This is a genomic window from Pseudomonas sp. FSL R10-1350, assembly GCF_009600525.1.
Lineage (GTDB): Bacteria > Pseudomonadota > Gammaproteobacteria > Pseudomonadales > Pseudomonadaceae > Aquipseudomonas > Aquipseudomonas helleri.
In genome coordinates this window covers 1-54,326 of the sequence record NZ_WIVR01000033.1, presented here as the reverse complement: position 1 = coordinate 54,326, position 54,326 = coordinate 1, and the positions used below count along the sequence as shown (strand labels likewise).

At 59.0% G+C, this 54,326-nt stretch carries 41 protein-coding genes and 1 pseudogene; 31 read left to right on the top strand and 11 right to left on the bottom strand.

Translation table 11 applies throughout. The features are described from left to right. The first annotated feature begins 232 nt into the window (after window positions 1-232). The 6 genes from recC (at window position 233) to GHO25_RS15545 (ending at window position 11,923) form a co-directional block, all read left to right on the top strand. Complete coding sequence (recC, locus tag GHO25_RS15570) at window positions 233-3,682, top strand: exodeoxyribonuclease V subunit gamma (protein ID WP_153391175.1); 3,450 nt, start codon at window positions 233-235, stop codon at window positions 3,680-3,682. Then, the gene (gene recB, locus GHO25_RS15565) at window positions 3,682-7,371 is read left to right on the top strand and encodes an exodeoxyribonuclease V subunit beta (protein ID WP_153391174.1); all 3,690 of its coding nucleotides are present in this window, start codon (window positions 3,682-3,684) and stop codon (window positions 7,369-7,371) included. The genes recC and recB overlap by 1 nt, the downstream gene beginning before the upstream one ends. After that, the gene (recD, locus tag GHO25_RS15560; RefSeq protein WP_153391173.1) at window positions 7,368-9,452 is read left to right on the top strand and encodes an exodeoxyribonuclease V subunit alpha; all 2,085 of its coding nucleotides are present in this window, start codon (window positions 7,368-7,370) and stop codon (window positions 9,450-9,452) included. Before recB ends, recD begins: the two co-directional genes overlap by 4 nt. A 115-nt stretch (window positions 9,453-9,567) precedes the next feature. Beyond that, the gene (locus GHO25_RS15555) at window positions 9,568-10,143 is read left to right on the top strand and encodes a YfiR family protein (protein ID WP_153391172.1); all 576 of its coding nucleotides are present in this window, start codon (window positions 9,568-9,570) and stop codon (window positions 10,141-10,143) included. Then, window positions 10,140-11,411, top strand: a complete 1,272-nt coding sequence (locus GHO25_RS15550; RefSeq protein WP_048373006.1) for a diguanylate cyclase domain-containing protein — start codon at window positions 10,140-10,142, stop codon at window positions 11,409-11,411. Before GHO25_RS15555 ends, GHO25_RS15550 begins: the two co-directional genes overlap by 4 nt. Window positions 11,412-11,416: 5 nt before the next feature. Continuing rightward, on the top strand, window positions 11,417-11,923 hold the full coding sequence (locus tag GHO25_RS15545) for an OmpA family protein (protein WP_048373004.1): 507 nt from the start codon (window positions 11,417-11,419) through the stop codon (window positions 11,921-11,923). Window positions 11,924-12,047: 124 nt separating this feature from the next. Here the strand turns inward: GHO25_RS15545 and GHO25_RS15540 are convergent, their stop codons facing one another. Further along, a complete protein-coding gene (locus GHO25_RS15540; RefSeq protein ID WP_048373003.1) occupies window positions 12,048-12,998 on the bottom strand; it encodes a LysR family transcriptional regulator in 951 nt (316 codons plus the stop codon). Between the two features lie 129 nt (window positions 12,999-13,127). On the opposite strand from GHO25_RS15540, the gene GHO25_RS15535 reads away from it, so the two are divergent. After that, the gene (locus tag GHO25_RS15535) at window positions 13,128-14,642 is read left to right on the top strand and encodes a CoA-acylating methylmalonate-semialdehyde dehydrogenase (protein WP_153330090.1); all 1,515 of its coding nucleotides are present in this window, start codon (window positions 13,128-13,130) and stop codon (window positions 14,640-14,642) included. A 10-nt stretch (window positions 14,643-14,652) separates the two neighbouring features. Then, entirely contained in the window at window positions 14,653-15,540 is an 888-nt protein-coding gene (gene mmsB, locus GHO25_RS15530; protein WP_153330092.1) for a 3-hydroxyisobutyrate dehydrogenase, read from the top strand. A 53-nt stretch (window positions 15,541-15,593) separates the two neighbouring features. Here the strand turns inward: mmsB and GHO25_RS15525 are convergent, their stop codons facing one another. The 3 genes from GHO25_RS15525 to GHO25_RS15515 all read right to left on the bottom strand — a co-directional run bounded on the left by GHO25_RS15525 (window position 15,594) and on the right by GHO25_RS15515 (window position 18,530). Further along, window positions 15,594-15,938 carry a cupin domain-containing protein gene (locus GHO25_RS15525; protein WP_019410498.1) on the bottom strand — a complete coding sequence of 115 codons (345 nt, stop codon included), beginning with the start codon at window positions 15,936-15,938 and terminating at the stop codon, window positions 15,594-15,596. A 164-nt stretch (window positions 15,939-16,102) separates the two neighbouring features. Then, complete coding sequence (locus GHO25_RS15520; protein ID WP_048372995.1) at window positions 16,103-17,506, bottom strand: amino acid permease; 1,404 nt, start codon at window positions 17,504-17,506, stop codon at window positions 16,103-16,105. A 139-nt stretch (window positions 17,507-17,645) separates the two neighbouring features. Further along, window positions 17,646-18,530 (bottom strand): LysR family transcriptional regulator, encoded by an 885-nt coding sequence (locus GHO25_RS15515; protein WP_153391171.1) that lies wholly within the window; start codon window positions 18,528-18,530, stop codon window positions 17,646-17,648. A 181-nt stretch (window positions 18,531-18,711) separates the two neighbouring features. Here GHO25_RS15515 and GHO25_RS15510 point away from each other — a divergent pair, with 181 nt between their 5' ends. The 6 genes from GHO25_RS15510 (at window position 18,712) to GHO25_RS15485 (ending at window position 25,337) form a co-directional block, all read left to right on the top strand. Next, window positions 18,712-19,476: a sulfite exporter TauE/SafE family protein gene (locus GHO25_RS15510; RefSeq protein ID WP_153391170.1), complete on the top strand. Its 765-nt coding sequence runs from the start codon at window positions 18,712-18,714 to the stop codon at window positions 19,474-19,476. A gap of 171 nt (window positions 19,477-19,647) precedes the next feature. After that, window positions 19,648-20,232 (top strand): NAD(P)H-dependent oxidoreductase, encoded by a 585-nt coding sequence (locus GHO25_RS15505; protein ID WP_153391169.1) that lies wholly within the window; start codon window positions 19,648-19,650, stop codon window positions 20,230-20,232. Window positions 20,233-20,372: 140 nt separating this feature from the next. After that, the gene (locus tag GHO25_RS15500) at window positions 20,373-21,284 is read left to right on the top strand and encodes a LysR family transcriptional regulator (protein WP_048372989.1); all 912 of its coding nucleotides are present in this window, start codon (window positions 20,373-20,375) and stop codon (window positions 21,282-21,284) included. A 357-nt stretch (window positions 21,285-21,641) separates the two neighbouring features. Then, window positions 21,642-21,911, top strand: a complete 270-nt coding sequence (locus GHO25_RS15495) for a hypothetical protein (protein WP_048372987.1) — start codon at window positions 21,642-21,644, stop codon at window positions 21,909-21,911. Window positions 21,912-22,064: 153 nt separating this feature from the next. Continuing rightward, entirely contained in the window at window positions 22,065-23,732 is a 1,668-nt protein-coding gene (gene ggt, locus GHO25_RS15490) for a gamma-glutamyltransferase (protein WP_048372986.1), read from the top strand. Window positions 23,733-23,891: 159 nt separating this feature from the next. Next, window positions 23,892-25,337 carry a SulP family inorganic anion transporter gene (locus tag GHO25_RS15485; protein ID WP_153391168.1) on the top strand — a complete coding sequence of 482 codons (1,446 nt, stop codon included), beginning with the start codon at window positions 23,892-23,894 and terminating at the stop codon, window positions 25,335-25,337. A gap of 36 nt (window positions 25,338-25,373) precedes the next feature. Here GHO25_RS15485 and GHO25_RS26945 read toward each other — a convergent pair whose 3' ends face one another. Continuing rightward, window positions 25,374-26,237: a methyl-accepting chemotaxis protein gene (locus GHO25_RS26945; RefSeq protein WP_371928891.1), complete on the bottom strand. Its 864-nt coding sequence runs from the start codon at window positions 26,235-26,237 to the stop codon at window positions 25,374-25,376. Then, window positions 26,229-27,161: pseudogene (locus GHO25_RS26940) on the bottom strand (methyl-accepting chemotaxis protein); the annotation flags it as partial. The gene GHO25_RS26945 and the pseudogene GHO25_RS26940, both read right to left, overlap by 9 nt. Before the next feature lie 503 nt (window positions 27,162-27,664). On the opposite strand from GHO25_RS26940, the gene GHO25_RS15475 reads away from it, so the two are divergent. Continuing rightward, window positions 27,665-28,387, top strand: coding sequence for a histidine phosphatase family protein (locus GHO25_RS15475; protein ID WP_178110104.1), 723 nt, complete (start codon window positions 27,665-27,667; stop codon window positions 28,385-28,387). A gap of 99 nt (window positions 28,388-28,486) precedes the next feature. On the opposite strand, the gene GHO25_RS15470 is transcribed toward GHO25_RS15475, so the two are convergent. The 3 genes from GHO25_RS15470 to GHO25_RS15460 all read right to left on the bottom strand — a co-directional run bounded on the left by GHO25_RS15470 (window position 28,487) and on the right by GHO25_RS15460 (window position 32,011). Then, window positions 28,487-28,987: a hypothetical protein gene (locus tag GHO25_RS15470; protein WP_153391166.1), complete on the bottom strand. Its 501-nt coding sequence runs from the start codon at window positions 28,985-28,987 to the stop codon at window positions 28,487-28,489. 91 nt (window positions 28,988-29,078) lie between these two features. Beyond that, on the bottom strand, window positions 29,079-30,545 hold the full coding sequence (locus GHO25_RS15465) for a glycosyltransferase family 39 protein (RefSeq protein ID WP_153391165.1): 1,467 nt from the start codon (window positions 30,543-30,545) through the stop codon (window positions 29,079-29,081). Between the two features lie 170 nt (window positions 30,546-30,715). Further along, complete coding sequence (locus GHO25_RS15460; RefSeq protein ID WP_153391164.1) at window positions 30,716-32,011, bottom strand: carbohydrate porin; 1,296 nt, start codon at window positions 32,009-32,011, stop codon at window positions 30,716-30,718. A gap of 265 nt (window positions 32,012-32,276) precedes the next feature. On the opposite strand from GHO25_RS15460, the gene GHO25_RS15455 reads away from it, so the two are divergent. From GHO25_RS15455 to GHO25_RS15395, 13 genes are all read left to right on the top strand, one after another. Then, window positions 32,277-33,413 carry a phosphoribosyltransferase domain-containing protein gene (locus GHO25_RS15455; protein WP_153391163.1) on the top strand — a complete coding sequence of 379 codons (1,137 nt, stop codon included), beginning with the start codon at window positions 32,277-32,279 and terminating at the stop codon, window positions 33,411-33,413. Further along, window positions 33,403-34,161: a trehalose phosphatase gene (locus GHO25_RS15450; RefSeq protein WP_153391162.1), complete on the top strand. Its 759-nt coding sequence runs from the start codon at window positions 33,403-33,405 to the stop codon at window positions 34,159-34,161. Before GHO25_RS15455 ends, GHO25_RS15450 begins: the two co-directional genes overlap by 11 nt. Then, complete coding sequence (locus GHO25_RS15445) at window positions 34,154-35,248, top strand: cysteine protease StiP domain-containing protein (protein ID WP_153391161.1); 1,095 nt, start codon at window positions 34,154-34,156, stop codon at window positions 35,246-35,248. Before GHO25_RS15450 ends, GHO25_RS15445 begins: the two co-directional genes overlap by 8 nt. After that, on the top strand, window positions 35,248-36,195 hold the full coding sequence (locus GHO25_RS15440) for an HpcH/HpaI aldolase/citrate lyase family protein (RefSeq protein ID WP_153391160.1): 948 nt from the start codon (window positions 35,248-35,250) through the stop codon (window positions 36,193-36,195). Before GHO25_RS15445 ends, GHO25_RS15440 begins: the two co-directional genes overlap by 1 nt. Window positions 36,196-36,204: 9 nt before the next feature. Continuing rightward, window positions 36,205-36,879: an HAD family hydrolase gene (locus tag GHO25_RS15435; RefSeq protein WP_048372951.1), complete on the top strand. Its 675-nt coding sequence runs from the start codon at window positions 36,205-36,207 to the stop codon at window positions 36,877-36,879. A gap of 192 nt (window positions 36,880-37,071) precedes the next feature. Next, window positions 37,072-38,244 carry a TerD family protein gene (locus GHO25_RS15425; RefSeq protein ID WP_153391159.1) on the top strand — a complete coding sequence of 391 codons (1,173 nt, stop codon included), beginning with the start codon at window positions 37,072-37,074 and terminating at the stop codon, window positions 38,242-38,244. 50 nt (window positions 38,245-38,294) lie between these two features. Continuing rightward, complete coding sequence (locus tag GHO25_RS15420) at window positions 38,295-39,329, top strand: TerC/Alx family metal homeostasis membrane protein (RefSeq protein ID WP_048373027.1); 1,035 nt, start codon at window positions 38,295-38,297, stop codon at window positions 39,327-39,329. A gap of 112 nt (window positions 39,330-39,441) precedes the next feature. After that, window positions 39,442-40,020, top strand: a complete 579-nt coding sequence (locus GHO25_RS15415; protein ID WP_153391158.1) for a TerD family protein — start codon at window positions 39,442-39,444, stop codon at window positions 40,018-40,020. Between the two features lie 474 nt (window positions 40,021-40,494). After that, window positions 40,495-41,007, top strand: a complete 513-nt coding sequence (locus GHO25_RS15410; protein ID WP_048372946.1) for an Hcp family type VI secretion system effector — start codon at window positions 40,495-40,497, stop codon at window positions 41,005-41,007. A gap of 72 nt (window positions 41,008-41,079) precedes the next feature. Beyond that, complete coding sequence (locus GHO25_RS15405) at window positions 41,080-41,976, top strand: DUF4123 domain-containing protein (protein WP_153391157.1); 897 nt, start codon at window positions 41,080-41,082, stop codon at window positions 41,974-41,976. Continuing rightward, window positions 41,976-45,107, top strand: a complete 3,132-nt coding sequence (locus GHO25_RS15400; RefSeq protein ID WP_256677235.1) for a toxin VasX — start codon at window positions 41,976-41,978, stop codon at window positions 45,105-45,107. Before GHO25_RS15405 ends, GHO25_RS15400 begins: the two co-directional genes overlap by 1 nt. Window positions 45,108-45,126: 19 nt before the next feature. Then, a complete protein-coding gene (locus GHO25_RS26580) occupies window positions 45,127-45,621 on the top strand; it encodes a hypothetical protein (RefSeq protein ID WP_256677234.1) in 495 nt (164 codons plus the stop codon). A gap of 386 nt (window positions 45,622-46,007) precedes the next feature. Next, window positions 46,008-46,724 carry a hypothetical protein gene (locus GHO25_RS15395; RefSeq protein ID WP_372240941.1) on the top strand — a complete coding sequence of 239 codons (717 nt, stop codon included), beginning with the start codon at window positions 46,008-46,010 and terminating at the stop codon, window positions 46,722-46,724. Here the strand turns inward: GHO25_RS15395 and GHO25_RS15390 are convergent. Both GHO25_RS15390 and GHO25_RS15385 read right to left on the bottom strand, forming a co-directional pair. Further along, window positions 46,721-49,897 carry an autotransporter domain-containing protein gene (locus tag GHO25_RS15390; protein WP_153391156.1) on the bottom strand — a complete coding sequence of 1,059 codons (3,177 nt, stop codon included), beginning with the start codon at window positions 49,895-49,897 and terminating at the stop codon, window positions 46,721-46,723. The genes GHO25_RS15395 and GHO25_RS15390 overlap by 4 nt on opposite strands. Window positions 49,898-50,031: 134 nt before the next feature. Beyond that, window positions 50,032-50,658 (bottom strand): LysE family translocator, encoded by a 627-nt coding sequence (locus GHO25_RS15385; RefSeq protein WP_048372939.1) that lies wholly within the window; start codon window positions 50,656-50,658, stop codon window positions 50,032-50,034. A gap of 136 nt (window positions 50,659-50,794) precedes the next feature. On the opposite strand from GHO25_RS15385, the gene GHO25_RS15380 reads away from it, so the two are divergent. The 3 genes from GHO25_RS15380 (at window position 50,795) to garD (ending at window position 54,130) form a co-directional block, all read left to right on the top strand. Next, on the top strand, window positions 50,795-51,277 hold the full coding sequence (locus tag GHO25_RS15380; protein WP_048372938.1) for an Lrp/AsnC family transcriptional regulator: 483 nt from the start codon (window positions 50,795-50,797) through the stop codon (window positions 51,275-51,277). 327 nt (window positions 51,278-51,604) lie between these two features. After that, on the top strand, window positions 51,605-52,516 hold the full coding sequence (gene kdgD, locus GHO25_RS15375; RefSeq protein WP_153391155.1) for a 5-dehydro-4-deoxyglucarate dehydratase: 912 nt from the start codon (window positions 51,605-51,607) through the stop codon (window positions 52,514-52,516). Window positions 52,517-52,576: 60 nt separating this feature from the next. Beyond that, on the top strand, window positions 52,577-54,130 hold the full coding sequence (garD, locus tag GHO25_RS15370; RefSeq protein WP_048372932.1) for a galactarate dehydratase: 1,554 nt from the start codon (window positions 52,577-52,579) through the stop codon (window positions 54,128-54,130). The last annotated feature ends 196 nt before the right edge of the window (window positions 54,131-54,326 follow it).

The following is a 54,326-nucleotide window of genomic DNA, read 5'->3' as shown; positions in this document are numbered from 1 at the left end:
GACGCAGCGGGCGAGTGAGATTGGGGAGTTGTTGCCGCATCGATGGCAACCGGCTTAGTTGCGCAAGACGGGATGCCTGACCGCTTACCTTGCAGCTCACAGCTCACAGCTCACAGCTCACAGCTTGCAGCTCACAGCTCACAGCTCACAGCTTGCAGCTTGCAATGCGCCAATTCCCCCGAGCAATGTTAAGGTTCGCCTTTGGATTTTGCTTTCTCCTAAGGATGCCGTCATGCCGGTTACTACGTCTCTCAATGCAGGTTTTATGGTGGTCCACGGTAACCGCCTTGATGAGTTACGCAGCCTGGTCGTGAGCTGGATGCGCCTTTACCCCTTGGCGCCTCTGGAGAACGAAATTGCTCTGGTGCAGAGCAACGGTATCGCCCAATGGCTAAAGCTGGCTCTGGCTGAAGATGCTCAAGATGATGATCTGGGCGGCTGCGGTATTGCGGCGGCAGTAGACGTGCAACTGCCCGGCAGTTTCATGTGGCAGTTGTATCGGATGGTACTAGGCAGCGAGGAAATCCCCGCCAAATCGCTGCTCGATAAAGCGCCCCTGACGTGGCGTCTTATGCGTTTGCTCCCGGCCCTTATCGATCAGCCGCACTTCGAGCCCTTACAGCGCTTTCTGACTCACGACACCGATCTGCGTAAACGCTATCAACTGTCAGAACGCTTGGCCGATCTGTTCGACCAATATCAGGTTTATCGCGCAGACTGGCTGGAAGACTGGGCCGCCGGTCGCCATCAATTACGCAATGCCCGAGGTGAAAGCCCAGCCTTAAGCCCTGCCAACTGCTGGCAAGCCGAACTATGGCGAGCCTTGCTGCTCGACGTTGGCGAGGAAGGCATGTCGCAAAGCCGTGCCGGGGTTCACCAACGTTTTATCGAGAAGATAAACAGCCTCGAACAAGCACCGCCCGGCCTGCCTTCACGGGTGATCGTTTTCGGCATTTCGTCACTGCCCGCTCAAGCGCTGGAAGCCTTGGCAGGGCTCGCACGTTTTAGCCAAGTCCTGTTGTGTGTGCACAATCCTTGTCGCCACCATTGGTCTGACATCGTTGCGGACAAAGATCTGCTACGCCATCAGTACAAACGCCAAGCACGCAAAGCCGGGATGCCCACAGCGCTGGATCTCGACATCCTTCACCAACACGCGCATCCACTGCTTGCTGCGTGGGGTAAACAAGGTCGCGACTACATTAACTTGCTCGATAGCTACGACGATCCCAACAGCTATCGCAGTGCGTTTCGTGATGGTCGCATCGACCTGTTTAGTGAAGTTGAGCCACGCAACCTGCTCAATCAACTGCAAGACGACATTCTTGAGTTGCGCCCCCTTAACGAAACCCGCGAGTTATGGCCCTCAGTCGATTTAGAAACAGATCACTCCATCCGCTTCCACATTGCCCATAGTGCGCAACGAGAAGTCGAGATCCTTCACGACCAGTTACTAAAGCGATTTAGCGACAACCCGGACCTGCAACCGCGCGATGTGATCGTGATGGTGCCGGACATCGACAGCTACGCTCCGCATATCCGCGCCGTGTTTGGTCAGATCGAGCGCGACGACCGTCGCTTCATCCCCTACACCCTGGCCGACCAAGGTCAGCGCGGCCGTGACCCGCTGCTGATTGCCATTGAGCACCTGCTCAAATTGCCTGACAGCCGTTTCCCGGTCAGCGAAATTCTTGACCTGCTGGACGTTCCGGCCTTGCGGGCCCGCTTCAACGTGCAAGAGCGTGATTTACCGACGCTGCACCGTTGGATCGAAGGCGCAGGCATTCGCTGGGGGCTCAATGCACAGCAGCGTGCAGGTCTCGGCTTGCCGACTGACCTGGAGCAAAACAGTTGGCGGTTCGGCTTGCGCCGCATGCTGCTGGGTTATGCCGTCGGCAGTGGTGAAGCCTGCGATGGTATTGAGCCTTACGATGAAATCGGCGGCCTGGATGCGGTATTGATCGGCCCGTTGGTGGCCCTGCTTGATGCTCTGGAAATCGCCCACCAAGAACTGTCGCAACCGGCATTACCGCAGCAATGGGGCGAGCGCCTGCAAGCGTTGATGCAGTTGTTCTTCCTGGCCGAAACCGAGCACGACGACTACTTGCTGGCCCAGCTCGAGGAGCTGCGTGAGACCTGGCTCGAAACCTGTGAACTGGTTGGCCTGCAAGACGAGTTACCGTTAACCGTGGTACGTGAAGCCTGGTTGGCGGGCCTTGACCAAGGCAAGTTGTCTCAGCGCTTTCTCGCCGGGGCCGTCAACTTTTGCACCCTTATGCCGATGCGTGCGATCCCCTTCAAACTCGTCTGCCTGCTTGGGATGAATGATGGTGACTACCCACGTGCGCAGCCGCCGCTGGACTTCGACTTGATGGGCAGTGACTATCGCCCAGGCGATCGTTCCCGCCGTGAGGATGACCGCTACCTACTGCTTGAGGCGCTGTTGTCTGCCCGCGAGCAGCTTTATATCAGTTGGGTAGGGCGCAGTATTCGCGACAACAGCGAGCGTCCGGCCTGCGTTTTGATTGGCCAATTGCGCGATCACCTTGCCAGTGGCTGGCACCTTCAAGCGGGCCATGACCTGCTTGAAGCCATGACTCAAGAGCACCCGCTGCAGCCCTTCAGCACGCGTTACTTTCACGAAGGTGATCCTCGCCTGTTCAGCTATGCCCGTGAATGGCAACAACTGCACGAACCGCAGGCTGCGCCAGCGCTGCCCGGAACACTCGCGGCCCACGCGCAGGATGAGCCTTTAAACCTTACTCAGTTGCAGGACTTCTTGCGAAACCCTGTGCGCCACTTCTTTAGTCAGCGTCTGAAAGTCTTCTTTGAAGCGGCTGAAGTACCGCTGGAAGATGAAGAACCTTTCGTGCTCGACGCGCTGCAGCGTTACACCCTCAGCGACAGCCTGCTTGAAGCGGCCCTCGCTCAGCCAGATCAGCCGGAACAGGCTTTAGAGCACCGCGCCCGACGCCTGCAAGGCAGCGGTTTGTTACCGATGGCAGGCTTTGGTGAGTGCCTGCAACACGAACTGATTGAGCCACTCCCCGATGTTTTGCAGCGCTACCAACAGCTTCTGGCTTTGTGGCCAACTCCGCTCAATAGCGCGCTGCCGGTGAGTTTTGAAGGTCACGGGCTGATACTGGAAGGGTGGCTGAGCAATCTGCATCAACGCAGTGACAACGGCCTACTGTCCATCACCACGATTCCTAACAGCATTGGGGCGATTAAAACGCGCAAATGGCATCGTCTGACGCGCTCATGGGGCAAACACCTGGTGGCTTGCGCCAGTGGCCTGGACATGTCCACTGCCCTGGTTGCCAGTGATGACACCTTGCTGCTCGCCCCGCTAAGCCCCGACCAGGCCCGCGATATTCTGGGTAATTTACTCATGGCCTGGAAGGTCGGCATGGGCCGTCCGCTGCCCGTTGCAGTAAAAACGGCGTTCGCCTGGCTGGCCCAAAGCGATCCGGCCAAGGCCGATGCCGCCGCGCAAAAAGCCTACGAAGGTGACGGTCAAACCAGCGACGGCGAGCGCCGTGAAAGTGCAGCACTGGCGCGCCAGTTCCCCGATTACGCCGCATTGATGGCCGACGGTGAATTTGAAGACTGGTGCGATGCACTCTATCGCCCACTCTTTGATGCGCCTTGGCGCTCATTAAACAGCGAGGAGTCCCGCTAATGAGCGAGCAAAAAGTACCTTTAGCGTTGGCTTTTCCCCTACGTGGCAGCCAACTGATCGAAGCCAGCGCCGGGACCGGCAAAACCTTCACCATCTCGGCCCTCTACCTGCGCCTGATCTTGGGCCATGGCGGCGCCGAGACCGGGTTTGGTCGTGAGTTATTGCCCCCGCAAATTTTGGTAGTGACCTTCACCGACGCCGCCACCAAAGAGCTACGTGATCGCATCCGCACTCGGCTCGCTGAAGCGGCGCGGTTCTTCCGTGACGAAATCAAGGCCCCGGATGCGCTGGTTGAACAACTGCGCGACGAGTTCCCGCCTGAGCAGTGGGCCGCCTGCGCTGGCCGCCTCGACATCGCTGCGCAATGGATGGATGAAGCTGCCGTTTCAACGATCCACAGTTGGTGCCAACGCATGCTGCGCGAGCACGCCTTCGACAGTGGCAGCCTGTTCACCCAAACCCTCGAAACCGACCATAGCGATTTGCTCGGCGAAGTGCTGCGCGATTACTGGCGACTGTTCTGCTACCCCATGCACGGTGACGCGCTGAACTGGGTACGGGCTAACTGGGGCGGCCCTGGCGCTTTAATGCCACGTGTTCGCGCCTTGTTTGGCAGCTCTCGTCCTACTGCAAATGCAGAACAAACCCCGGCTGAGATCATTGAAGCCTGCTTGCAAGAGCGTCGTCAGGCGCTGTCACAGCTCAAAACCCCGTGGTTGCAATGGGCTCAAGAGCTACGCGATATCTGCCTGCAAGGCGTGGCCGCCAAAGCCGTTGACGGTCGGAAAATGCAAGCGCGTTACTTCGAACCCTGGTTTGAAAAGCTCAGCGCGTGGGCGTCTGACGAGTCCCAAGAGCAACTTGATCTGGGCACCGGCTTTACCCGCCTGACACCAGACGGCATGGCCGAAGCCTGGAAGGGCGAACCCCCTCATCACCCTGGGCTGGACGCCATGGCCGGGCTGAAAACAGCGCTGGATGCATTGCCCAGCCCTGATGCTGCCGTGCTGGAGCACGCAGCCCGCTGGGTGAGCGCACGCTTTGAAGCAGAAAAGCGCCGCCGTGCCGAGATGGGCTTTGATGACATGCTGCTCAGGCTCGATGCCGCACTGCAGGCTGAGGCCGGTGAGCGATTGGCGACCTTGATCCGCGAGCAATTCCCTGTCGCGTTGATCGATGAGTTCCAGGACACCGACCCGGTGCAGTACCGCATCTTCGAAACGATCTACCGCATCGAAGACAACACCCCGGAAACGGGCTTGTTCCTGATCGGCGACCCCAAACAGGCGATTTATGCCTTCCGTGGCGCGGACATCTACACCTACTTGCGCGCCCGTCAGGCCACCAGTGGCCGGCTGCATACGCTGGACACCAACTTTCGCTCCAGTCATGCCATGGTCGAAGCGGTCAACCTGGTCTTTGAGCGGGCCGAGCAGCGAGACACCGGGCGCGGCGCTTTTTTGTTCCGTGACGGCGCTGAAAACCCGGTACCTTTTGCTCCGGTTAAATCCTCGGGGCGCAAAGACACGTTGCAACTGGATGGCCAGCCCATCACGCCTTTAACATTTTGGCAATTGCCATCCGAGCAGCCCGTCTCGGGCATCGTGTATCGCCAGCAACTAGCGGCGGTGTGTGCCAGCCAAATCGTCGAGTTGCTCAATGGCGGGCAACAAGGTCGCTGTGGCTTCGCCAGAGAAGGCCAGACCTTAAAAGGTCTATTGCCCGCTGACATTGCCATTTTGGTCCGCGACGGTAAGGAAGCTCAGGCCGTACGGCGAGAATTATCAGCACGGGGTGTACGCAGCGTTTACCTGTCGGATAAGGATTCGGTCTACGCCGCGCAGGAAGCCTACGATGTCTTGGCCTGGCTCAAAGCCTGCGCCGAGCCGGACGTTGAGCGCCCGCTACGCGCCGCTCTGGCCTGCATCACCCTGGACTTACCGCTGATCGAACTCGAACGCCTGAACCAGGACGAGCTGGCCTGGGAGCGGCGCGTCATGCAGTTCCGGGGCTACCGCGAAACCTGGCGTAAACAAGGTGTACTCGCCATGTTGCGCCGCCTGTTGCATGACTTTGAATTACCTCAGGCCTTGATCGCCCGCCCGGACGGTGAGCGCGTGCTGACCAACCTGTTGCACCTGTCGGAACTGTTGCAGCAAGCCGCTGCGGAACTGGATGGCGAGCAAGCCTTGATCCGGCATTTGGCCGAACACCTGGCCTTGTCCGGGCAAGCGGGCGAAGAACAAATCCTGCGCCTTGAAAGCGATGAACAGTTGGTCAAAGTGGTGACCATCCACAAATCCAAAGGCCTGCAATACCCCTTGGTATTTTTGCCGTTTATCTGCTCGACCAAACCTGTGGATGGCAGCCGTTTACCGCTGCATTACCACGATGCGCAGGGCAACGCTCACGTCAGCCTGAAGCCGACGCCCGAGCTGATCACTCAAGCGGATGACGAGCGTCTGGCCGAAGACCTACGCTTGCTTTACGTGGCGCTGACGCGTGCCGAGTATGCTTGCTGGCTGGGCGTTGCCGATCTTAAACGCGGCAACAACAATCGTTCGGTCCTGCACCTTTCAGCTTTGGGCTACCTGCTGGGCGGTGGTGCGCTGTTGGCCGAGTCCACGGCGTTGGAACGCTGGCTGGCTGATTTGCAGCAAGATTGCACGGCGATCCAGTACGGCCCCGTTCCAGCCGTCAATGATGACCGTTTTTACCCACCGCTCAATCAGGCCACCTTGCTCAAACCGTTGGTGCCGACGCGCCGTGCGGCAGAAAACTGGTGGATTGCGTCCTACAGCGCATTGCGCATTGGTGACAGCCTCAGCCCTGCCGAAGCCCCGGACAGCGCCCTGGCGCAAAAACTCTCGGACGATGAACGACTGGACCCGGACGCACCGCGTGATGTGTTACTCAGCGGTGGCGATATCCACCGATTCCCGCGTGGGCCAAATCCCGGGACCTTCCTTCACGGCTTGCTGGAATGGGCGGGCAGTGAAGGCTTCAACGCCGATGCCGACACCGTCAAAGACGCCGTAGCCCGGCGCTGTAACCGACGCGGCTGGCAAGGCTGGATCGACACCCTGAGCGACTGGTTGCAGCATCTGCAGCATGAGCGGTTGCGTCTGAATAACGGCCAACCTGCTGTGGTACTGAGTGGACTGAACCAGTATCAAATCGAAATGGAATTCTGGTTCGCCAGCCACAAAGTCGATGTCTTGCAACTGGACCAGCTCGTGCGCGAACACACCCACGGCGGCGCGGCGCGAGCGCCTGCTGAGCCGAGCCTGCTCAATGGCATGTTCAAAGGCTTTATCGACCTGACATTCGAACACGAAGGCCGGTACTACGTGGCGGACTACAAATCCAATTGGCTGGGTGACGACGATTCGGCCTACACCGAACAGGCGATGAACACCTCGATTCTGGACAACCGCTACGACCTGCAATACGTCTTGTACCTGCTGGCCCTGCACCGTCAACTCAAGGCCCGCCTGGCGGATTACGACTACGACCAGCACATGGGCGGCGCGCTGTACCTGTTCTTGCGTGGCACGCGCTCGCAAAGCCAAGGGGTGTTTTTTGCCCGACCACCCAAACAATTGATCGAAAGCCTGGACTTGCTGTTCCAGGGCAAACCGCAGCTCAAACCCGCTGAACCGGCGTGGGAACAGGGAGTGTTGTTATGAGTCGTTCGTTTGCCGAACTGTTGCCCACGCCACTAACGGCCGAAAGCCTGGCCCAACTCCAGCCCTTGAAACACGCCGCCGATTTGCTGCTGTTGCTTGAGCGTTGGGTTGAGCGCGGCTGGCTGCGCGCACTGGACAAAGCCTTTGTTGCGTTTTTGCATGAACGCGACCCTCAGGGCGACCCATTGGTGCTGTTGGCCGCGGCCCTGACCAGTCACCAGTTGGGCCACGGCCACGTCTGCCTCGACCTGTTTGAAACCCTTAAACAACCGGACTTCGCGCTGTCATTGCCGCCCGAAGGCGACCCGCAAACCGGTGCCATGTTGTTGCCCTCGCAACTGCTTGAGGCGCTGGATGGCGATACTTGGTGCAAAGCCCTACAGAACAGCGCGTTGGTTGAGCAGGCGGGCGAGCCATCGGCCGACTCGTCGAGCCGCCCTTTGGTGCTCTGCGAACGTCGTCTGTACCTACGCCGCTATTGGGCCTATGAGCGACGAATCGACAGCGCATTGCGCCAGCGTCTTTCATCTTCCGAACCCACGCCGGCCGATTTGCCTGCGCGGCTGAATGGGCTTTTCGGTGCTGCGCAGGGCAATGCGCCGATTGACTGGCAAAAACTGGCCTGCGCGTTGGCCACACGCGGTGCCTTCAGCATCGTCACAGGCGGCCCGGGTACCGGCAAAACCACCACCGTGGTGCGTTTACTGGCGCTTCTCCAGGCCCCGGCGGTTGAAGCGGGCGCTCCCTTGCGAATTCGCCTGGCAGCGCCCACGGGCAAAGCGGCTGCGCGCTTGACCGAGTCCATCAGCCTGCAAGTTAAATCGTTGGAAGTGGACGACAAGGTTCGGCAAAAAATCCCCAGTGATGTCACCACCGTTCACCGCTTGCTGGGCAGCCGCCCCGGTACGCGGCATTTTCGGCATCACGCTGGCAATCGCCTGCCGCTGGACGTATTGGTCGTCGATGAAGCCTCGATGATAGACCTTGAAATGATGGCCAACCTGCTGGACGCATTACCCGAACATGCCCGACTGGTGCTTCTGGGTGACAAGGACCAGTTGGCCTCGGTCGAGGCGGGTGCGGTATTGGGCGATTTGTGCCGCGATGCCGAAGCGGGCTGGTACACCCCGCACACCCGTGAGTGGCTGGAGCGCGTCAGCGGTGAAAACCTTGCCGCCAGCGGCTTGCAACAAGACCTCGACGGCACTCACCCGCTGGCTCAGCAGGTGGTCATGCTGCGCCATTCGCGGCGCTTCGGTGAAGGCAGCGGCATCGGCCAACTGTCGCGCCGGGTCAACCAGCAACTGCCGCAAGAAGCTCGGGCGCTGTTGACGGCGGGTACTTACCCCGACCTCTTTGCCTTGGCGCTCAAGGGCGAGCAAGACCGGGCCTTCGAGCGTCTGGCGCTGGAAGGCCTAGGGGCAGAGGCCAAAGGCTATCGGCATTATCTTGAGGTTCTGCGCGATCAGCGTCCGCTCGCGGCGGCTGGCCTTGAAGACCCCTGCTGGGCCGCGTGGGCCGGCAAAGTGCTGGAAGCCTTCGAAGCGTTTCAGGTGCTGTGCGCCGTGCGTAAAGGGCCGTGGGGTGTTGAAGGCCTGAACGAGCGAATTACCCGAGCCTTGTTCGCTCGCAAGCTGATTGACAGCGACCAGCATTGGTACGAGGGGCGGCCGGTGCTGATGACCCGTAACGACTACGGCCTGGGGCTGATGAACGGCGACATTGGTATTGCCCTCAAACTGCCCGAGCAGGACGGCCAGAGCCAACGCCACGTCTTGCGCGTGGCCTTTGCGCGCAATGACGGGCAGGGCGGCATCCGCTTTGTGCTGCCAAGCCGTCTGAATGATGTGGAAACCGTGTACGCCATGACCGTGCACAAATCCCAAGGCTCTGAGTTTTCGCACACCGCGCTGGTACTCCCCGAAGCGCTTAACCCCGTGCTGACCAAAGAGCTGATCTACACCGGGATCACCCGTGCCAAACACTGGTTCAGCCTGGTTGAACCTCGTGCCGGGGTCTTCGAAGAGGCTGTGCAGCGCAAGGTCAAACGCCTGAGTGGCCTGATGTTGGGCTTGGGGTGAGCGCCCTGAAAAGGGACGAACTGAGCCGGCAATAAGGCGACCGGTATCACAGCCCCTAGACGGGCTGTGGTATCGTTTCGACATTATTCTTGGAATGAATACAGAGATTTCCTGCATGGATGTGGCTGTCTCATCGACAGAGCAGCGTTTTGGAGGGTGGCTGCGATGCCTTTCTCTTTGCCTGTTGCTGTTCAGCACTCCCTGCCTGGCCCAACCTGACGCTTCCGTTAATCTGGCGGATCAGCGCGCCAAGGCTGTGACCCAAGTGGTGCTCGGCATCCTCAGTTATGCGCGTTGGCCTGCCGAGCCCGCCCAGTTGGAACTGTGCGTGATCGGTCCTACCGAATTCACCGACGACTTACTCAAAGGTACGACTCAATCCAGCGGCAGGCCGGTGCATGTCACTCGTTTGCTGGCGAACAATCCGGCAATTGCCACCGCCTGTCACTCCGTCTATCTGGGCAAATTAAGCACAGAAGAGCGCACCTACGTGTTCGACATCCTGGCTGGCCAAGCCGTGCTGAGCATCAGTGAAGAGGTTAGCCAGTGCACGGTCGGCAGTTTGTTTTGCCTGAACGTGCGCGATGATCAAGTAGCGTTTGAAGTGAACCTCGACTCGGTTGCCCGCAGCGGCGTGCGTATTCACCCCAGCGTGTTGCAACTGTCACGCCGTCGGGTCGAACAGCCATGAGCCTGATCAAGCGTTCTCGTAACCGTCGCAGGTTGCGCTCGGTGTTGCGTCGTGGGCATTTGAGCGTGGCCTTGGTCGCCGTGGTGCTGGCCAGCCTTTCATTGACGCTGTTGGGCATCCTTGCGCTTAAGGTGTACGCCGATCACAACCTGCATTTGATTGCGCGGGCCATCAACTACACCGTCGAGGCCGCCGTGGTGTTTGATGACAAAACGGCTGCGTCCGAAGCGCTGGCCATGATCGCGTCCACCGAAGCCGTGGCCGAAGCCAAAATCTACAACGTCGAGGGTGAGTTGCTGGCCTACTGGCGCCGTCCGGAAAGCGGCTTTCTGTCGCGGGTCGAAATGCTCTTGGCCAATGGTTTGCTCGAACAGCCGATTAGCGTGCCGATTGAGCATCAGGGCAAGCAGGTAGGGGCGGTTATCGTCAGCGGGCACGGTGCCAATGTGTTGCGCTTTTTGCTCAGCGGATTGTTTGGCGTCATCGTCTGTACCGCACTCAGCGCCTGGAGTGCGCTGTACTTGTCGCGGCGCTTGCTCAATGGCATCACCGGGCCTTTGCACAAACTGGCTGAAGTGGCCCACGCTGCACGCAGTGAACGAGCTTTCAACCGCCGCGTGCCCTCTGCGCAGATTGCTGAAATGGACAGCCTGGGCAATGACTTCAATGCATTGCTGGACGAGTTGGAGTCTTGGCAAAGCCACCTGAAAAGCGAAAATCAGGCGCTGGCGCATAAGGCCAGCCATGACTCGCTCACCAATCTGCCCAATCGCGCCTACTTTGCTGCGCGGCTGGCGCGAACCCTGCGCTCGACCAACCCGGCCAACGATAAAGTCGCCGTGCTGTTTCTCGACAGCGACCGCTTCAAAAACATCAATGACACCTACGGCCATGCCGCCGGTGATGCCGTCCTGGTCGCCGTGGCCACCCGCGTGCGCGCGCAATTGCGCGAAGACGACGTGGTCGCGCGTTTTGGCGGTGACGAATTCGCCATCCTCCTGGCGCCGCTGTATCACGTTGAAGACGCCCAGCGCATCGCCGACAAGATTATTGCCAGCATGCAGGAGCCGGTCGAGTTGCCCGGTCACATCAGCATCGTGACCTCGCTCAGCATCGGCATCGCCGTTTATCCCGAACACGGTGCAACCCCGGACTTGCTGCTCTGCGCAGCGGATGCGGCGATGTACCAAGCCAAACGCCTCGCCCGGGGCGGACAACATCTTGCCGAGTCGGAGTACTCGCCAACCCCGCTATTACCAGGAGCTTAACCCCCATGCATACAGTCACTCGTCGCTACCAACAACTGTTCGGCGTTGTCTGGTTAATGGCCGTGCTGGTCTTGACCGGCTGCCAGACCGCCGCCCCGCAAAAAGGCCTGAGTGCCGCGCAGATCGCCGTGTTGAAGGAACAAGGTTTCCAACTGACCGACGAAGGCTGGGCGTTTGACCTGTCGGGCAAGGTGCTGTTTGGCAGTGACCTGGATGCCCTCAACCCGCAAAGCCAGCAAGTCGTTGAGCGCATTGGCCGTGCTTTGCTGGGCGCCGACATCCCGCGCGTGCGGGTAGACGGGCACACTGACTCTTCGGGGCAAGAGTCCTACAACCAACAACTGTCAGTGCGCCGTGCCAGCAGCGTGGTCAAGGCACTGACCAAAGTCGGCATGCAGCCTGAAAACATCCAGACCCGTGGATTGGGCAGCAGCGCCCCCGTGGCCTCCAACAAAACTCGCGCCGGACGCACCGAAAACCGCCGCGTCTCGATCATCGTCATTGCCGACTAGCCCCCCGTTGGAACACCCGTCTACGACAGCAACAGGCCACCGATAATCGACAGCATCCCCCAATCGGTTCCCTCTCCTTCGGGAGAGGGCTAGGGTGAGGGAGGGCTTTTAAATCAAGAGCCAGTCAAGACTCCGCAAATCTCAACGCCCGCGTCTCCCCAAGCAGCAGCGGCGCATTCAGCTCCGTCACGTTGCGGATGTAATCCCACAGCAGCGTGATCCGTTTCAACTTGCGCAGATCCTCCCGGCAGTACATCCAGAACTGCCGTGTCAGGTTGATTTCATCGGGCAGCACCGGCAATAAACGCGGGTCTTGCGCCGCCAGAAAGCACGGCAAAATCGCCAGCGAGCGCCCTTGCTGCGCCGCCACGTACTGCGCGATCACGCTGGTGCTGCGCAAGTTAGCGCTGGCGCCAGGCAGTACGTTGGCCAGGTACAGCAACTCGGAACTGAATGCCAGATCGTCGACGTAGCTGATAAACGGATGCTCGGCCAAGTCGGCAGCCCGGCGAATGGGCGGGTGCTGGTCCAGGTAGTCCTGGGTGGCGTACAACTGCAAACGGTAGTCGCACAGTTTGCAGCACACATAAGGCCCGTGTTCCGGGCGCTCCAGCGCAATCACGATATCCGCCTCACGCTTGGACAGGCTGATGAAGTGCGGCAGCGGCAGGATATCCACCGAGATGGCCGGGTAGGTATCGACAAAATGGCTGAGTTGCGGGGTGATGAAAAAGCTCCCGAAACCCTCGGTGCAGCCCATGCGCACGTGCCCCGATAACGCCACGCCAGAGCCGGACACTTGCTCGCAGGCCATGTGCAGCGTGCTTTCAATAGACTCGGCATAACCCAGCAAACGCTGGCCTTCGCTGGTCAGCGTAAAGCCATTGGTGCGCGACTTTTCGAACAGCAACGTGCCCAGGGCGGCTTCCAGCGAGCTGATGCGCCGTGACACCGTCGTGTAGTCCACGGCCAGGCGCTTGGCCGCGCTGCTGGCCTTGCGGGTTCGGGCTACCTCGAGAAAAAACTTCAGGTCGTCCCAGTTCAATGCGCTTAACGATGTGATGTTTTTTTGCATGTTTGACCGGCTTTTATGTGCGTTCTTATTAGAAGAACGCACACCTATACTCCAAAAACAGTCCTGCGACCAATCTGGACGCCCGCCCCTGTCGTTTACGGGCTCATAAAAATAAATTCGGAGACTTCCATGAACGTTTCTACCACCCCGTACCAAAATGCCCGCCTGCTGATTGATGGCGAATGGGTCGAGTCGCAGACCACCGAGTGGCACGACATCGTTAACCCGGCCACTCAGCAAGTGCTGGCCAAAGTACCGTTTGCCACCCCTGATGAAGTCAACGCCGCCATTGCGGCCGCGCAACGCGCTTTCCAGACCTGGAAGCTCACGCCCATCGGCGCGCGGATGCGCATCATGCTCAAGTTGCAGGCGCTGATCCGCGAACACTCCAAACGCATCGCCACCGTCCTCAGTGCTGAACAAGGCAAAACCATTGCCGACGCCGAGGGCGATATTTTCCGTGGCTTGGAAGTGGTCGAACACGCGTGCTCCATCGGCACCTTGCAAATGGGCGAATTCGCAGAAAACGTTGCAGGCGGCGTCGATACCTACACCCTGCGCCAACCTATCGGCGTGTGTGCGGGCATTACCCCTTTCAACTTCCCAGCCATGATCCCGCTGTGGATGTTCCCGATGGCCATTGCCTGCGGTAACACCTTTGTTCTCAAACCTTCCGAGCAAGACCCGCTGTCGACACTGATGCTGGTCGAGCTGGCGCTGGAAGCGGGCGTGCCGCCGGGTGTGCTCAACGTGGTGCACGGCGGCAAAGCGGTGGTAGACGCGCTCTGCACCCACACCGACATCAAAGCCGTGTCGTTTGTCGGCTCAACCGCCGTCGGCACTCACGTCTATGACCTGGCCGGCAAGCACGGCAAGCGTGTGCAGTCGATGATGGGCGCGAAAAACCACGCCGTGGTACTGCCGGACGCCAACCGTCAGCAAACCCTCAATGCACTGGTCGGCGCCGGTTTTGGGGCGGCCGGCCAACGCTGCATGGCCACCTCGGTGGTGGTGCTGGTGGGCGCGGCCAAACAATGGCTGCCTGACCTCAAGGCGCTGGCGCAAAACCTCAAGGTCAACGCGGGCAGCGAGCCGGGTACGGATGTCGGCCCGGTGATTTCCAAGCGTGCGAAAGAACGCATCCTGGGGCTGATCGAAAGTGGGGTCAAAGAAGGTGCGGTACTGGAACTCGATGGTCGCAACATCAGCGTGCCGGGCTTTGAAGACGGCAACTTTGTCGGCCCGACCCTGTTCTCGGGCGTGACTACCGACATGCAAATCTACACTCAGGAGATCTTTGGCCCGGTGCTGGTGGTGCTCGAAGTCGATACCCTCGACCAGGCCATTGCTCTGGTCAACGCCAACCCGTTCGGCAACGGCACCGGCCTGTTTACCCAAAGCGGTGCGGCGGCGCGCAAGTTCCAGAGCGAAATCGACGTGGGCCAGGTCGGCATCAACATTCCGATCCCGGTGCCGGTGCCGATCTTCAGCTTCACTGGCTCGCGCGGCTCCAAACTCGGCGATCTGGGCCCGTACGGCAAGCAAGTGGTGCAGTTCTATACTCAAACCAAGACGGTCACCAGCCGCTGGTTCGACGATGACAGCGTGAATGATGGCGTCAACACCACCATCAATCTTCGTTGAGGGCACGACCATGAACATTGCATTTATTGGCCTCGGCAACATGGGCGCGCCCATGGCCCGCAACCTGCTCAAGGCCGGGCATTCGTTAAACCTGTTTGACCTCAACAAAGACATCCTCGCTGAACTGGCGGCGCAGGGCGGGCACATTAGCGCCTCGCCACGTGAAGCCGCGCAGGGCGCTGAGTTGGTGATTACCATGCTGCCAGCGGCGGCCCATGTACGCAGCGTGTGGCTGGGTGAAGACGGCGTATTGGCCGGTATCACCGAAGGCGTGCCTGCGGTGGATTGCAGCACCATCGACCCGCAAACCGTGCGCGACGTTGCTGCCGCAGCCGCCAAGCAGGGCGTGCACATGGCGGATGCCCCGGTGTCCGGCGGCACCGGCGGCGCGCAAGCGGGCACCCTGACCTTTATGGTCGGCGCCAACAAAGCGTTGTTCGACACGCTGCACCCGGTGCTGTCGCAAATGGGCCGCAACATCGTCCATTGTGGTGAAGTGGGCACCGGCCAAGTGGCCAAGATCTGCAACAACCTGGTGCTCGGGATCTCGATGATCGCGGTCAGCGAAGCCATGGCGTTGGGCGCGGCATTGGGCATCGACAGCCAAGTACTGGCGGGGGTGATCAACAGCTCCACCGGGCGCTGCTGGAGTTCCGAGGTGTACAACCCGTGGCCGGGCATTGTTGAGACGGCACCGGCATCACGCGGCTACACCGGTGGTTTTGGCGCCGAACTGATGCTCAAGGATCTGGGGCTGGCCACTGAGGCCGCGCGTCAGGCGCATCAGCCGGTGGTGCTGGGCGCTGTGGCGCAACAGTTGTATCAAGCCATGAGCCTGCGCGGAGAGGGTGGTAAAGACTTCTCGGCCATCATCAACGGTTACCGCAAACCCGAATAGGGTTTTCCAGGGAGTCCGCGTCGGGCGGATTCCCTGGGTTTTACCGGATGCGATCAGGCAAAAACGAAATACTTGCGCACGGTTTCAACCACTTCCCACGTGCCTTTCATCCCCGGCTCAATCACAAAAATGTCACCGGCCCGCAGATGGATCGGCTCTTTGCCCTCCGGGGTGATGATGCAATAGCCTTCACGAAAATCGCAGTATTCCCACTTCACATACTCCACGTACCACTTGCCGGGCGTGCAGATCCACGTGCCCATTATTTTGTCGCCGTCCTCGCTGGTGTAGGCATTGAGGTTGACGGTATGCGGGTCGCCTTCGAGCTTTTCCCATTTGCAGGCATCCAGCACGGGCAAAGGATGCGTGTCGCGAAGTACGGTAATCGGCGCAGACATAAGAACTCCGTTGAGGGTGTGATACACAAACCTCACCCTAACGGGCCTTGCGCGTTAGCAGATGCCTGGTTCCGACACTCAGCGGCCCGAATACGCACCCCCAGATACGCAAAAGCCCCGGCACTTGAGGGCAAGTGCCGGGGCTTTTTAATTGCGCGTCGGGATTAGTGGCGGTTAACCAGCGTTTTGCCCATGCGCAGGCGCACGCGGTAGAACACGTAAATGATCAGCAGCCACACTGGCATCGCATACACCGAAGGGCGAACGTCGGGGATCATCCAGATTACCGAGACGATCACCGCCATAAACGCCAGACACAGCATGTTGCTGAACGGCGACCAGAACGCTTTGAAGCCAGGCTCCACACCACGCTGGGCCATCGCCTTGCGGAACTTGATGTGGGTGAGGCTGATCAGCGCCCAGTTGATCATCAGCGAGGCAACCACCAGTGCAAACAGCAGCTCCAGCGCTTTGTGCGGCGCCACGTAGTTGACCACCACACACAACAACGTCACCAGCGCCGACACGCCCAGCGCCCGCAATGGCACGCCATTTTTGGTCAGCTTCATCAGCACTTTCGGCGCATCACCCTGTTCGGCCAGGCCAAACAGCATGCGGCTGTTGCAGTACACGCCGCTGTTGTACACCGACAGCGCGGCGGTCAGTACCACAAAGTTAAGGATCTGCGCGGCGGTGTCGCTGCCGATCAAAGCAAAAATCTGCACAAACGGGCTACTGCCGTAGGCATCACCACCGGCGCCCAGCGTGACCAGCAACTGATCCCACGGGTACAGCGCCAACAGCACGGTGAGTGCGCCCACGTAGAAAATCAGAATCCGGTACACCACCTGGTTGATGGCTTTGGGGATGACTTTTTTCGGCTCGCTGGCTTCGGCGGCGGTGATACCCACCAACTCAAGGCCGCCAAAGGAGAACATGATGAACGCCATGGCCATCAGCAGCCCGGTGCCGCCATTGGGGAAGAATCCGCCGTGGCTCCACAGGTTACTGATCGACGCTTGCGGGCCACCGGCGCCGCTGAACAGCAGGTAGCAACCGAGCACGATCATGCCGAGAATCGCTACCACCTTGATGATCGCGAACCAGAACTCCATCTCGCCGAAGACTTTGACGTTCAGCGTGTTGATCAGGTTGACCAGCACAAAGAACACCACGGCGCTGACCCACGTCGGCACCTCGGGCCACCAGAACTGGATGTATTTGCCGACGGCCGTCAGCTCGGCCATGCCCACCAGTACGTACAGCACCCAGTAGTTCCAGCCCGCCAGGAAGCCCGCGTAACCGCCCCAGTACTTGTGCGCAAAGTGGCTGAACGATCCCGCCACTGGCTCTTCAACGATCATTTCGCCCAGTTGGCGCATGATCAGAAAGGCGATAAAACCGGCAATTGCATAGCCGAGAATCATCGACGGTCCCGCCGACTTGAGCACGCCTGCCGAGCCCAGAAACAGCCCCGTACCGATCGCGCCGCCCAAGGCAATCAGCTGAATATGGCGGTTTTTCAAGCCGCGTTTGAGTGTGACCGGGGGGGAGTTAGCGTCAGCCATCGGTTGCCCTGTTGGTTGGTGTATTCAGTGTGTTGATGCCATCACCCGGATGCCTTGGGTGCCAGCAAGCCGGGGATATTACTCTTGGTAAAAATTCAGGCATACAGGCGAAGGCGTCTCTGGGAGATTTCTTACAGATTTAATTCGTCGATAACGCCTCAAACAAGGCCCGGGCATAGGCCGGTAATTGTTCAAACGAACGGGCGCACAGTAACAATTTGCGCGCCGCCCACGGCTCGCTCAGGGGTAAAACGCTGAATGTGGGCGGCGCTTGCCAGCGTTCAATCGTGGCCTTGGGCACAATGCCCAGCCCGGCTCCCCGAGCCACCATGCGCACCACACCGTCAAACCCTTCTGCGCGGATCCGCACCTGCATGCGCGTGCCTGCATGCAGCGCTTGTTCCTCCAGATACACCGCCAGCGCGCTATTGGCCGACAGCCCGACATAATCATGGCTCAGGGTGTCTGCAAACGTCAGCGCGGGTTCTTGGGCCAGCGGGTGGTCCTGCGGGATCACCAGTACCAGCGGGTCGTCGCGAAAAGGCCGGGTGTACAGGTCGTGGGTATCCACCGCGCTGGACACCACGCCAATGTCGGCGGCGTTCTGGCGCAAGGCGTGGGTAATGCGCAGGCTGGTGAGTTCTTGCAGGTCGACACTGATGGCCGGGTGCTGGTGCACAAAATCGGCCAGCAACTCCGGCAGGTACTCCGTGAGGGCGGCGGTATTGCACAGCAGGCGCACCTGGCCTTTAAAGCCTTGGGCGTACTCGGCCATGTCGTGATGCACGCGCTCGACCTGTTGCAGCAACAGCCGGGCATGTTGCGCCAGGGCTTGCCCGGCGGGTGTCGGGCTGACACCCCGGCGGCTGCGCTGCAAACACTCAACCCCAAACGCGGCCTCCATGGCACGAATGCGCGCACTCGCAGCGGCCAGCGACAAATGGCTGAGGCTGGCGCCCGCCGTAATATTGCCCGCCTGCACCACATTCAAATACAAGCGCAGATCAATCAGGTCGAAATGCATATTCCGAGTACGCCTCAATTCAACTGTAGGAGCGAGCTTGCTCGCGATCTTTTGATCTTTTAAAAAGATCGCGAGGCAAGCTCGCTCCTACAGGGGGGATTTTTCTGCCTATGTCTAAACAAGAGCCTGGCTCAATGTATGACGCATTTTCAAACCTTGCGCCATCCCCCAGCATGGCCACATGAATACATTAATCGCGTACTACCAACATTTGGGCTGGGCCTTATCACTGCTGGTTATGATGACTTTTCTGCTGGCGGGCACGGTCAAAGGCATGATTGGCCTGGGCTTGCCCACCGTCGCCATGGGCATGCTCGGCCTGGCTATCGCTCCGGCGCAGGCTGCGGCGTTGCTGATCATCCCTTCCATCGTTACCAACACCTGGCAACTGGTGGCCGGCGGGCAACTGCGCGAGCTGATCAAACGCTTGTGGCCCATGCAAGTGGGCATCTTGCTGGGCACCGGTCTGGGCGTGCTATGGCTGAGCGTCGACAGTGGCGGTTGGGCCGTGCGCGCACTGGGCGCGGCTTTGTTGCTGTACGCCCTGGTCGGGCTGTTTCTACCAGCCCTGCACGTGCCGGCGTCTGCCGAGCGCTGGGCGGGACCGGTCTGCGGGTTGATCACAGGCATCATCACCTCGGCCACCGGCGTTTTTGTGATTCCTGCCGTGCCGTACTTGCAAGCCCTGAGCTTGAACAAAAACCAATTGGTCCAGGCCTTGGGCTTGTCTTTCAGCGTCTCGACCCTGGCCCTGGCGGCCGGACTTTATTGGCGGGGCGCGTTGGGCGGTGGCGAACTGAATGCCTCGGTGCTGGCGCTGTTGCCCGCGATGCTGGGCATGTGGCTGGGGCAATGTTTGCGTCAACGCATCAGCGCCGCGTTGTTCAAGCGCGTGTTCTTTGTCGGCATGGCGGTGTTGGGTGCTCATTTATTGATCAGCGGCTAAAGCGGGTTTGCAACAATCTAATAGCTATTCGTGATCTGCACGCAAAGGTAATTTGCTTTAGCGCGGGTTTTTCCCAAAGGCAGGGCTCTATATCGTGGCCCTACGTTTTAATCCTTTAAGACCCCCGTGCCGCTCAACAGCGCTGAGGGTTAACTCCTGAAGAGGCTGCTCATGAAAAAAATTCTGTTACTCAATGGCGCTAAAAAATTCGCCCACTCTGATGGCCGCTACAACCTGACCCTGCACGACACCGCGCTGGCCTTTTTTGATCGTCAGGGTTTTGAAGTCAAAGTCACCCACATCGACGAAGGCTACGACGTGGCCGAAGAAGTCGAAAAATACCTGTGGGCCGACGTGGTTATTTACCAAATGCCGGGCTGGTGGATGGGCGCGCCGTGGATCGTCAAAAAATACATCGACGAAGTCTTCACCCAGGGGCATGGCAAGCTCTACGCCAGTGATGGTCGCACCCGTTCCGACGCGTCGCAGCGTTATGGCAGCGGTGGCTTGATCCAAGGCAAACAGTACATGCTGTCGCTGACCTGGAACGCTCCGCAGCAAGCGTTTGAAGACCCGGCCGACTTCTTTGAAGGCAAGGGCGTGGACGCGGTGTACTTTCCGTTCCACAAAGCCAACCAGTTTTTGGGCATGACCGGCTTGCCGACCTTTCTGTGTGTCGACGTCATGAAACGCCCGCAACCGGACGTTGACGCGGCGCGTTACCAGCAACACTTGACCGAAGTCTTCGGCTTGTAACCTGCCTGAAAGCTGCTCGTAGTCGCTGTCGAGGCACGAGGCTGCGAGGGAGCCACCTTATTTCACGACGACTTTGCAGCCGATCGCAGCCTCGTACCTCGTCAGCGGCTACTATCAGTCGTTACCAATGAGGGGCACGTGTGAAAGCCAGATCCGATGAGCTGCAAATATTTGTCTCGGTGATTGAGTGCGGCTCGATCTCCGCCGCCGCCGAGCAAGCCGGGCAAACGCCTTCGGCCGTCAGCCGCACGCTGTCACGGCTGGAGGCCAAGCTCGAAACTACGCTGATCAACCGCACCACGCGGCGCATGGACCTGACCGAAGAGGGCAAGTTCTTCTTCGAGCAGGCCAAGTTGATTCTTGAGCAAATGGACGAGCTTGAAGAACGCCTCATCTCGCACCAGCGCACACCGTCCGGGCGTCTGCGCATCAACGCAGCGGCGCCGTTCATGCTGCACGCCATCGTGCCGTACCTCCCCGAGTTCCGGGCGCTGTACCCCGAGATCCAGCTGGAACTCAACAGCAACGACCTGATCATCGACCTGCTAGAGCAAAGCACCGATATCGCAATCCGCATCGGCACGCTGGCGGACTCGACCTTGCACGCCCGTTCATTGGGCTGCAGCCCGCTCAACATTCTGGCCAGCCCCGAGTACATCGCCCGGCACGGTGTACCCAACAGCGTGGCCGAGCTGGCCAACCACACCCTGATCGGCTTTACCCAAAACGACGGCCTCAACCAATGGCCGTTGCGGTTTGCCCAAGGTGATCGCTGGCCTATCCAGCCGGCCATCAGTGCCTCTAGCGGCGAAACCGTTCGCCATTTGGCGCTGCAAGGGCAGGGCATTGCCTGCCTGTCGCACTTCATGACCCACGAAGACATCAGCGCCGGGCGCTTGCAGGTGCTGTTGGGCGAATTCAACAGCGGCTATCGCCAGCCCATTCATGCCGTGTACTACCGCAACTCGCAGTTGGCGTTGCGCATTCAATGCTTTCTGGACTTTATCCAGACCAAGCTGGCGAGCTATGCAGCGCCGTATTTCAAAGACTGACGGGCTTACTCCTACAGACGTTTAAGGCCAACACCCACACATATAGCAACGTCTGCACCTGACGCATCGCTTTCTATTGAGTGAAGTTTCCGAGAGAATCCCGACCGCCTTGCGGCGCTCGATAGGCGTGGATAGTCTCGCTGAGTCACTGACAATCAGTGACCGGCTTTGACAGGCCTAACAGAACTAGCTGGGCGGCGTCATAAACAGTTCATCGTGTTATGGCGGCTGTGTGCGGGGCACTTTCGAGTGCGCCGGGTTTTGCTAGCTCCCCCGGTCTGTCAAACCGCACATAGCTGCCACCTGTTCCGTTTGACAGCGGGGGGGATGGTAGCTCCACACGTTTGGAGCCCTAGCATGAGTAAAATTGTCCCCGATCCACCCCTAAATTCCCTTAATACCGCTGCTCACTCCTGTACCTCACTGTTCGGTATCAACTCCGGCATTGGTGCGCGTGACGCGCTGACGCAGGTTTCGCTGTTGCTTAAAGGCGCTGAACTCAACGCCGACGATATTGGCTCGCACCTCAGCGGCTTTGAAGCCGAGCAACTCTGGCGTATTACCCACAGCGTCGAGCTGGCGCGTGGCGTGGTCGATGCACTGCTGGCGGACCAACCACCCGCTTAGGTGCGGGTGCAGGCGGCAAGGTGTAGAGGTTGAACACCTTCGCCGTCTGCGGCTTTTGTGTAGCGCTGCGCAGTTTTCCTTTTGCTGTTTGAAATTTTTGACGAAATCAGACAAGGTTCGGCAACAGTTGATAACAATAAAAGGAAGTAGCGAATGCGTATTGTGTGGTTCAAAACCCTGGCTTTGACGGCGGCCATTGCCGCCAGCTCCTCGGCGTATGCCGTCACTCTGGAAGGCGGCGCAGTGGCTGCACCGGATCAATACGGCGCTGAAGTGGCAGCGCAAATCCTCAAAAAAGGCGGCAACGCGGTCGATGCCGCCGTCGCGACGGCTTTCACCCTGGCCGTGACTTACCCCGAAGCCGGCAACATCGGTGGCGGCGGTTTCATGACTTTGTTCATTGATGGCAAACCCTACTTCCTCGACTACCGCGAGACCGCCCCCAAAGCGGCCAGCCGCGACATGTACCTCAATGACAAAGGCGAAGTCATCGAAAACCTCAGCCTGGTAGGCTCCCGTGCGGCGGGCGTGCCGGGCACGGTCATGGGCTTGTGGGAGGCGCATCAGCGCTTCGGCAAATTGCCATGGGCCGAGTTGATCACCCCGGCCGTGGGTTACGCAAAAAATGGCTTCAAGGTGGCCGATCAGCAATTCCAGTACCGCGAAGATGCGCTGGCGCTGTTTAACGGCACCACAAACTTCGGCGATTACTTCGGCACCATGAAGCCGGGCGAAACCTTCAAGCAGCCAGAACTGGCCAAGACCCTGGAGCGCATCGCTGACAAAGGCGCCAAAGAGTTCTACCACGGTGAAACCGCCGACCTGCTGGTCGCGCAAATGCAAAAAGACAAAGGCCTGATCACCAAAGAAGACCTCAATGACTACAAGGTCAGCTGGCGTGAGCCGATGCGTGTCGATTTCCGTGGCAACACCTTGTACACCGCGCCGTTGCCCAGTTCGGGCGGCATCGCCTTGGCGCAACTGATCGGTATTAAAGAAGACCGTGCGGCAGACTTTAAAGGTGTGGAGCTGAACTCGGCCCCGTACATTCACCTGCTGGCGGAAATCGAAAAGCGCGTGTTTGCTGACCGTGCCGATTACCTGGGCGACCCGGACTTCGGCAAAATGCCGGTGGCTGAGCTGACCGACCCGGCGTACATCGCCAAGCGTGCGAAAGAAGTTAATCCGAAAGCGATTTCCGAAACCGCCAAGGTCAAACCGGGCCTGGAACCGCATCAGACCACGCACTTCTCCATCGTCGATAAAGACGGCAACGCCGTGAGCAACACCTACACCCTGAACTGGGATTACGGCAGCGGCGTTGTGGTTAAAGGCGCGGGCTTCTTGCTCAACGATGAAATGGACGACTTCAGTTCCAAGCCGGGCGTGGCCAACGCCTTTGGTGTGGTGGGCGGCAATGCCAACGCCATCGAGCCGGGCAAACGCATGCTGTCGTCGATGAGCCCAAGCCTGGTCACACGCGATGGCAAGGTCACACTGGTACTCGGCACGCCGGGCGGTTCGCGGATATTCACCTCGATCTTCCAGGTGCTGAACAACATCTACGACTACGACCTGCCGCTGGAAAAAGCTGTGGCAGCGCAGCGCGTGCATCACCAGTTGTTGCCTAAAGACACCATCTACTACGACGCTTACGCACCGCTGACCGGCAAAGTCGCGGATGAGCTCAAAGCTATGGGCTACACCCTGGAAGATCAGGGCTGGAACATGGGCGACATCCAGGCCATCCGTGTTAACGGCACCGCCCTGGAAACCGCCTCCGACCCACGTGGCCGTGGCGTAGGGCAAGTCGTGAAGTAACCTCTTAACTCTGTAGGAGCGAGCTTGTCTCGCGATCTTTTGATCTTTTTAAAAGATCGCGAGGCAAGCTCGCTCCTACAGTTTTCTCACTTTCTGCGCAATTTGTTACCATCCATTTCTCGTTTTCTCCCTTCGCATCTCCCGTCTTTTAGGTAACCCATGAAATTCTCACGTCTGCGCGCTGATGTCCTGGCCGGGCTCACGACGTCATTTGCCTTGCTGCCCGAGTGCATTGCCTTTGCCCTGGTGGCTCATCTCAACCCGCTGATGGGCCTGTATGGCGCGTTCATTATTTGCACCATTACCGCGCTGTTCGGTGGTCGACCGGGCATGGTGTCCGGGGCTGCGGGCTCGATGGCGGTGGTGATCGTGGCGCTGGTGGTGCAACACGGTGTGCAGTACCTGTTGGCGACCGTGCTGCTGAGCGGGCTGATCATGCTGGCGTTCGGGCTGCTCAAACTCGGCAAGCTGGTGCGCATGGTGCCGCACCCGGTGATGCTCGGGTTCGTGAACGGGCTGGCGATTGTCATTGCCATGGCGCAACTGGATCACTTCAAAGATGGCGACACCTGGCTCAGCGGCATGCCGCTGTACGTGATGATCGGCCTGGTGGCGCTGACCATGGCCATTGTCTATTTATTACCGCGCCTGACCCGCGCCGCGCCGCCTGCGCTGGTTGCGATCTTGAGCGTGGGGCTGGCGGTGTACTTTTTGGGTCTGCCGACCCGTACCCTCGGTGACATGGCGCACATTGCCGGGAGTTTGCCGACGTTTGCCCTGCCAGATATCCCGTGGAACCTCGACACCCTGCGCATCATTGCGCCGTACGCGATCGTGATGGCGGTGGTGGGGCTGCTGGAAACCCTGCTGACCTTGAACCTGACCGACGAAATCACCGAGTCCCGGGGTTACCCGGATCGCGAGTGCGTGGCGCTCGGGGCGGCGAACATGGTGTCGGGGGCGTTCGGTGGCATGGGCGGCTGCGCGATGATCGGGCAAACCGTGGTCAACCTCAGCTCGGGCGGGCGAGGGCGGCTGTCGGGGGTGACGGCCGGGGTGATGATCTTGCTGTTCGTGCTGTTTCTGTCGCCGTTTATTGAGCGGATTCCGCTGGCAGCGCTGGTCGGGGTGATGTTCGTGGTGTCGCAACAGACCTTCGCTTGGGCCTCTTTGCGGGTGCTGAACAAAGTCCCGTTGAACGATGTGCTGGTGATTATTGCGGTCACGGTCATCACCGTGTTTACCGACCTGGCGGTTGCGGTGATGTGCGGGGTTATCATCGCGGCGCTCAACTTTGCCTGGCAACAGTCGCGGCAGCTGTATGCCGAGACGCCGGTGCAAAGCGACGAGAGCAAACTGTACCGGGTTCACGGCACCCTGTTTTTCGCCTCGACCACGGCGTTTCTCAAGCTGTTTGACCCGGCCGAAGACCCCGCCAGTGTGACTCTGGATTGCAGCCAGTTGAGCTTTGTTGATTACTCGGCGATTGCCGCGCTGGACACGTTGCGCGAGCGCTACCGCAAAGCGGGCAAGCATTTGCGCGTTGTGCACGTGTCGGAGCGCTGCAAAAAACTGCTTAAACGCGCCCGCGTCCTTCACGTTTAACACCCTCTCCCGTGGGAGAGGGTTTCTAAAGGTCGGTTACACCTTAAAGTGGCTGACCATTGCTTGCAGTTGTGTCCCCAGCCGCGCCAGTTCAACGCTGGACTTGGCGGTTTCATCACTGGCCGCCGCGGTTTGTTCTGACACGTCACGCACGTTGAGGATGCTGCGGCTGATCTCTTCTGCCACGGCACTTTGCTGCTCGGCCGCTGCGGCAATTTGCTGGTTCATCGACTGAATGTTCGACACGGTGCGGGTAATGCCCTGCAACGAAGTGCCGGCCTGGCGGGTCAGGTTTACGCTGCTGTCGGTCAGGGTGCGGCTGTTGTTCATGACCACGGCTACTTGCTGGGTGCCACTTTGCAGTGCCGCGACCAGGGTTTGGATTTCTTCGGTGGAGTTTTGCGTGCGCTGCGCCAAGGCCCGCACTTCATCGGCCACCACCGCAAACCCGCGCCCGGCATCACCGGCACGTGCGGCCTCAATCGCCGCGTTAAGCGCCAACAGATTGGTCTGGTCGGCCACGGCTTTGATCACGTCCATGACGCTGCCGATCTTGTCGCTTTCTTCTTGCAGCACAGCCATGGCCTGGGTCGAACGACCGACTTCCACGGCCAGACGCTCGATCTGGTCAATGGCCTGATTGACCACGTTGTCACCGGCGCGGGCTTCGTCGTCGGCGGCCGCTGCGGCGTGGGACGCTTGCTCGGCATTGCGTGCGACTTCTTGCACGGTCGCGGTCATTTCATGCATGGCGGTGGCCACTTGATCAGTTTCGACCTTCTGGCTGTTGACCCCGGCGCTGGTTTGCTCGGTGACCGCAGACAACTCTTCAGCTGCGCTGGCGATTTGCGTGACGCCGTCGCGAATCCCGCTGATCAAATCACGCAGGGTCGTGCCCATGCGCGCAATGCCTTGTTGCAGGATGCCCAAGTCATCGCGGCGAGTAACCTGCAGGTTGTGGCTCAGATCACCGCTGGCAATGCGCTCAACGACGTCCAGGGTTTCACGCAGCGGGCGGGTGATCTGACGGGTGATCACGACCGCCGCCACCACGCCCAGCAGCAAGACCAGCAAGGTGCTGATCAATTGCAGGCGGTTGGCACTGGCGCTGTCGGTGTCACGGCGTTCCAGCTGAATGTTGTACAGCTCGGTGCTGCGGCTAACGATGCCGTTGCCGTAGTCCGTCATGTCTTTGCGGCGGTCGATAATGCTGTTGTCAGTGTCAGTGAATACTTGCAACGCCTGGGTGTACTCAGCCATGGCATCACTTAACGCACGCAAGGTGTCAGCGGCGCTGGTGCTGAAAAAAGCGTTCAACCCCGCAAGGCTGGCCGTCGCAGCGGCCAGTTGGCTGCGTGCAGCTTGTTCGGTCGCAGGTGTTGGCGAGGCAATGTAGGCGCGGCCCAGATCACGGGCCATCAGGAACTGTTCGCGCACTTTGGTGACCGCCTGGTACTGCTCAAAACGGCCTTCTTCGCCCGCCGGGCGTTGCAAGGTGCGGGCATCCAGCGTGGCGATGTCGGCCAGCGTCGCTTTGGCGCTGCGATCCATGCGCTCACGCGACACCGCAGACTCAACGTAAGCCTTGCGCATCGCCACCAGGGCGCTTTGGTAGCGGGTGATGAGGTCGTGTTGCTCGTTCAGCAACTTGAGGTTTTCGGGGCTCTTGAACGTGCCCAGCAGTTGTTTTTGCTGCGCCTCAAAGGCCTCCAGGTTGGTCTGCACGTTCTGTGCGGCGGTTTCATCGCCATTGGTCAGCATGTACTGCAAACGTGCAACCCGCAGGTTGGTCAGCGCACTGTTGAGTTGCGTGATATCGGTCATCCAGTTACTGCGGTCAATCAATGTCCCCAGGCTGAACCAATTGCTGATTGCCATCAGGCAGGTGAGGGCCAAAACCAGGCCGAAGCCCAAGGCCAGTTTCATGTTGACGCTGATGTTGCTCAGCCAACTGTTCATTTCAATCTCCAGGAACGGTGCGCGCAGGATCTGTTCTCGCTGGAGGGTTTTGTTTTTTTGGCCCAGCAAAATACGTGTGTTGAGCTGTATCGGCGGCGTTGAGCAGAGCTGAAACGTTTTTTGATGCGCAATGATCAGTGGTTAAAAAGGTCCTCCAAAACGGCAATCAAAGGTGTGTTTAAAGACTTTTTTCACATTTGCTTCACCTGCCTCCTACACCCGGATTTCTAGACTATGTTCAGTTTGGGAAAAGCCTTGCTATGCAAGACTGTTTTCTTACCAGCGGGATTGTTCACCCATCCATTGTCATATTCGCGTTATAGGGTGGCAGCGACTGTTGTTCACTGACTGCCATAGGGGCGTTCTACGTGATTTTGAGTCTTCGTTTAGCGGGTGCTAAGCGCGCATTACTGCGCAAAGCGTTCGCGCGTTATCGAAATGCACTGGTGGTGGTCGTAGCGACGGGGTTGACCGTATTTATTACCCTTCAATTGCTGGCGCCTGCACCTGCGCCCAATCTGGCGTTGCCCGGCAATGCCAGCCGGGTGCTGGCACTTAAACAAAGCTGGGCTAAAGGCGATGTGATTGCGCTGGTTCGTCACGGCGAACGTTGCGACCGCACCTCGACCCTCTGCCTGGGGCCTGAAGACGGCATCACCGTGCACGGCGAATCCGTTGCCCAGGCGCTGGGCTATGAGTTCCGTCAAATGGGGCTGGCCCATGCCGATATCTACAGCAGCTTGCTGACACGCTCACGGCAGACGGCGGACGCGATGTTTACTCGCCCGGTTGAGGCTCAAGACTGGGTGTTCAACTGCCGAGGCAAAATGCTCAGCGACGTGCTCAAGCACAAAGTCCCGGGTCGCAACCTGGTGCTGGTCACCCATAGCGAATGCATGGACGAGCTTGAGAGCCAGATGCATGTGCCCACAGAGACCACCTTCAGCTATGGCGCTTCGTTGTTTCTCAACGTAGAGGGCGCCAGCGCACAGCCGCAAATGCTCGGCTATGTCGAAACCAAAGACTGGAACGCCATCATGCCGTCAGGCACCCTGCCAGCTGGCCATAGCCTCGAAGCCTCACGGTTTTAACACCTGATCAAAAGATCGCAGCCTGCGGCAGCTCCTACAGGAATACACGCTTGTAGGAGCTGCCGAGGAACGACGGCTGCGATCTTTTGACCTAGAGGATCAAGCCAACACACGATTCCAATTGTCTTCGACCGGCAGCGGCACGTCCCTGAGTTCCTGGGCCACGGCTTTTTCGATGTCGTCAGCGCTGAGTTCTTTCTCATCAAGCCACGGCCACGTGGCATCCGCATCGCGAAAGTTGAGCTGGTCGTTCAACTGCTGACACGCGAGCGCGAGCAAGTGCATCAGCACCCACTGGCTGGTGAGGTACGCCTTCTGTTGCACCGGGCTGCGGTTGAGCAGGGCGGTGACCTCTGTCACCTGCGGGTTTGGCCACACACTGCTGCGCAGGTTCCAGACCAGCGCGCCGTTGTTCGAGACGTCTTTGTCGGCCAGTGCCGGGTCGGCGCTGACCTCGATGCTCAGCTTTAAATGTTGGTGCTCAAGCTGGTCAATCAGATAACGGGCGAGGCCGGATTGGCGCAGGTACGCCGTCGCGGTCTTGTAGGCCAGCTGAGCGTCATAGTCGCTCAGGCTCTGGCTGGTAATGCTGATGGTCATGGCTAGCTCCTTGACTGGGTAACGTCCAGCACAGGGAGCGTAGCCAATGTGCCGTAATCGGCCACGCCAAGTGTCGTTCTATTGCCGCGGATCAATCTTCTGAAGCGGGCGCCAGCGTCACGAAGTAAAAGTGATGGCGGCCAACACTGACCGTGTCCAGCACCTTCAGCGCCACACCCGGCACCTCGGTTTTATCGATAACCGCGATATTGTCGGGCGACTCAGCCAAAAACGCCTGCAACTCGGCGGCTGAGTTCAGCGTGTGCGGCAGTTGCTGGCTATAAAAAACCACGGCCCCCAGACGCTCGTCCGGTTGCAGCAGGGCGATGTGTTTGCCGCTGGCTTGCAGGCTGATGACCTGCGCGGCCACGGGCTGGAAGGATTCGCTGCGATCGGCGCGCGGCGCCCACACAGCCGCAGCGATCAGGTAGGTGGTGACAACCCCGGCCAGCAGCGCGATGGCCAGCGAGCGATGGTAGTCGCTCAAAAACTTGGCGATGGCCGAGTCCTGGCTTTTCTTGCGCAGCCATTGCAGCACAACCCCGGCGTACTCGGCAGCGATCACGGCGGCCGCTGGAGTCAGCGACATCAAGTACACCGCGCGCTTGCTTGAGGCGATGTTGAGCATCAGGTATTGCGCCAGCAGCCACACGCAGAAAAACAACAGGTAAGGGTTGCTGCGCAGTTGCTTGCGAAAATGCCACAGCCCCAGGAACGTCAGCAGGTTCCACGGCAGGAAGCTTTCGGGCAATTTGCGCAGGTAATAGTAGAAGGGTTCGTAGTGCCCGGCCTCGACAAAGGAGCCGCTGAAACGGCCAATGCTGTTGGTCAATACCACTTCGCTGACCGCTTGCAGCCCGCCGCGTTGATACAGCACACACAGCCAGATCAGCAGCGGGATCAAACCCACCAGGGTCATGAGGGCCGGACGCAGCCAGTCATTCACGGCAAAGCGTTTGTTGATCAGGCTGTCACACAGCAAATAGGTAAAAATCACTACCCCCGGCAAGGCCAGGCCGAACACGCCTTTGCTCAAGGTGGCAATGGCAATCCCGGCGGCAAACAGTAACCAGCTACCGGCCGCAAAGCGCGGCTGGCGGCTGGCCTGGTAAAACGCCAGCAGCGCCATGGTGACGCCCAAGGTCAGCAGCGAATCTTCACCGACCTGGCGCGCATTCGCCCAAAAGCTGCCCATGGTGGCCAGCATCGCGGCAGCCGTCCAGGCCATGGCTGTCGGCCGACCAAAACGGCGCAGCATGGTGAACAGCAGCATGATGCTGCACAGCCCGGCAATGGCGGATGCCAGGCGCACGGCAAACAGTTGGCCGCCAGACAGCTGGATCGCCGTCGCATCGAGCCACAGGCTCAGGGGGGGCTTTTCAAGGAAGGGTTCATTCAGCAGGGACGGGGTGACCCAGTCCTGACTCAAGTGCATTTGCATGGCAATCCCGGCGACCCGGGATTCGGTGGAACCTTGCAGATGGTGGTTACCCAAGGCAAAAAACATCAACACACAACCGAGCAGCAGTAACAGCAGAGCGGGACGAGTCAGACGCATTGGGTTACCAGGCAATATTTCAGTGAATAATGCGCTGGAGTATAGGAGGGGAAAGTTTAACAAAATGTGAAAAATGGACGATTCAGGACTTTTTGCCCCGTGAAGGCACCGCAATGTTTGCAGGCGTCAATTTTGTTCCTGACCCGGCGATGACCGGGTCAGGATCACACTCAGAACGTTGCCTTGACCTGCAGGCCTGCGACCAGCGCATTGCCCCGGCTTTTGCCGTAGAACGCCCCCGGTTCGATGATGTATTGCACATCCGGACGCAGCAGCAACCACGGCGTCACTTGCGCACCGTAGTTGAGTTCCAGCAGCTGCTCGCCGCTGTCGAGGTTGGCAATCATGTTGGCCTGCTCCGGGTTGGCAGCCGCAGCTTCTTGCACGTCACGCGAGCGTGAGTTGAATACGGCGCGCCCGTAAGCGAAGGCGATGCTGTCTTGTGGGCGGCTGGCAAACGGCTTTTGTTTCACCAGGCCCACTGCGTACCAACGGCGCATGGCCGAGGTCGCGGCATTGCTGGTGGCGGCCTGGCCAAAGGCGCGCAGGACGCTTTCGGGGTCTTGCTCATCACGCCAGATCGCCTGGTCGACCAGTATGTAAGCGCCGGTGCGATTGTTGGCTTTTTGCGTGCTGCCAATTTTCGTGGTGTTGGAGGTGTCGTAGTACCAGCCCGCTTTGTATTGGCCGCTCAGCCAGGCGTTGTGGTTGTAGATCGCTTCCAAGGGCAGGATGGCGCCGGTGGTGCCGCGGGTGGTCATGGTGAATGCTTCGGAGGAGCGACTGTTGTACTCCGGGTTGACCTGGAACACCGCTGTTTGCAAGGTCAGCGCCGGGCTCACGGTGTAGCGCAATTCAGCGCCCCAATGAGGTGTCGGGTAGTTGCTCCAGCCGCTGCCGTTAGACATGGTCAACGGGTGGGCGCAGAAACCGGCGTTAACAAAACTGGTCAGCAGCGGCATCCCGCCAAAGTCGTTGCCCATCGCCAGAAAGCCGAGCTTGGTGGTCAGCGCCGGGCTGAACAGCGTGCGCTGATAGCTGAATTCAGACAGCCGCGTGTACTGGCCGCCGTAGTTTTCTTGCACCGGCAGGCGGTTGCCCACCAAGTCTTCGGAAGCGCTATGGCCGCGACGGTCGTTGATGGTGATCTGCACCAGACCTGCGTCCGGGGTGTCGAGCAACTTGCTCAGGTCGAACTGGGCGCCGATGCGCACTTGCTGCGAATAACGTGTGCCGTGCTTGATCCCGCCGTGCAGGTTGGAAAACGTTTCGGAGTTGTAGTCGCCGGTCAGTTTAATGCCTTTGTCGATCAGCTTTTGGCGTTCGCCGCCCCAATCGCCGGTCAGCGTTGAGCGATTCATCAGGTCGTCAGAAGTGTCTGCAAGCGCACAAGCGGGGGCGAGGGCCAAGAGTGACAAGCCGCTGCACAGGCCGGAAGTCAGCAAGGCGCGGGAAGAAAAAAACATCTAAAAGTGCTCCTTCAAAAGCGGTGTCGCAAAGCAGGGGGCGACACGATGTCGCACAGTATGAACTAGTTAGTTCATAAAATTAATATTTCGTCATATTGCCGCGACGAGAGGATGCGGTTCGCTGTGAAGGTGAAAACGCGCAGTTTTAGCGAGATTTCGGCGCATATGCCGGCATGTTAGGTAACGATTTTCTGCTTGTTTTAGCCGGGTCACTGGCGAATCGTCCGCGCTCTTTCGACGTATTCCCAGGTAATAGACTCTGATGAGCAGCGCTAAACCCATGATCGGCACCAAGGCTTTGTCCGCAAACCTTAAGCGCGGTCGCCTGGAGGTTGAGGTCAATGCATCGACTTTTGAGCCACAGGCCCTGTTCCGTTTTGCTGAACGGCGTAACCCCAAGCGCGCCTTTTTGTTTGTCTCGTGTGTATTGGGGAGGCACATTCCAGCCCGGCCGTCGTTGATGGCTGAGTGTTTCGATGCGCTGGCTGCGCAAATCCCAACTGACTTGCCCGGCCCGGTGCTGGTCATCGGCATGGCCGAAACGGCTGTCGGCCTTGGCGCTGGCGTGCACCGCGCCTTGGCCCGCACGCGCAACGACAGTGTTTATCTGTGCAGCACCCGGCATCCAACGGGCAGCGCGGTATTTGCCCGTTTTGAAGAAGAACACAGCCACGCCACTTCGCATTTACTGCACCTGCCGCAGAGTGCGCAGGCCCGTGCCCTCATGCTGACGGCCCGCTCACTGGTGCTGGTGGATGACGAGGCGTCCACCGGCACGACCTTTATCAATGTGTGTAACGCTCTGGCTGACGCCGGGCTTGAGTCGATTGAGCGCATCGTTAGCGCAACCCTCACCGACTGGTCCCAGGGTGCGTTGCGTAAGGCCAAGGGCAGTCACGCCAGCAGCGTTTCACTGCTCGCCGGGCGCTACACGTTTGCCGAAGATGCACACGCCGAGCCGCCAGAAATGCCCAGCGTCGGCACAGTGGGCCAAGGTCATTGGCCACTTGAGCCTGATCGAGACTGGGGGCGCATGGGCGTGTGCGAACACCGCGACACACTGGCCCCCGAGCTGCACGTCGCCCCCGGCGAGCGGGTTGTGGTGATCGGCACCAGTGAGTTTGTCTGGCCGCCTTTTTTGCTCGCTGAGCGGCTGGAGCGTTCGGGCGCTGATGTGCATTTCAGCGCCACCAGCCGTTCACCCATCGCCTTGGGGCACGCCATCGATCATGCGCTGTCATTTCGCGACAACTACGGCCTGGGCATTCCCAATTTTTTATACAACGTCGCCCCCGGCCAGTTTGACCGTGTGCTGATTTGCAGCGAAACCCCGGCGGCTGCGCTGGATCCTGCGTTGCTGAGGGCATTGAATGCGCAGGTCATTGTTTATGGCCATTAATCGCCCGCTGGTGTTCGTTGACCTCGACGACACGTTGTTTCAAACCGCCCGCAAAATGGCCGAAGGGCCGCGCTGCACCGCCACGCTTGATGCTTTTGGCCAGCCCAATGGCTTTATGAGTGCGACGCAGCAGGGCTTTGTTGAGTGGTTGCTGGCCACCACCGACGTGGTTCCCGTGACTGCGCGCAGCGTTGAGGCGTATCAGCGGGTGCAGCTTCCATTCGCGCACGGGGCCATCTGTGCCCACGGTGGCGTCATCCTCAGCGCAGAAGGTGTGCCCGATGGCGACTGGCATGCGCGCATGTGCCACGAACTGGCGCCGGAGCAGGCGCGTTTGCACCGCCTGAGCGAGCAAACCCGGGGGATTGGCGCAGAGTTGGGCTTCTCGCTACGCAGTTGGGTGGTGGAGGAGCAAGGCCTGGCCACTTACGTGGTGACCAAACACAGCCATGAAACCGATCAGGCGCTGCTGGTCGTGTGTGCAGAGGCCAAGGCGCGGGGGTTGCTAAACGGCCTCAACGTACAGGGTAACGGGAATAATCTGGCCTTCCTGCCGTTGGCGCTGCAAAAGCGTGAAGCGGTGCGCGAGTGGATTCGCCGCGATCAGGCACTCAACGGCAAACGGCCATTGCTCGGCTTTGGCGACAGCGTGTCAGACCTGGGCTTTATGGCTGAGTGCGACTGGTGGGGCACCCCAAAATGCGGCCAACTGGCCAGCCATGTGTGTGCGAGCGTGGACCATGCGTAATGTTTATGCGGGTTTGAATACCGTCGGCAGCGGCAGTTACGGTCGTGATGATGTGCACTTTTTACTGCGTGCGATGGACATTAAAGCCACCGATGTGCAGGAAAAAGAGCACCTGATCCAGACCCGGCAGCGCCACTACTCCGAAATGATCAGTCAGGAGCATGCGCCCTCCCAGCCTCATCAAAACCTCTATCGACGGGCGCTGGCGCAAAATGCGGCGCGCATGGCCACGGATGTGCAAGCCTTGGCCAACGCCTTGAACGAACGTTGCACCGGCAGCACCCTTGCGCTGGTGTCATTTGTGCGCGCCGGGGTGCCGCTGGGCGTATTGCTGCGCCGAGCATTGCTTGAAGCCGGTCGTGATGCCCGGCATTACGGGGTCAGCATTGTCCGCGACCGTGGCATCGACAACGTGGCCCTCGAAGCGGTCATCAAGGCCCACGGTGCCGAAAACATTGTCTTCGTTGATGGCTGGACGGGCAAAGGAGCAATCAGCGAGCAACTGCGGGAGAGCCTTGCCGCCGATTCGCGCTTTGCACCCCGGCCACGGTTGGTGGTGTTGGCGGATCCGTGTGGGCGTGCCTGGCTGGCGGCGTCTGCTGAAGATTGGCTGATCCCCTCGGGGATTCTGGGGGCCACCGTGTCCGGTCTGGTATCACGCTCAATCTGGTCGCCAGAACCCGGCTTGCAAGGGTGCGTGATGTACCCTCATTTGGCTGGGCATGACGTGACCATGAGTTTTATCCACAGCATCGAAACCGAACGTGCCCGGTTAACCAGGCCCGCCAGCGCTCAACCCTGGACGTTGGCACAGAGCTGGGCGTTGCAACGCCGCGCGCAAAGTGTGCTGGACGGTATCTCGAAGCGCTTTTCGGTACTTAACAGCAACCGGATCAAGCCCGGTATTGCCGAGGCGACCCGTGCCGTCATGCGCCGCGTGCCCGAGCAAGTGCTGGTGCGCCGGCGTGACGATCAGGACGTGCAGCTGCTGATGCACCTGAGCCGTCAGGCCAACATCGAGGTCCGCGAAGTCGGTGATGAACTGGGGCCGTATCGCGCCCTCACCGTCATCAGGAGCATGCGCTGATGATCAAGCATTCTCCCTATGCCTTGGGTGCCACGCTGTACATGCCGGCCACCCGGACTGACCTCCTGGACGTGGTGTCTGGTGAAAAAATCCAGGGGTTGCGTTCGCTGGTGCTGTGCCTCGAAGACGCCGTGGCCGCCACCGATGTGCAACAGGCACTGACCAATCTCAAACACCTGCTGGAGGCTATCGAGGCGCGGGGCGGTCGACCGTTCGGCGGGCCGATTCTGTTTATCCGGCCGCGTGACAGCCGCATGGCGGCGCAGCTCAATGAATGGCCATTAATGCGCCACGTCGATGGATTTGTTGTGCCTAAACTGTGTCTGAGCAACTTGCGCGAGTGGCAACAGGCCGTGACCTGCGACGACTTGATGTTGATGCCAACCTTTGAAACACCTGAGGTCTTTGACCCTGGCGCCATGGTTGAATTGCGCAGTGCCCTGCTCGAACACCTGCCGGGGCGTATCATTGCCCTGCGCATAGGCGGTAATGATCTGATGGGCTCTCTGGGGCTGCGTCGTTCACCGACGATGACGCTTTACAGCACACCGATGGGTTACGTTATCCCGATGTTATGCGGGATCATGGGCTCTGCGGGGTTTGCGCTGACGGCGCCGGTGTTTGAACAGCTCAACGCGCCGCAGTTGCTGGAGCATGAATTGGCGCTGGATATCGCCCACGGGCTTGTCGGTAAAACCGCGATCCATCCGGGGCAAATTGCAGTTATCCACAGGGCGCTGCAAGTCAGCCTTGAAGATTTCAACAGTGCGCGCCAAATACAAAGTGATGCGGCGCCTGCGGTGTTCAAGTTCAACGATGCAATGTGTGAACCTGCGACCCATGGCAAATGGGCGCAAATGATTATTGAACGAGCGCATTGGCAAGGGGTTCGCCCCGAAATGACCCGCTCGATAGACCCTTTTTGGAGGCAGCCTGCGATGGGCTGAAGCAATCGGTTGAATGAAGTTTTAAATACGCCTGAGAAGGGCAAACAGGTCCTGTCGGCTTTCGATTTTGATGGCACGTTGACCTATCACGACAGCTTTGTGCCCTTTTTGCGCTTCGCGTTTGGCAACCGCTTGTTCGCGATGCGGCTCTTGCGAATGATCCCGGCGACAACCGCTTATTTGCTGGGCCGGATCAGCCGAAATGATTTGAAAGAAAAACTCATCACGGTCTATCTCACCGGAGCCAAGGAAGCATGGGTGGCCGAGCGTGCCGAAGCATTTTGTGACGCTTCCTGGCAGCAACTGATGCGACCTTTGGGCTTAGTATCGGTCGCCTCCGAGCTTGAACAGAAGGCCATCGTGACCATCTGTTCGGCCTCGCCAGAGCTGGTGCTCAAGCCCTTTGCCAAAAAGCTCGGTATCGCGCTCATTGGCACCCGGCTGCAATCGGTTGATGGCGTGCTGACCGGAGAGATCGACGGCACCAACTGCCGATGCGAGCAAAAAGTCATTCGGCTGGAGGCCCGGTACGGGCCTTTGGATCAATACACATTACGTGCCTGGGGAGACACCCGGGGCGACGAGCAAATGCTGGGGGCAGCCCAAGAGCCACATTGGCGCGAGTTTCATGCGCTGTGGCGTCGCAAGCGGCCATTGGATGTGTGTCTGCGAGAGGAGCTCTGAGCAGAACAGACCAAGACTCAGCAGTGACTGTCGGCCCCCGTCCCTGAGTTCAGACAAGGAAAGGAAACGCTACATGGCTATTTCGTTGTCAAAGAACCAAGCGATATCCCTGGAAATGGAGGCCGGGGCGGGGCTAAAAAAAGTATCTACTGGGTCAAACCTGACCTGCAACGCGCCCCTGGTGGTGTGTTTATGACCCTTCTGGCGCCGGGCGCCAACACGGGCGTTAATACGCAAACCTTGAACGTGACCGTCAGCTACAGCCCTGTGCCGTGCGCGGAGCTGGACGTTTCGGCATTCCTGCTCACTGCGTCGGGCAAGGTGCGTGGCGACAACGACATGTGCTTCTTCGGCCAGAAAGCGGTCAACAATGGCGCGGTCAAACTGCTTGAGTCCGGCCCCGGTCGGGCAGTGTTCAGCCTCGACTTGCAGGCAATTGATCCCGCAGTCGACAAAGTCGCATTGACCGCCACCGTTTATGAAAACAAGGCTAAATTCTCGGCATTTCCCCATCTGACCGTGGCGGTAAGCGGCGGCATAGAGGCGCCGATTCCGACGCAGGGCATGGCGGAAACCGCATTGATTTTGGGTGAGTTCTATCGTCGCCAGGGCGCGTGGAAATTCCGCTGTGTCGCTCAGGGCTTTGCTGGCGGCCTGGCCCCCTTGGCGGAACACTTCGGTATGGAAATTGACGCCCCGGTCACGCCATCCCCTGCGCCTGTGGTGCCGGCTCCGGCAACCCGAGTCAACCTGTCAAAGGTCACCCTCGACAAGCAGCGCCCCTCCATCAGCCTCGTTAAAAATGACGGGGATTTCGGCGAGATCAAAATAAACCTCAACTGGAACCGGGCTCCGCAAAACAGCGGCGGCGGTGGCTTTTTTGCAGCGTTGCTCGGCAAATCAGGCGGTATCGATCTGGATGTGGGTTGCCTGTACGAGCTGCAAAACGGCCGCAAAGGCGCCGTCCAGGCCCTGGGTAATGCGTTTGGCGAATTTGCCGATGAGCCGTTTATTCAACTGATGGGCGATGACCGTACCGGAGCCGCCAGCGATGGCGAGTGGCTGCGCATCAATGGCAAACAGTGGCACGCAGTACGACGGGTGCTGGTCTACGCGTTCATCTACAAAGGCGCGCCGAACTGGCAGGCCACTGACGGCGTCATCACTTTGCACATGCCGGGCGAACCGCCCGTCGAAGTGCGCTTGAGCGAAGAGGGCGGTACCAAAGGCATGTGCGCTGTCGTCTTGCTTGAAAACATTGGCGGCAGCGTCAAGGTCAATCGCAAGGTTGAGTTCTACAATGGCCACTCAGACATGGACACGGCCTTTGGCTGGGGCATGCGCTGGGCTGCCGGGTCTAAATGACCGCGATATAACGACCGCCGAAGCTGGCGATTTTGATTTTTGAGGACACCATGGAAAACACGGCAATTGGCTTTCCGCCAACGACCATCGCTGTATTTGTAGCACTTGCGGTCATTGCCCTGGCAATCGATCTGTTTACCCACAAAAGCGATAAACCCGTCACGCTGACCAACGCGGCCTGCTGGTCGATTTTTTGGGTGCTGATCTCTCTCGCCTTTGCGGGCTACCTGTATTACGCCCATGGTCCGAGCGTGGCCAGCCTGTTTGTCACCGGTTACGCCCTGGAAAAAGTCCTCAGCGTCGACAACCTGTTTGTGTTCATGGCGATCTTTGCCTGGTTCAAGATCCCCGATGTGCTGCGTCACCGTGTTCTGTACTGGGGCATCATCGGCGCCATCGTGTTCCGCTTGATTTTCGTGGCGATCGGTACAGGGCTTCTGGCTTTTGGCCCATGGGTGGAAGTGCTGTTTGCGGTGATTGTGGCCTGGACTGCGGTCATGATGCTGCGCGGCAATGAAGACGACGAAGACGAAGACTATTCCAAACACGTCGCCTACCGGTTTGCGAAAAAACTGTTCCCGGTGTGGCCAAAGCTGCACGGTCACCAGTTTTTTGTGTCGCGCACGGTGCTGGAGCAGGAGATCACCAAGCCCGAAAACAAGGGCATGACCCTGGCCAGCAAAGGCGCCTTGTTCGCCACGCCGCTGTTTTTGTGTGTGGTGGTGGTTGAAGTCTCGGACATCCTGTTCGCCTTCGACTCCGTGCCAGCCGTCATCGCCGTCAGCCGTGAACCCCTGATCGTTTACTCCGCCATGATGTTTGCGATTTTGGGCTTGCGGACCATGTACTTCGTACTTGAAGCCCTCAAGCGTTATCTGGTGCACCTGGAAAAATCGGTTATCGCGTTGTTGTTCTTTATCGCCGCCAAGCTGGCGTTGAATGCAACCAACCACCTGTTTGGCCATGGCATCAGCATTGAGCCAAACACCAGCTTGCTGGTGGTGTTGGTGGTCTTGGCCATCGGCATTGCGGCCAGCGTTGTTTTCCCCGGCAAAGAAGAAAAATCGGACGTTAAAAACGGCTGACAGCTTTGCCTTGTTCAACGGCCAGGAGGCGCAGCACACGATGCAGTCGAGGGGGGATGGCTTGGTCTTTCAAGCCGTTCCCATTCAGTTCTTTAAATAAGGATTCACGCACATGGCAGTAAGTCTGAGTAAAGGCGGCAATGTATCCCTGAGTAAAGAAGCACCGGGTCTCACCGAGGTCGTGGTGGGGTTGGGCTGGGATCCACGGGTAACCGACGGCCAGGAGTTCGATCTGGACGCCTCGGTGTTTATTGTTGGCGAGAGCGGCAAAGTGCTGAACGACGGCAGTTTTGTGTTCTACAACAACAAAACCTCACCGGACGGCAACGTTGTGCACCAGGGCGACAACCGCTCGGGCGCAGGCGATGGCGATGATGAGCAAGTGCACGTCAAACTGTCCGGCTTTGCCCCAGACACCAAAAAACTGGTGTTTGCCGTCACCATTCACGAAGCGGCCGGGCGCAAGCAGAGTTTTGGCCAAGTCGCCAATGCGTACATTCGCGTAGTGAACAAGGCGAATGACAAAGAGCTGGCGCGCTATGACCTGAGCGAAGACGCCTCAACCGAAACCGCCATGATCTTTGGCGAGCTGTACATCAATAATGGCGAGTGGAAGTTCAAAGCCATCGGCCAGGGTTTTGCTGGCGGCCTGGGCCCGTTGGCCGCGTCTCACGGCGTAAACCTGGGCTAATCCCTTGCGTTAAAAAAGACCCTCCCCGATGCCGGGCAGGGTCTTTTTTTTTGTGTTAAATCCCGCAGCCATCCAAAATTTCGCCCTCTGTAGGAGCGAGCTTGCCTCGCGATCTCTTGATTGTTGAGCGTGAGAACATGCTCCTTTCATCGCTGTAGCCGGTCACAAAACTGCACTTAACAACTGCGCAAAAAATTGCGCACTTAAACGCTGTTTTTACACCGAATACTTTGCTGTAGGCCTGATCAACAAAGGGCTCCAGCGAACTGCGCAACTTTTTGCGCAGCAGTGCGCAACACCTTGCGCACTTTTCCCTGATATTTCGCCTAAATCCCCTGTCGATAAACACACGTTCGTCTACAGGCGTTGATCTATAAGGGCTGAACGTTAACTGGCACAACTATTGAACTCTCCTATGGCCGCGCAACGTTTTTGTTTGCCGGGTTATCACATTTTTTGTGCAAGGAGAGCTTCATGGCTACGCCAGCGTATATGTCCATCACCGGTGCAAAACAGGGCCTGATCACATCCGGCGCGTTCACGGCCGATTCAGTGGGTAACACCTATCAGGAAGGGCACGAAGACCAGGTCATGGTTCAAGGTTTCAGCCACGAGGTGATCATCCCGCGTGATCCGCAATCGGGTCAGGCCACCGGTCAGCGTGTTCACAAGCCACTGTGCATCACCAAGGTTTTTGACAAGTCTTCGCCGTTGCTGCTGCAAGCATTGACCTCCGGCGAGCGCATGACTGAAATCGTTATTCAATGGTTTCGGACATCGGCTTCCGGGACGCAAGAGCACTACTACACCACCAAAATTGAAGACGCGATCATCGTCGACATCAAAGACTACATGCACAACTGCCAGGACCCGGCTAACAGCCATTTCACCCACCTGGAAGACGTGCAGTTCACTTACCGCAAAATCACCTGGACTCACGAAATCAGCGGTACTTCTGGCTCTGATGACTGGCGCACCCCGGTCTGAGGTTAAACCCAAGTACCCATAAACTTCATCAGCCCGCCTCGGCGGGCTGATGTCGTTCGCAGGAGGCATTCAATGGATACGCGTGATCTTTCGTTGTCGGCAGGTCTACCTGCCGACCTTGAGTGGCAAGGACGCTGCGGTTTATTACTGGACGCGGTCAGCCTGATCAAACGCTCCCAACAACTGGTGCAGTGGAGCAACCCCTGGGTATTTGAGCCGCTGTACACCGCTTCGACGATGCCGGGTCTTGAAGAGCTGTCACCGCGTGTGCTGAAAGTCGAGACACCGGCTCAGCCCGTACTCCAACACTTTTTAGCCAAAGCCGAAGAAGAGTGGGGCTACCTGCTGTTTTGTGACGGTGAATGGCCGTCCATGATTGCCCATCTGCGCTGGCTGACCGTGGTCCGCATGCCCCACGAACAGCGTGTGTTTCTGCGTCTGGCAGACCCTTCGGTCATGCATGCGTTATTTGCGCTGGCGGTCGAAGCGGGGGATCCCACCCTGTTTGGCCCTTGCCAGCAGATTCTGATCGCCGACGCAGCGCAGGGTGTCTGGCACCTCCATCAGCGCCCCGGCCCTGCGCCCATCCCGCAACAAGGCACGCCTTACTTACTCTCGGAGCAAGAGGCGAGTGCGCTGGATGTCGTCAGTTTTCGCAATGTGGTGCTGCGGCTCGACCGGCATCTACGTCATTACTTTCCTGCGTACCAGGTCCACCTCTCGCCAAGCGAGCGCTGGGCGCATGTTCACGCGTTGGCGAGCATGGCCTATGAGCGCGGCTTTAACAGTGAACTCGACATCACCCTTTACGCCAATGTGCACGGCTACCTCGGCGAACACGCCCTGCGGGACCATCCCGATTTACACCTTCAACTGACCACCGTCTCGGCGCTTACACCTGCGCAACGCATCGAGAAAGTGGCCGAAATCGCCCGCTGCCGAGCACTGCACCTGAGAGAGCCCGCCTGATGTCGACCGCCTTCTGGCCCAAAAACCCCAATAACGTCAACCTCTCCCGCGATGATGCGCGAAACAGAATGGGCACGTGCCCGCTGATGAAAACCACCGTGCAGTTGATCCCGCTGCGCTACGCCATCGTCGACAACCCGGCACTCGATCCCGCGAGCGAGGTTGCCATGCCCTACAGCCTCGACGCCCGGCCGCTGGGCATCCGGCTGTTGCGCGATGGCTGGTTGTACGTGATTGAGGGCAGCAGCGGCACCTTGTCCGAGTACCGTATTGAAGACGGTCTGGTCAGCGCCATGCTGTGGCAAGGTCAGGCGGTGTTCGACGACGACCGTGAAGCACCGATCCACGAACCGAGGCTGATTTACGCCAAAACCAGCACGCTGTACGTCACGTATTCCGAAGTCCCGTGGACCGCGAAAAAGTGCCAGCAAGTACTCAATGCGCCATCCGAGCGTAATCACTTTATGCAAGCGGTCGACTTGAACAAGGCCAAGTGCGACACCGGCGGGCCCCATCTGCTGACCCCGGACATGACTGAACATTGGCTGGCCGAAGTCGCGACCGAACGAATCGAGGCAGAGCAACAGAACCCTGGCAGCACCCTGGCCGAGCACACCAACACCACCCAACAACGGCTGGACGCGGAACTGCCCGAGCATGAGCGTTTGCCTTATCTGTGGGAAACGCCCGCGCGCTTCGCTCAAACCTCCATGAACCGCCTCACCGGCTGCATTCATCCACAGTACCGGCACGACACGCTGTATCTGGTGCTGGAAGACACCTTGGGGGTGATGCGCGACCTGGCCAATTATCAGGACCACGTGGTTGGCTGGATCGACGACTGGAGCAATGGTGGGGCGAAGCAGGGCAACAACGAACGCGACTATGTACTGGCGTGCTACATCGAATCCCTCAGTCAACTCAATGCGCTGGATGTCAAAACGCTGATCGGTGAGAGCACGGACCCGGCGCACAAAGCACTGCTGGATGATTTGCAGGGCATGGCTGAGCCGCAGCGAGGGGTGACCGATGGCGCGATTATTGAGTACCTCGAAAGAGGCGGCTTGATGACGCCGCACGCGGGCAGCCCGGTGCCGGCGGAGTTGGAGGTGTTGCGTCAACGGGCGCAGATGCTGGCCAATGAGGACCGCTTAAAAGGCACTGCCATGGGCTCAAATGCTCGAAGCGCTGCAGAAGACGTCGACCGTCGTTTCTACACCCGCGAACATTTTCAGGTCGCCCCCGTGGCTTTTGTCGACACGCATTTCGAAACCTTAATGGCTTTGGGCAAGCACCGATTCAATCAAGTTGATGACCTGCTGTACGGCGCAAAATTTGGCCAACGCGGCGTCAATGACCTGATCGACCGCGAAGCAATGGACCGAGAATTACTCGCCCATCGAGCCGGGCTGACGCGCTGGAACCACCTGCTCGATGCCATCACTGCCGACCGGGTCAAACTGATGTGTTCGGGCGCGTTTCATAAAGCGGGCTGGTACTTCGACCCGATGGACATCGGCCACGCCGGGCATGCGTTTGCCACTGAATATGCCTGCCTCAAAGACATTTGCCGCAGCGACGACGCTTGTGAACAACTGCTGGCGTACAGCGAGCGAAAGCCGCAATTCAGCCGCCCGCTGTACTACACCTTGCCCTACAGCGACCAAACCTCGTTGTGGGTGCACTACGCGTTTTTGCTGGCTGCGGGCATGGTCCTGTTCAACAACAGTCCTGAACTCCTGGCCCGCCTGCGCAGCATTGAACATAACCGTTTACCGGCACTGGACGACCTTCCCGACAGCACCCGCTCAGTGGCCAATGCCGCCCTCAACACCCTGACCCCGGCGCTTAATCGCGGGCTGGAAAACGTGCTGGTCAACTTTGACGAGTTCTTCAAAAGCAACGCCATGCCCGACGTTGAAGAACTGCTGCGCAGACTGCCCATCGCCCTCAAATCGCGGATAGTGCAGGCGGCCAAAACCGAGGGCGTGACGTTTCACTTTGCGACCCCACAAGAACAGGCCGCGTTACGCGAAACGCTGGGTGAGACCTTCAAACTGCGCCAGGAAATAGCCCTGCTTAAACAGAAACGGGCCAGGTCCAATCGTCAACACGGGCACAAATCGCAGACCTCCCGGGAACTGCTGGAGAAAATCCAGTACGACAGCCAACGGCTGGATCTGGAGCAAAGACGGCTGGCAGCCAGCCTGAGCCCCATCCCGGAGTTGCCGGATGAACATGCGCGGATTTTCGGTTCGACACAGGGCAAAGCAGGGCTGACGGTTATCTTCCCGAATGAAGGCAAACGGCAAGTGGCCGGGTTGATGGATAACTTTCGTAAAGGTGTCCATCGCGCGCCGGTGATGAACGTGCTGGGGGATGGCGCGGCGTTGTTGCTGTTTGTGGCACAGGCGGTGAATTTGGTGCAGGTGTTTAGAGAGACACTGGCTGTTTCGAGTGATAAGAGGCAATGGTTACCTCTAATAAGTGCGTTCGCTGCCACTGGTGCTGCCGGGTTTGCGGCGGCTCAGGGCGTATTTGACACGGCGCTAAGCGCTCAGGTTAAAAAGCTAGGAGATGGTTTGGCTCTAACTTCGCTCAGTCGGCTGCAAGTCACGATGGGCAAGTTGCATGTTGGATTGGGAGTTTTTAGTTATTTAGCTGGTTTTATTGCTGCTGTTATCAGCCTTAAGAACTACCACAGTAATTGGTTACAAGCAGTCCGTAGCGGGAATCGAGGCGCTCAAACCGGAGCTTTGATAACGATGGTTGCTGCAGGTGGTCTGGCGGCCAGCAATGCTTATGGGGTTGTTAATACAGTACGGGCAGGATTAGATGTATTGAATACTGCTAAAGGGGCGGCCCGTGAGACGGCGTGGAAGGTTGCTGGAACTCGTCTAAGCAGTGTCTTTTTTCGCTTTAACTGGGCCGGTGCATTCTTTACGTTATTGGAATTGGCAGGTACTTGGTTTTACAACCGCTACAACACCAGCGGCCACGATCGTTGGCTGCAAAGCACCCCATGGGGGCTTGAGGCAGATAAACGTGAAAATTTAAGCCTTCAAGAGTTTCAGCATTACTTGACGCCTGCAGCAGCAGGCGCCCTTTGTAGAGATCAAGCGATCAGATGACGAACCGTTCTGGCAGAGTATGCTGCCCAGCGCAAAGCCGGGTGAGATATTCGTGATTCTTCCTGGGATGACTGTCTCTGACTATCAACCCACGCTAGAAGGTCAGGCCAATCATGGCCTTAGAGTTGGTGCGCTGCGAATAACTACGTTCCTGCAAGGTGATCGAGGCAAACCCATTGAGCAGCGTGAGGTTGTAACCGAACAGGTAGAGGCGGGCTTGTATCGTGAGGAGAGCAGGCTGGAAAAGGAGCAGAGTGGTCCTGCACCTTTGTTGCTAAAGCTCACTTATCCACGTAATCCGCAGCGAGTACTGGGTAAATTATCCGAAGAGTTATTGATAGAACTTGAACTCCAGTCGCTGCGTGAGAAGGGAAATTTAGCTTCGCGTACGTACCGTATTCGTTTTAATCCTCATGAAAGCGGACGATTTCTCTCTGCGAAGCAGCACTTCGAGTCAAGTTCGGGAATACCTTTAGTGGTGATTGATGTCGATGCCTTGGATTTATTTTCATGAGCAAAGCCAAAGTTGTATTACCAAAATCATCCATCAATGGGACCCAAAAGGTAGCAGGTGACCTAGAGCAGTTTTCTGGTGGTCAGCAGACCTATTTAGCTCCATTACCCCTACCTACCGCAGCGGAGCCTTATTGCCCCTATATCGGTGATTACAACGATATCTATTTAGATTTCGGAGGCGGAGAACCGAATGTTTATTCATATCAAATATGGCTGGGTGGGCCATTCAGTTCATCATGCTTAATGGGATTCGGGTTCCCTTTATTTTGCTGGGTCATGGTTTTGGCGCTGGGTGGAAGCTCAGCCGAGAGTTGGGAGTTTGCAGTAGATTCTTTTTATGCTGTCTGGGGCTACGCTTTATTTATGTGGTTCGCTGGATCAGCTATGTGTTTTTACGTCTGGCTCCAAGCCCACAAACTCTTCACCAAAGTCATCCCCACCCGCTTCAACCGTCAACGCCGTGAAGTCTGTTTTATGCCCGAAGGCGCCACACAACCCTTGTTCGTCCCTTGGGAATCCTTGTCTGCCTGGGTGGTTCAAGGCCAAAGCGCGACGCAATACGGCGTGACCCGCCACTACGGGATGGGCATGGGCTTTGTGCATGAAGGCGAGTTGGTCAGTGTCGAATTCCAGTGCGGCGCTCTGCAACTGGCGATTGCCAATTGGGAGGCCGTGCGCGGCTACATGGAGTACGAACTCAACGACCTGCTCGCCATCCAGGACCCGCTGGAACTTCAGGCTCCCGGCGACCCGCCCCATGAAGGCCTGCACACATTTCGCAATGCCCGCGCCAGTTTGCATCGGCGTATACGGGAGAAAGAAGTGGGTTGGATCTACGGCTTTTTTTGGTACGTCTACCACGTCATGACGTTATGGACCCTGCCCAACCACTTGGTGGAATGGGAGATAAAACGCATCGCCAAGGTCGGCCGCAAAGCGCTGCCCGAGGCGATGCGTGAATGGTCCGAGCCGCTGCCGCCCGAGCAATGGGCCAAGCCCAGCGCCGAGTTGCTTCGTTTGAGCGCCAAGGTCAAAGCGCTGGTCAAACGATCACCCCGGCGAGCGATAACGGAGATTTTCGCCGAGGTGAACAGGCCTTAAAACGTGTACTGGTACTGCGCCGTGACGCCTTGTTCGTGTGAGCGTTTACCGCGTTGATCATTCAGGTTCAGGCTTAACGTGCTGCCCCGCGAAAGGCGTGCTACCGCACCGAGGTCCAGTTGCACGGTGCTGCTGAGTGGGGCGCCGGCAATGCGCTGGCTGCTGGCGCCCTGCCAGGCAACCTGGGTGGTGGGTTGCAGGTCGCCGCTGGCGTGTGTATAGGCCAGGCCTGCGTTGAAGCTCAACCACGATGGGCCGATCTGACGCTGGCTCAGGTCAACCGTGAAACGCACGCCCGTGGTGCTCAAATTAACCGCGCTGCTGGTTTTACTGCCCTGCAAGGCGCTCTGGCCGCCACGCTCTCTAAACCCTTCGTTGCTCACTCGTACATGGGCCAGTTGCACATAGGGTTGCAGCGCCCAGGCGTCGTAGTTCAAGCGGTAATTGCCTTCGATAAAAAGCTGTCGGGTGTGGCTGAGGTAATTGGCTGAGAGGCCTTCATCGATGTCTGCAAAACTGACCCGGCGCTTGCTCTGTATCGTATTGCGCGCATAGGCCAGGCCGCCGTAAAGCCCAAACGCGTTCCAGGTGTGTCCCGCATGCAGGCCGAACTGGACAGTGTCGAGCGAGGCTTTGCCCGCGCTCCCGGTGTTGACACGGCCTTGGCTGTTGGCGAACAGCAGCCCCGCGCGCGTGCCCTGTTCGAACCCATGGTCGGCACCGATCATGACCCCGGTGTTGCTGTGGCTGACTTTCGCGGCGTTGCCATCACCGTCGAGTCGACCGTTTTGATTTAACGCCTGTACCCACAGGCCAGAAGGCGACAGGCCCGATGCGCGGGTGAGGGCGGCATCCCGTATAACGTGGCTATTTTCCAGCACCACCGACTGGGTGCTGGCATACAGTTCGCCGCTGAGCTGGTCCAGCGCCCGTTGCGCCGGCTCCGGGAACAGTGAGGTCAGGCGCTGTGCCAAAGGTGCAGACATGGGCAGTGCATCGGCAGCCTTGGCCATGGCGCGCTGGTTGGCGCTATTGGCTGCCGACACCAACGGCAGGCCACGGCTGACATCAACCGATAACTGCTCGGCCTCGTGGATTTGGGTGAACCCGAGAAACGGTGAAAACGCCTGATGATCCAGCGCGTCGTATCGGCCATTAATCCCCGCGTCAGCCTGCAACACACGGTAGCGCTGACCCAGGGCGAACACATTCGGCGCAGGCGCCAAACGCAATGTACCGCCTTGCAAATGGGCCGTGCCCGTGACTTGTAGCGCAGGCAGGCCAGGGTTTAAGCCGGGACGGGCGATCAAGGTTGAGCCGGCCTGTTGCTGGTAATCGCCGTTTACCGTCAAGGCCCGGTGTTCGCTGCCCGGCATGAGCGTGCCCTGCACGTGGGTGTGGGATAGTTCGCCGTCACCACTGAGCAAACCGGCCGCACCGACCCAGGTCGTGGCGTCGGTCACCTGGCCGTTGATCTGCGCGATGCCGCCGTTAACGTTGAGCGCAGAACCATGCAAGGCGCCATTGAGCCGCAGCAATCCGCCTTCAACCGTGATGTCGCGGGTGAGGTGGTTGGTGCCGTCGAATTCCAGAATGCCCTGGTTGAGGGTCGCACCGGCAAAACGGTTATTGCCGCTCAGGCGCAGCCAGCCGACACTGTCTTTGTTCAGTCGCCCCGGGCCGCCGATATCATTGCGCCAATCGTCCCAGGCACCACCCTGCCAGACCACGGCGCCGCCTGCGCGACGGTCCATCTGTACGTGGGTATCGACCCGCAGTTGCCCCGGCCCGTCAATGGCCTTTTTCAGGTCGATCAGCCCCCAGCCATAGACCTCATCGACACCGGGCGCGCCGAGGTCGTGAGCGGTGGTCAGCAACACATCACGGATTTGCGGGTTGTCCAGGTACGGGAAGCGCTCCATCAATAACCCCAGCGCGCCCGTCACATGCGGGGCGGCCATGGAGGTACCCGACCAGGTTTCATAACCAAAAACCGGCCGGTCGCCTGTCACTTCAAAGCCATTGACCTCGCCGTCTTCGTCGTACCACTTGTTGGCGTCAATTTCGCCGCTGACTACCGACGAAGCAATAGCGGTCCCGGGGGCTGCTACGCACCAGTCCATGCTGTAGCCACAGCGAAATGAGCCGGGTGAAAGGGTCAGGTTTTTGTCCACATTGACCACGCTCAGCCAGTACGGCTCAAGGCCCGCAATGGCCAGCGGTAGCGTCGCGAGAACACCCGCCATGGGGGCTTGTTCAGGGGAGAGGTTTGGCGAGCTTGTATTACCGGCCGCCCAGACCTGGAGCAGGCCGAAATCCAGCGAGCCCTGAGCCACGGAGCGTCCGACTCCCTCACGGTGTTTTGCCAGCGCTGCCGTCAGTTGATCAAGGTCGGCGAAGCGGTCAGAGAGGTTCCAGCTGTGGTTGATCGCGCGTACGTTCTGCGCGTGCATTTGCTTATAGGTGGGCGTGGATGTGTCGAAATGGCCCGGTTCAATGCTCTGGGTTTTTTTGTACACGGGAGGAAGAAAGTTATAGGTGTTGCTGAAAATCCGCACCGTGTTCAGCGCGGCACCATAGGCCACGCCGTGTGTGCCCACGCCATCGCGATTAGCCAGCATTGTGCCCGCCACATGGGTGCCGTGCGCTTCATATTCGATGCCGGCCATGTCGAGGTAATCGTTCAAGTCATCGCTTGAAAGATCGCCAATGGAAACCAGGTAGTGCAGCGCCTCCAATACGTCTGGCGGTAGGTCGTTATAAACGACCTGGGCACGATCCCCGTTGCTGAAAAAGCAGCCATCAGCTAGCTCGGTGGTCAGCTTCTCACGGGTGCAACCGGGGTCTGTCAAACGGGTAGCACGATGGTCTTTGCCTGCGAACTCACCGTGGCGAAGGTCGACACCGGAGTCGAAAATACCCAGATTCACCCCGCGGCCACTTAACCCCCGCGCATAGGCGGCGTCTGCACCGATGGCTTGCAGGCCCCAATCCTGAGTGAATTCCTGGCTGTGCCAACTGGCGGCGTCGTGCAGGCGGCCTTGTTCGTGATAGGCAAGACCGTGTGCTGGCAGCGTCCATAAGCCCGCCAACAGGCCCAGGGTGAGGGTGTTCGCGGGCAATGAGCAGGCGCTCGGCAGTGCTCGCCGCCGAGATTGCGGTACGTTCGACATGGGGATCCTTTGCGTGATTGCTGACGCTGCTTAGCGTGGGCAATCTGCAACAGGATGCGTATCGGACGCGGCGGGGTTGGCCGGGAGAGAGGTCCGGGAGTGTCGTAGGGCAAACCGATTATTCAGGGCGCTTCTTACAGATTCTGCGCCAGCATGGCTAGCGCTGCCCCCAGCATCATCAACGCCGCGCCTCTAAACAGGTAGTGTTGAGCGCGCGGGCTGGCGAGCAAGTGGCGGATGCGCACCGCGCCCAGCACAAAGAGACCGCCGACGATAAACAGCACCGCGATGGTCAACGGCACCAGCACGACGCCCCACGTGTGCAGCGACACCGACTCCAGATTGATGACCAGCGGCAACAGCGCCAGGTAGAACGCGATGGTTTTCGGGTTGCCCAGCGTGATGGTCAGGCCGGACAGCCAGGCGCTGAACAGCTCGCGCTTGTTGATCGGCCGACCTAGCACCACCGGCTGCGGTTTCGCCCACCAGAACTGCCAGGCCAGATAGCCCAGGTAAACTGCCGCACACGCTCGCACCAAGACAAACAAAGCGTCGAAGTAGTGGGCGATCAGGCTCAGGCCAAACACCGCGAAGGACAAATACACCAGGTCGCCCAGGATCAATCCAGACAATAAACTGAAGCCGGGCAGGGCGCCGCCACTTACGCTGCGTGCAACCAGAGCGGCCATGCCGGGGCCCGGTATGGCCGCGGCGACGCCCAGTGCGGCGGTGTATGTCAGTGCTTGAGAGAGTTCGAGCATGATCCGGATTCATCCTTGGCTGAGGGTGTGTGTCAATAAGCATATCCCGCAGGCGCTGGATAAATTGGTCTGTTTCGGTTGCCGGTTGGCTGAATTGGGGTCAAATTTACCCCTGAAAATAATCCACGGGGTATTTATGACCGAACAGAGCTTGAGCGCCATTGACGCCAAAATTCTTGCCGCCTTGCAGCAGGATGGGCGCACCACCAATCAGACCCTGGCCGATGGTATCGGCATGTCGGCTTCGCCTTGCTGGCGGCGGGTACGACAACTGGAAGAGCACAAGGTCATCCAGGGCTATCGCGCGGTGCTGGACAGACGCAAGATCGGCCTCGGCGTGCTTGTGTTTGTGCGGGTCACCATTGACCGCCACAGCGAAGTCGAAGCGCGCAAGTTTGAGCAGGAGGTCATGGCCCTTGAAGACGTGGTGGCCTGCTACAGCATTGGCGGCGATGCGGATTTTCTGCTGCAAGTGGTCTCGCGGGACCTGGACACCTTTGCCGACTTTGCCATGTCGGTCATCCGGCGCCTGACCGGGATCAAAGAGATGCAAAGCATGTTTGTGCTCAAGGAAATCAAGCCGTTTATGGCGTATCCGGTCAAAGGCCCCAAGGGATGAGGCGTTGTGATCGTACAACATCGCGGCTTGTTTAATGGCATGCCCGGTTGGCACTCACGAGGCACGAATCTGCGCGGGACCGCAAAGCGCTATCATCGCTGTACGCACTTAAATCCGCAGATTTAGCCTTTCTGATATTTATTTCATCCAGCGTTTGACCGCTCTAATACGGCCCTTGGCCTATGGCTATTGAGCGGCCAAGGCGCCTCTGTGGGCGTGATTTCAATAAGAGGGATTGACGATAATGTTAATAGTTGTACGATGACGTACGACAAAGCTAAGTGCTGCCATCCTTATCCCCACAACACGTCCCAGGGTGTTCGAATAATGAATCCACAAGAACTGAAGTCCATCCTCTCGTCTGGCCTGCTGTCTTTTCCGCTCACCGATTTCAATGCTCAGGGTGATTTTCACCGTGAGGGCTACATCAAGCGCCTGGAATGGCTGGCCCCGTATGGCGCGTCTGCCTTGTTCGCGGCAGGCGGCACCGGTGAGTTTTTCTCTCTGGCGGCCAGCGAATACTCGCAAGTGATCAAAACTGCGGTCGATACCTGCGCCACCAGCGTGCCGATTCTGGCCGGTGTCGGCGGTTCTACCCGTCAGGCCATCGAATACGCGCAAGAAGCCGAGCGCCTGGGCGCCAAAGGGCTGCTGTTGTTGCCGCACTACCTGACCGAAGCCAGCCAGGACGGTGTTGCCGCCCACGTCGAGGCGGTGTGCAAGTCGGTGAACATCGGTGTGGTGGTCTACAACCGTAACGTCTGCCGTTTGACCGCACCGCTGCTGGAGCGTCTGGCAGAACGTTGCCCGAATCTGATCGGCTACAAGGACGGCCTGGGCGACATCGAACTGATGGTCTCGATCCGCCGTCGCCTTGGTGATCGCTTCAGCTACCTCGGCGGTTTGCCGACGGCAGAAGTCTACGCCGCGGCTTACAGAGCGCTGGGCGTGCCGGTTTACTCTTCGGCGGTGTTCAACTTCATCCCGAAAACCGCGATGGAGTTCTACCACGCCATTGCCCGCGAAGATCACGACACCGTGGGCAAACTCATCGACGACTTCTTTCTGCCGTACCTGGACATCCGCAACCGCAAAGCGGGCTACGCCGTGAGCATCGTCAAGGCCGGGGCGACCATTTCTGGCCACAGCGCAGGCCCGGTGCGCGCTCCGCTGACTGATTTGTTGCCGGAAGAATACGAAGCGCTGGCCGCCTTGATCGACAAGCAAGGCCCGCAATAAACAATGCCCAAGGCCGCTGAGCAATCAGCGGCCTTTTGCGTAAAACCAAGGAGCGGGCTTATGACGTTGATTGAACATGCCGACTCGCCGCGCACCATCCGCCTGCATGCGCGGGATAACGTGGCCGTGGTGGTGAATGACCAGGGTGTGCCTGCCGGTACCGAGCTGGCGGATGGCCTGGTGACTCTGGACTTTGTGCCGCAAAGCCATAAGGTCACGCTGGTCGATATACCCCAGGGCGGCGAAGTGATTCGCTATGGGCAAACCATTGGCTACGCCTTGCAGCCGATTGCGCGGGGGCGTTGGGTCAATGAAGACCAACTGCGCATGCCCACCGCGCCACCGCTAGACAGCCTGCCGCTGGCCACCGAGGTACCGGCCGCACAGGCGCCCCTTGAAGGGTTTACGTTCGAGGGTTATCGCAACGCCGACGGCACCGTGGGCACGCGCAATATTTTGGGCATCACCACCACCGTGCAGTGCGTGACCGGGGTGCTGAACCATGCGGTCAAGCGCATCCGTGACGAACTGCTGCCGCATTACCCGAACGTCGATGACGTGGTGGCGCTAACCCACAGCTACGGTTGCGGCGTGGCGATCAGTGCCACCGACGCTTACATCCCGATTCGTACCGTGCGCAATCTGGCGCGCAACCCCAACCTGGGCGGCGAAGCGCTGGTCATCAGTCTGGGCTGCGAAAAACTTCAGGCCGGGCAGGTGATGCACGACAACGACCCTTCGGTGGACCTCAGCGAGCCGTGGTTATACCGCTTGCAGGAGGCGAGCCACGGCTTTACCGAAATGATTGAACAGATCATGGCGTTGGCCGAAACCCGCTTGCAGAAGCTCGATCAGCGTCGCCGCGAAACAGTGCCGGCCAGCGAACTGATCCTCGGCATGCAATGCGGCGGCAGCGACGCGTTCTCCGGGATCACCGCCAACCCGGCATTGGGCTACGCGTCGGACCTGCTGTTGCGGGCCGGGGCGACGGTGATGTTTTCTGAAGTCACCGAAGTGCGCGATGCGATTTACCTGCTGACCTCGCGGGCGCAAAGCCAGGCGGTTGCCCAGGAACTGGTGCGTGAAATGGACTGGTACGACCGTTACCTGGCCAAAGGCGAGGCTGACCGCAGCGCCAACACCACGCCGGGCAACAAAAAAGGCGGGTTGTCGAATATTGTCGAAAAGTCGCTGGGTTCTATCGTCAAGTCCGGCAGCAGTGCGATCAACGGCGTGCTCGGCCCAGGCGAACGCTTTACCCACAAAGGGCTGATTTTTTGTGCCACCCCGGCCAGTGACTTTGTTTGCGGCACTTTGCAACTGGCGGCCGGAATGAACTTGCACGTGTTCACCACCGGGCGTGGTACCCCGTACGGTCTAGCCATGGCGCCCGTGGTGAAAGTATCGACCCGTACTGAACTGGCGCAGCGCTGGCCGGACCTGATCGACATCGACGCCGGGCGCATCGCCACCGGGCGGGCGAGCATCGAAGAGCTGGGCTGGGAGTTGTTCCACTATTACCTGGACGTGGCCAGCGGCAAAAAACACACCTGGGCCGAACAGCACAAACTGCACAACGACCTCACCCTGTTCAACCCGGCACCCATTACCTGAATCCAACGCATCACCCACTGTAGGAGGGGCCGCCCCGTCTTCGACGCCGCGCTGTCGCGCAGCAAACAGGCCGCCGAGTATCTTCAGCATCCCCCAATCGGTTCCCTCTCCTTCGGGAGTGTATGGACCGGGGACATAGCGAACACAATGTTCGGAGACATCGCGAACACTTTTAATAGGACACATTGACCCCTTA

Bases quoted from the DNA above. Each gene is read 5' to 3' on its own strand.
- GHO25_RS15470 (WP_153391166.1), bottom strand. From the start codon at position 28,987: ATGACCATCAGCATTACCAGCCAGAGCCTGAGCGACTATGACGCTCAG.
- GHO25_RS15395 (WP_372240941.1), top strand. From the start codon at position 46,008: ATGTGTTTTTACGTCTGGCTCCAAGCCCACAAACTCTTCACCAAAGTC.
- mmsB (WP_153330092.1), top strand. From the start codon at position 14,653: ATGAACATTGCATTTATTGGCCTCGGCAACATGGGCGCGCCCATGGCC.
- GHO25_RS15540 (WP_048373003.1), bottom strand. From the start codon at position 12,998: ATGCAAAAAAACATCACATCGTTAAGCGCATTGAACTGGGACGACCTG.
- GHO25_RS15390 (WP_153391156.1), bottom strand. From the start codon at position 49,897: ATGTCGAACGTACCGCAATCTCGGCGGCGAGCACTGCCGAGCGCCTGC.
- GHO25_RS15385 (WP_048372939.1), bottom strand. From the start codon at position 50,658: ATGCTCGAACTCTCTCAAGCACTGACATACACCGCCGCACTGGGCGTC.
- GHO25_RS15515 (WP_153391171.1), bottom strand. From the start codon at position 18,530: ATGCATTTCGACCTGATTGATCTGCGCTTGTATTTGAATGTGGTGCAG.
- GHO25_RS15525 (WP_019410498.1), bottom strand. From the start codon at position 15,938: ATGTCTGCGCCGATTACCGTACTTCGCGACACGCATCCTTTGCCCGTG.
- GHO25_RS15550 (WP_048373006.1), top strand. From the start codon at position 10,140: ATGAGCCTGATCAAGCGTTCTCGTAACCGTCGCAGGTTGCGCTCGGTG.
- GHO25_RS15460 (WP_153391164.1), bottom strand. From the start codon at position 32,011: ATGTTTTTTTCTTCCCGCGCCTTGCTGACTTCCGGCCTGTGCAGCGGC.
- GHO25_RS15485 (WP_153391168.1), top strand. From the start codon at position 23,892: ATGAAATTCTCACGTCTGCGCGCTGATGTCCTGGCCGGGCTCACGACG.
- GHO25_RS15495 (WP_048372987.1), top strand. From the start codon at position 21,642: ATGAGTAAAATTGTCCCCGATCCACCCCTAAATTCCCTTAATACCGCT.
- GHO25_RS15450 (WP_153391162.1), top strand. From the start codon at position 33,403: ATGGCCATTAATCGCCCGCTGGTGTTCGTTGACCTCGACGACACGTTG.
- GHO25_RS15425 (WP_153391159.1), top strand. From the start codon at position 37,072: ATGACCCTTCTGGCGCCGGGCGCCAACACGGGCGTTAATACGCAAACC.
- GHO25_RS15440 (WP_153391160.1), top strand. From the start codon at position 35,248: ATGATCAAGCATTCTCCCTATGCCTTGGGTGCCACGCTGTACATGCCG.
- GHO25_RS15445 (WP_153391161.1), top strand. From the start codon at position 34,154: ATGCGTAATGTTTATGCGGGTTTGAATACCGTCGGCAGCGGCAGTTAC.
- GHO25_RS15410 (WP_048372946.1), top strand. From the start codon at position 40,495: ATGGCTACGCCAGCGTATATGTCCATCACCGGTGCAAAACAGGGCCTG.
- GHO25_RS15505 (WP_153391169.1), top strand. From the start codon at position 19,648: ATGAAAAAAATTCTGTTACTCAATGGCGCTAAAAAATTCGCCCACTCT.
- GHO25_RS15455 (WP_153391163.1), top strand. From the start codon at position 32,277: ATGAGCAGCGCTAAACCCATGATCGGCACCAAGGCTTTGTCCGCAAAC.
- GHO25_RS15535 (WP_153330090.1), top strand. From the start codon at position 13,128: ATGAACGTTTCTACCACCCCGTACCAAAATGCCCGCCTGCTGATTGAT.
- GHO25_RS15405 (WP_153391157.1), top strand. From the start codon at position 41,080: ATGGATACGCGTGATCTTTCGTTGTCGGCAGGTCTACCTGCCGACCTT.
- GHO25_RS26580 (WP_256677234.1), top strand. From the start codon at position 45,127: ATGCTGCCCAGCGCAAAGCCGGGTGAGATATTCGTGATTCTTCCTGGG.
- GHO25_RS15545 (WP_048373004.1), top strand. From the start codon at position 11,417: ATGCATACAGTCACTCGTCGCTACCAACAACTGTTCGGCGTTGTCTGG.
- GHO25_RS15520 (WP_048372995.1), bottom strand. From the start codon at position 17,506: ATGGCTGACGCTAACTCCCCCCCGGTCACACTCAAACGCGGCTTGAAA.
- GHO25_RS15380 (WP_048372938.1), top strand. From the start codon at position 50,795: ATGACCGAACAGAGCTTGAGCGCCATTGACGCCAAAATTCTTGCCGCC.
- GHO25_RS15555 (WP_153391172.1), top strand. From the start codon at position 9,568: ATGGATGTGGCTGTCTCATCGACAGAGCAGCGTTTTGGAGGGTGGCTG.
- kdgD (WP_153391155.1), top strand. From the start codon at position 51,605: ATGAATCCACAAGAACTGAAGTCCATCCTCTCGTCTGGCCTGCTGTCT.
- garD (WP_048372932.1), top strand. From the start codon at position 52,577: ATGACGTTGATTGAACATGCCGACTCGCCGCGCACCATCCGCCTGCAT.
- recD (WP_153391173.1), top strand. From the start codon at position 7,368: ATGAGTCGTTCGTTTGCCGAACTGTTGCCCACGCCACTAACGGCCGAA.
- GHO25_RS15465 (WP_153391165.1), bottom strand. From the start codon at position 30,545: ATGCGTCTGACTCGTCCCGCTCTGCTGTTACTGCTGCTCGGTTGTGTG.
- GHO25_RS15415 (WP_153391158.1), top strand. From the start codon at position 39,442: ATGGCAGTAAGTCTGAGTAAAGGCGGCAATGTATCCCTGAGTAAAGAA.
- GHO25_RS26945 (WP_371928891.1), bottom strand. From the start codon at position 26,237: ATGGGCACGACCCTGCGTGATTTGATCAGCGGGATTCGCGACGGCGTC.
- GHO25_RS15420 (WP_048373027.1), top strand. From the start codon at position 38,295: ATGGAAAACACGGCAATTGGCTTTCCGCCAACGACCATCGCTGTATTT.
- recC (WP_153391175.1), top strand. From the start codon at position 233: ATGCCGGTTACTACGTCTCTCAATGCAGGTTTTATGGTGGTCCACGGT.
- recB (WP_153391174.1), top strand. From the start codon at position 3,682: ATGAGCGAGCAAAAAGTACCTTTAGCGTTGGCTTTTCCCCTACGTGGC.
- ggt (WP_048372986.1), top strand. From the start codon at position 22,065: ATGCGTATTGTGTGGTTCAAAACCCTGGCTTTGACGGCGGCCATTGCC.
- GHO25_RS15510 (WP_153391170.1), top strand. From the start codon at position 18,712: ATGAATACATTAATCGCGTACTACCAACATTTGGGCTGGGCCTTATCA.
- GHO25_RS15400 (WP_256677235.1), top strand. From the start codon at position 41,976: ATGTCGACCGCCTTCTGGCCCAAAAACCCCAATAACGTCAACCTCTCC.